46 protein-coding genes and 3 pseudogenes (1 of these 49 cut by a window edge) are annotated in these 56,071 nt (G+C 72.3%); 29 read left to right on the forward strand and 20 right to left on the reverse strand.

Annotation, left to right across the window (positions count from 1 at the left end):
• Positions 1-158 precede the first annotated feature (158 nt).
• Positions 159-704 (forward strand): annotated as a pseudogene (locus ACFVFQ_RS18660) (aldehyde dehydrogenase family protein); the annotation flags it as partial.
• Positions 705-822: 118 nt separating this feature from the next.
• Here the strand turns inward: ACFVFQ_RS18660 and ACFVFQ_RS18665 are convergent.
• Positions 823-1,458 (reverse strand): TetR/AcrR family transcriptional regulator, encoded by a 636-nt coding sequence (locus tag ACFVFQ_RS18665; protein WP_383416847.1) that lies wholly within the window; start codon positions 1,456-1,458, stop codon positions 823-825.
• 357 nt (positions 1,459-1,815) lie between these two features.
• Between ACFVFQ_RS18665 and sph the strand changes: the two genes are divergently transcribed.
• A complete protein-coding gene (gene sph / locus ACFVFQ_RS18670) occupies positions 1,816-2,787 on the forward strand; it encodes a sphingomyelin phosphodiesterase (protein WP_383416850.1) in 972 nt (323 codons plus the stop codon).
• An 88-nt stretch (positions 2,788-2,875) separates the two neighbouring features.
• On the opposite strand, the pseudogene ACFVFQ_RS18675 reads toward sph, so the two are convergent.
• From ACFVFQ_RS18675 to ACFVFQ_RS18685, 3 genes and pseudogenes are all read right to left on the reverse strand, one after another.
• Positions 2,876-3,408, reverse strand: a pseudogene (locus ACFVFQ_RS18675) (macro domain-containing protein).
• 113 nt (positions 3,409-3,521) lie between these two features.
• Positions 3,522-4,964, reverse strand: a complete 1,443-nt coding sequence (locus ACFVFQ_RS18680; RefSeq protein ID WP_383417380.1) for an amino acid permease — start codon at positions 4,962-4,964, stop codon at positions 3,522-3,524.
• 129 nt (positions 4,965-5,093) lie between these two features.
• Positions 5,094-6,938: an AMP-dependent synthetase/ligase gene (locus ACFVFQ_RS18685; protein ID WP_383416853.1), complete on the reverse strand. Its 1,845-nt coding sequence runs from the start codon at positions 6,936-6,938 to the stop codon at positions 5,094-5,096.
• 147 nt (positions 6,939-7,085) lie between these two features.
• Here ACFVFQ_RS18685 and ACFVFQ_RS18690 point away from each other — a divergent pair, with 147 nt between their 5' ends.
• A complete protein-coding gene (locus ACFVFQ_RS18690; protein ID WP_383416856.1) occupies positions 7,086-7,859 on the forward strand; it encodes a MerR family transcriptional regulator in 774 nt (257 codons plus the stop codon).
• Between the two features lie 93 nt (positions 7,860-7,952).
• Here ACFVFQ_RS18690 and ACFVFQ_RS18695 read toward each other — a convergent pair whose 3' ends face one another.
• The 4 genes from ACFVFQ_RS18695 to ACFVFQ_RS18710 all read right to left on the reverse strand — a co-directional run bounded on the left by ACFVFQ_RS18695 (position 7,953) and on the right by ACFVFQ_RS18710 (position 14,566).
• The gene (locus ACFVFQ_RS18695; RefSeq protein WP_383416859.1) at positions 7,953-10,151 is read right to left on the reverse strand and encodes a 3-hydroxyacyl-CoA dehydrogenase NAD-binding domain-containing protein; all 2,199 of its coding nucleotides are present in this window, start codon (positions 10,149-10,151) and stop codon (positions 7,953-7,955) included.
• Positions 10,152-10,185: 34 nt separating this feature from the next.
• Entirely contained in the window at positions 10,186-11,400 is a 1,215-nt protein-coding gene (locus tag ACFVFQ_RS18700; RefSeq protein ID WP_383416862.1) for an acetyl-CoA C-acetyltransferase, read from the reverse strand.
• Between the two features lie 85 nt (positions 11,401-11,485).
• The gene (locus ACFVFQ_RS18705; RefSeq protein WP_383416865.1) at positions 11,486-12,628 is read right to left on the reverse strand and encodes an acyl-CoA dehydrogenase family protein; all 1,143 of its coding nucleotides are present in this window, start codon (positions 12,626-12,628) and stop codon (positions 11,486-11,488) included.
• Between the two features lie 771 nt (positions 12,629-13,399).
• Positions 13,400-14,566, reverse strand: a complete 1,167-nt coding sequence (locus ACFVFQ_RS18710) for a CaiB/BaiF CoA transferase family protein (RefSeq protein WP_383416868.1) — start codon at positions 14,564-14,566, stop codon at positions 13,400-13,402.
• Between the two features lie 444 nt (positions 14,567-15,010).
• Here ACFVFQ_RS18710 and ACFVFQ_RS18715 point away from each other — a divergent pair, with 444 nt between their 5' ends.
• On the forward strand, positions 15,011-15,745 hold the full coding sequence (locus tag ACFVFQ_RS18715; RefSeq protein ID WP_383416871.1) for an MgtC/SapB family protein: 735 nt from the start codon (positions 15,011-15,013) through the stop codon (positions 15,743-15,745).
• A gap of 61 nt (positions 15,746-15,806) precedes the next feature.
• Here the strand turns inward: ACFVFQ_RS18715 and ACFVFQ_RS18720 are convergent, their stop codons facing one another.
• A complete protein-coding gene (locus tag ACFVFQ_RS18720) occupies positions 15,807-17,354 on the reverse strand; it encodes a sialate:H+ symport family MFS transporter (protein ID WP_383416873.1) in 1,548 nt (515 codons plus the stop codon).
• Between the two features lie 244 nt (positions 17,355-17,598).
• On the opposite strand from ACFVFQ_RS18720, the gene ACFVFQ_RS18725 reads away from it, so the two are divergent.
• Positions 17,599-18,786: a saccharopine dehydrogenase family protein gene (locus ACFVFQ_RS18725; RefSeq protein WP_383416877.1), complete on the forward strand. Its 1,188-nt coding sequence runs from the start codon at positions 17,599-17,601 to the stop codon at positions 18,784-18,786.
• A 12-nt stretch (positions 18,787-18,798) separates the two neighbouring features.
• Here ACFVFQ_RS18725 and ACFVFQ_RS18730 read toward each other — a convergent pair whose 3' ends face one another.
• The gene (locus ACFVFQ_RS18730; protein ID WP_383416880.1) at positions 18,799-19,521 is read right to left on the reverse strand and encodes an endonuclease V; all 723 of its coding nucleotides are present in this window, start codon (positions 19,519-19,521) and stop codon (positions 18,799-18,801) included.
• Between the two features lie 80 nt (positions 19,522-19,601).
• Here ACFVFQ_RS18730 and ACFVFQ_RS18735 point away from each other — a divergent pair, with 80 nt between their 5' ends.
• The gene (locus ACFVFQ_RS18735; RefSeq protein ID WP_383416883.1) at positions 19,602-19,901 is read left to right on the forward strand and encodes a YciI family protein; all 300 of its coding nucleotides are present in this window, start codon (positions 19,602-19,604) and stop codon (positions 19,899-19,901) included.
• Between the two features lie 104 nt (positions 19,902-20,005).
• Here the strand turns inward: ACFVFQ_RS18735 and ACFVFQ_RS18740 are convergent, their stop codons facing one another.
• Complete coding sequence (locus tag ACFVFQ_RS18740) at positions 20,006-21,445, reverse strand: sugar porter family MFS transporter (RefSeq protein WP_383416886.1); 1,440 nt, start codon at positions 21,443-21,445, stop codon at positions 20,006-20,008.
• A gap of 345 nt (positions 21,446-21,790) precedes the next feature.
• On the opposite strand from ACFVFQ_RS18740, the gene ACFVFQ_RS18745 reads away from it, so the two are divergent.
• From ACFVFQ_RS18745 to ACFVFQ_RS18760, 4 genes are all read left to right on the forward strand, one after another.
• Complete coding sequence (locus ACFVFQ_RS18745; protein WP_383416889.1) at positions 21,791-22,696, forward strand: SIS domain-containing protein; 906 nt, start codon at positions 21,791-21,793, stop codon at positions 22,694-22,696.
• 77 nt (positions 22,697-22,773) lie between these two features.
• Complete coding sequence (locus ACFVFQ_RS18750) at positions 22,774-23,658, forward strand: class II fructose-bisphosphate aldolase (protein ID WP_383416892.1); 885 nt, start codon at positions 22,774-22,776, stop codon at positions 23,656-23,658.
• A 618-nt stretch (positions 23,659-24,276) separates the two neighbouring features.
• Positions 24,277-25,080, forward strand: coding sequence for a DeoR/GlpR family DNA-binding transcription regulator (locus ACFVFQ_RS18755; protein WP_383416895.1), 804 nt, complete (start codon positions 24,277-24,279; stop codon positions 25,078-25,080).
• 403 nt (positions 25,081-25,483) lie between these two features.
• Complete coding sequence (locus ACFVFQ_RS18760) at positions 25,484-25,795, forward strand: hypothetical protein (protein WP_383416898.1); 312 nt, start codon at positions 25,484-25,486, stop codon at positions 25,793-25,795.
• Positions 25,796-26,095: 300 nt separating this feature from the next.
• Here the strand turns inward: ACFVFQ_RS18760 and ACFVFQ_RS18765 are convergent.
• Positions 26,096-26,674, reverse strand: a pseudogene (locus ACFVFQ_RS18765) (TetR/AcrR family transcriptional regulator); the annotation flags it as partial.
• Positions 26,675-28,530: 1,856 nt separating this feature from the next.
• On the opposite strand from ACFVFQ_RS18765, the gene ACFVFQ_RS18770 reads away from it, so the two are divergent.
• Together ACFVFQ_RS18770 and ACFVFQ_RS18775 are read left to right on the forward strand one after the other, a co-directional pair.
• Positions 28,531-30,453, forward strand: coding sequence for an FUSC family protein (locus ACFVFQ_RS18770; protein WP_383417383.1), 1,923 nt, complete (start codon positions 28,531-28,533; stop codon positions 30,451-30,453).
• A 203-nt stretch (positions 30,454-30,656) separates the two neighbouring features.
• Entirely contained in the window at positions 30,657-31,163 is a 507-nt protein-coding gene (locus ACFVFQ_RS18775; RefSeq protein WP_383416901.1) for a MarR family winged helix-turn-helix transcriptional regulator, read from the forward strand.
• Between the two features lie 42 nt (positions 31,164-31,205).
• On the opposite strand, the gene ACFVFQ_RS18780 is transcribed toward ACFVFQ_RS18775, so the two are convergent.
• Positions 31,206-31,532, reverse strand: a complete 327-nt coding sequence (locus ACFVFQ_RS18780) for a hypothetical protein (protein WP_383416904.1) — start codon at positions 31,530-31,532, stop codon at positions 31,206-31,208.
• Between the two features lie 182 nt (positions 31,533-31,714).
• Positions 31,715-32,344 (reverse strand): TetR/AcrR family transcriptional regulator, encoded by a 630-nt coding sequence (locus tag ACFVFQ_RS18785; RefSeq protein WP_383416907.1) that lies wholly within the window; start codon positions 32,342-32,344, stop codon positions 31,715-31,717.
• A 160-nt stretch (positions 32,345-32,504) separates the two neighbouring features.
• Between ACFVFQ_RS18785 and ACFVFQ_RS18790 the strand changes: the two genes are divergently transcribed.
• From ACFVFQ_RS18790 to ACFVFQ_RS18800, 3 genes are all read left to right on the forward strand, one after another.
• Positions 32,505-33,023 carry a PH domain-containing protein gene (locus ACFVFQ_RS18790; RefSeq protein ID WP_383416910.1) on the forward strand — a complete coding sequence of 173 codons (519 nt, stop codon included), beginning with the start codon at positions 32,505-32,507 and terminating at the stop codon, positions 33,021-33,023.
• Positions 33,020-34,612 carry a PH domain-containing protein gene (locus tag ACFVFQ_RS18795; protein WP_383416914.1) on the forward strand — a complete coding sequence of 531 codons (1,593 nt, stop codon included), beginning with the start codon at positions 33,020-33,022 and terminating at the stop codon, positions 34,610-34,612. The genes ACFVFQ_RS18790 and ACFVFQ_RS18795 overlap by 4 nt, the downstream gene beginning before the upstream one ends.
• 104 nt (positions 34,613-34,716) lie before the next feature.
• On the forward strand, positions 34,717-35,127 hold the full coding sequence (locus ACFVFQ_RS18800) for an SsgA family sporulation/cell division regulator (protein ID WP_383416917.1): 411 nt from the start codon (positions 34,717-34,719) through the stop codon (positions 35,125-35,127).
• 77 nt (positions 35,128-35,204) lie between these two features.
• Here ACFVFQ_RS18800 and ACFVFQ_RS18805 read toward each other — a convergent pair whose 3' ends face one another.
• Positions 35,205-35,984, reverse strand: coding sequence for a polysaccharide deacetylase family protein (locus ACFVFQ_RS18805; protein WP_383416920.1), 780 nt, complete (start codon positions 35,982-35,984; stop codon positions 35,205-35,207).
• A gap of 156 nt (positions 35,985-36,140) precedes the next feature.
• On the opposite strand from ACFVFQ_RS18805, the gene ACFVFQ_RS18810 reads away from it, so the two are divergent.
• The 4 genes from ACFVFQ_RS18810 (at position 36,141) to ACFVFQ_RS18825 (ending at position 39,644) form a co-directional block, all read left to right on the forward strand.
• On the forward strand, positions 36,141-36,845 hold the full coding sequence (locus tag ACFVFQ_RS18810; RefSeq protein WP_383416923.1) for a response regulator: 705 nt from the start codon (positions 36,141-36,143) through the stop codon (positions 36,843-36,845).
• Complete coding sequence (locus ACFVFQ_RS18815; protein WP_383416926.1) at positions 36,842-38,407, forward strand: ATP-binding protein; 1,566 nt, start codon at positions 36,842-36,844, stop codon at positions 38,405-38,407. The genes ACFVFQ_RS18810 and ACFVFQ_RS18815 overlap by 4 nt, the downstream gene beginning before the upstream one ends.
• Positions 38,404-38,994, forward strand: coding sequence for a hypothetical protein (locus ACFVFQ_RS18820; RefSeq protein ID WP_383416929.1), 591 nt, complete (start codon positions 38,404-38,406; stop codon positions 38,992-38,994). Before ACFVFQ_RS18815 ends, ACFVFQ_RS18820 begins: the two co-directional genes overlap by 4 nt.
• 248 nt (positions 38,995-39,242) lie before the next feature.
• Positions 39,243-39,644, forward strand: a complete 402-nt coding sequence (locus ACFVFQ_RS18825; RefSeq protein WP_383416933.1) for a DUF1992 domain-containing protein — start codon at positions 39,243-39,245, stop codon at positions 39,642-39,644.
• Positions 39,645-39,653: 9 nt separating this feature from the next.
• On the opposite strand, the gene ACFVFQ_RS18830 is transcribed toward ACFVFQ_RS18825, so the two are convergent.
• Positions 39,654-40,943, reverse strand: a complete 1,290-nt coding sequence (locus ACFVFQ_RS18830; protein WP_383416936.1) for a DUF4185 domain-containing protein — start codon at positions 40,941-40,943, stop codon at positions 39,654-39,656.
• A 170-nt stretch (positions 40,944-41,113) separates the two neighbouring features.
• Here ACFVFQ_RS18830 and ACFVFQ_RS18835 point away from each other — a divergent pair, with 170 nt between their 5' ends.
• The 4 genes from ACFVFQ_RS18835 to ACFVFQ_RS18850 all read left to right on the forward strand — a co-directional run bounded on the left by ACFVFQ_RS18835 (position 41,114) and on the right by ACFVFQ_RS18850 (position 46,756).
• Positions 41,114-43,000 carry a methylmalonyl-CoA mutase family protein gene (locus ACFVFQ_RS18835; RefSeq protein ID WP_383416939.1) on the forward strand — a complete coding sequence of 629 codons (1,887 nt, stop codon included), beginning with the start codon at positions 41,114-41,116 and terminating at the stop codon, positions 42,998-43,000.
• Positions 42,997-45,228, forward strand: a complete 2,232-nt coding sequence (scpA, locus tag ACFVFQ_RS18840; protein WP_383416942.1) for a methylmalonyl-CoA mutase — start codon at positions 42,997-42,999, stop codon at positions 45,226-45,228. The genes ACFVFQ_RS18835 and scpA overlap by 4 nt, the downstream gene beginning before the upstream one ends.
• 19 nt (positions 45,229-45,247) lie before the next feature.
• Positions 45,248-46,258 carry a methylmalonyl Co-A mutase-associated GTPase MeaB gene (gene meaB / locus ACFVFQ_RS18845; RefSeq protein WP_383416945.1) on the forward strand — a complete coding sequence of 337 codons (1,011 nt, stop codon included), beginning with the start codon at positions 45,248-45,250 and terminating at the stop codon, positions 46,256-46,258.
• Between the two features lie 129 nt (positions 46,259-46,387).
• A complete protein-coding gene (locus ACFVFQ_RS18850) occupies positions 46,388-46,756 on the forward strand; it encodes a coenzyme f390 synthetase (RefSeq protein ID WP_383416948.1) in 369 nt (122 codons plus the stop codon).
• On the opposite strand, the gene ACFVFQ_RS18855 is transcribed toward ACFVFQ_RS18850, so the two are convergent.
• Positions 46,729-47,763 (reverse strand): LysR family transcriptional regulator, encoded by a 1,035-nt coding sequence (locus ACFVFQ_RS18855; protein WP_383416951.1) that lies wholly within the window; start codon positions 47,761-47,763, stop codon positions 46,729-46,731. The two genes, ACFVFQ_RS18850 and ACFVFQ_RS18855, sit on opposite strands and share 28 nt — an antisense overlap.
• Positions 47,764-47,803: 40 nt before the next feature.
• Positions 47,804-48,277 carry an ATP-binding protein gene (locus ACFVFQ_RS18860; RefSeq protein WP_383416954.1) on the reverse strand — a complete coding sequence of 158 codons (474 nt, stop codon included), beginning with the start codon at positions 48,275-48,277 and terminating at the stop codon, positions 47,804-47,806.
• 272 nt (positions 48,278-48,549) lie between these two features.
• On the opposite strand from ACFVFQ_RS18860, the gene ACFVFQ_RS18865 reads away from it, so the two are divergent.
• Positions 48,550-48,792, forward strand: coding sequence for a DUF397 domain-containing protein (locus tag ACFVFQ_RS18865; RefSeq protein WP_383416957.1), 243 nt, complete (start codon positions 48,550-48,552; stop codon positions 48,790-48,792).
• Between the two features lie 122 nt (positions 48,793-48,914).
• Positions 48,915-49,823: a helix-turn-helix domain-containing protein gene (locus ACFVFQ_RS18870; RefSeq protein ID WP_383416960.1), complete on the forward strand. Its 909-nt coding sequence runs from the start codon at positions 48,915-48,917 to the stop codon at positions 49,821-49,823.
• Positions 49,824-49,969: 146 nt separating this feature from the next.
• Here the strand turns inward: ACFVFQ_RS18870 and ACFVFQ_RS18875 are convergent, their stop codons facing one another.
• Complete coding sequence (locus ACFVFQ_RS18875) at positions 49,970-50,788, reverse strand: SAM-dependent methyltransferase (protein WP_383416963.1); 819 nt, start codon at positions 50,786-50,788, stop codon at positions 49,970-49,972.
• A gap of 250 nt (positions 50,789-51,038) precedes the next feature.
• On the opposite strand from ACFVFQ_RS18875, the gene ACFVFQ_RS18880 reads away from it, so the two are divergent.
• Positions 51,039-51,791, forward strand: coding sequence for an ATP-binding cassette domain-containing protein (locus tag ACFVFQ_RS18880; RefSeq protein WP_383416966.1), 753 nt, complete (start codon positions 51,039-51,041; stop codon positions 51,789-51,791).
• Complete coding sequence (locus ACFVFQ_RS18885; RefSeq protein WP_383416969.1) at positions 51,788-52,690, forward strand: class I SAM-dependent methyltransferase; 903 nt, start codon at positions 51,788-51,790, stop codon at positions 52,688-52,690. The genes ACFVFQ_RS18880 and ACFVFQ_RS18885 overlap by 4 nt, the downstream gene beginning before the upstream one ends.
• Before the next feature lie 48 nt (positions 52,691-52,738).
• Here ACFVFQ_RS18885 and ACFVFQ_RS18890 read toward each other — a convergent pair whose 3' ends face one another.
• The gene (locus ACFVFQ_RS18890) at positions 52,739-53,173 is read right to left on the reverse strand and encodes a DUF6314 family protein (RefSeq protein WP_383416972.1); all 435 of its coding nucleotides are present in this window, start codon (positions 53,171-53,173) and stop codon (positions 52,739-52,741) included.
• 212 nt (positions 53,174-53,385) lie between these two features.
• Between ACFVFQ_RS18890 and ACFVFQ_RS18895 the strand changes: the two genes are divergently transcribed.
• Complete coding sequence (locus ACFVFQ_RS18895) at positions 53,386-54,855, forward strand: aldehyde dehydrogenase family protein (protein ID WP_383416975.1); 1,470 nt, start codon at positions 53,386-53,388, stop codon at positions 54,853-54,855.
• Positions 54,852-56,071: the 5' portion of an APC family permease gene (locus tag ACFVFQ_RS18900; RefSeq protein WP_383416978.1), read on the forward strand. It continues 340 nt past the right edge of the window; 1,220 of the gene's 1,560 nt are visible here — the first part of the coding sequence; the start codon lies at positions 54,852-54,854; the stop codon falls past the right edge of the window. The genes ACFVFQ_RS18895 and ACFVFQ_RS18900 overlap by 4 nt, the downstream gene beginning before the upstream one ends.

The following is a 56,071-nucleotide window of genomic DNA, read 5'->3' on the forward strand; positions in this document are numbered from 1 at the left end:
GCAAGGCGCCAAAGCGGCCTGATAGCGGAGCTATTGGGACGGTTCGGCAACGCCGCGAGGTGCCGTGCCAGGCGTCGCGGCCCCGGCCATGACCCTCGGACAGGCCCTAGACCGGCAAACCGGTCCACGACGCCCGCACGGAGGTGCTGCTCGCCCGCCCCGCCCAACTCGCCGTCGTCGAGCGCCATGTGAAGGACGCCCTGGCCGCCGGGGCCCGTGCCCTCCACGGCGGCCCGGACGCGCTCCGCCCGCCGCACGTCGACCCGGTCGTCCTGGCCGACGTCCCCGAGGACTGCTCCGCGATGCGCGAGGAGACCTTCGGGCCGGTCGTCGCGGTCAACGCGGTGCGCGACCTGGACGAGGCGGTTGCCCGCGCCAACGCCTCCGACTACGCCCTGGGCGCGGCCGTCTTCACCGCCAGCCGCCGCACCGGGCTGGCGGTCGCCGAGCGTCTCGACTCCGGTGCGGTGTCGGTCAATTCGGTGCTGGGCTTCGCCGCCGTCCCGACCCTCCCGTTCGGCGGCTCCGGCGCCTCCGGCCACGGCCGCGTCCACGGCAGCGAGGGGCTGCGCGCCTTCGCCGCCCCGCACGCCCTGAACGTCCGCCGCTTCCGCCCCCCGGTGGACCTGACGTCCTTCGCCACGCCCCGGCACCGGTCCGCCCGGGCCGTCGCACTGGGGCGTTGGCTGCACGGGTGGCGTTGAACGGGGGCGGGGCAGGGGCAGGGACGGGGTGCAGGCCGGTTGGCCGGGCGCCGTCGGGGAACGGCCAGGCGTCCCCGGACGGGCCGGACCCGCCGGACGCCGCCGGGCCCGGCTCCGCTCAGCGGTCCAGCAGCGGAGTCAGATACCTCCGGGCGAAAGAGCGCGCCTGCTCGTCGTCGTTCAGCGCGAAGCAACTCACCGGATTCAGCAGGAAGGAGACGGTGATCCGGACCATCAGCTCGGCGACCGCCGTCGGATCCCCCGCGGCCTCCCCGGGCCCGGCCCCCTCCTGCCGCTGTGCCCGGCGCAGATGCCCCGCCAGGTATCCCCGCATCGCCAGGAACGAGGGCCCGCTCTCCAGCGTGAGGTACGGCAGCATGGTCTCCGGCTCCAACCGCAGCAGCCCGCCGATCAGCGGATGCCCCCGGATCAGCCGCAGGATGGCGGCGAACCCCTCCACCATCCGCTCCTCCATCGTCGGCAACCCGGCCACCGCCGCGTCCACCTCGGCGACGAAGTGCCGGTACTCGCGCAGCAGCACCCGCTGCACCAACTCGTCCTTGCTGCCCACCCGTCGGTACACCGTGACCCGCGAGACCCCGGCCCGCTTGGCCACATCGTCGACGGTGGACCGGCGCAGCCCGAAGGTCATGAACTGCTCCCGCGCCGCGTCCAGGATGCGCTCGGTGAGCGCGCCCCCGTCGCCCGCTCCGCTCTCCAACGCCCGGGCCAGCAGCCGCCCTTCGTCCGCCATCGGTCCCCCTCCGCAGACCCGCCGCCTCACCGGCGACACCTCGCCAGCGACAGAGACACTAACCGAATCACTTTGTAACGACGCCCAGCGCAACGGGCATTCCGCGCCCAGGCCGGCCTTCCCGGCAGCGGGCGTTCCGCGATCCGTACCGGCCTTCCCGGCAGCGGGCGGGGCGCGCCCACGAGCCGGCCCCGGCCGACGACTTGCGCACCGACGGGCTCCGGCGGGGCACCCCCGGCGCGCGCCATGATCCGTCCATCTCCTACCCGCCGGGAGGTTACCTAGAAGTAACCACAGCTGGTTTGATGTGCGTCGCCGGTTCATGTCCCCAACCCCCCACTTGCACAGGGAGATTCCGTGCCGCACCCCGCGCTGCGTACGTCCCGGGCCGCCGCGATCGCCGCGGCCCTCGGCGCCACACTGGCCGTCGCGTCCCCCACCGCGTCGGCCGCGAGCGCCCCCCGACTCAAGGTGCTCACCTACAACACCTTCCTCATGAGCAAGAACCTCTATCCCAACTGGGGCCAGGACCACCGGGCCCAGGCCATTCCCGCCGCGGACTTCTTCCACGGCAATGACGTCGTCGTGCTCCAGGAAGCCTTCGACAACTCCGCCTCCGACGCCCTCAAGTCCCGGGCGGCCGCCGCATATCCGCACCAGACCCCGGTGGTCGGCCGCACCAGGAGCGGCTGGGACGCCACCGGGGGCGCCTACTCGTCCGTCGTGCCCGAGGACGGCGGGGTGACGCTGCTCAGCAAGTGGCCGATCCTGCGCAAGGAGCAGTACATCTACAAGGACTCCTGCGGCTCGGACTCCTACTCCAACAAGGGCTTCGTCTACGCGGAGTTGGACGTGGCCGGCGCCAAGGTGCACGTGGTCGGCACGCACACCCAGTCCACCGACTCGGGCTGCAAGGCCGGCGAGGCCGCCGCCGACCGCGCCAAGCAGCTCAAGGAGATGGACGCCTTCCTCGACGCCCAGCACATCCCGGCCAACGAGGAGGTGATGGTCGCCGGCGACATGAACATCGACTTCCACGGCACCGAGTACCAGGCCCTGTTGGCCAACGGCGACCTGGCTCCCGCGGACAGCCGCACCGGCCACCCGTACTCCTTCGACACCCACGAGAACTCGATCGCGTCGTACCGCTACCCGAACGACCCCCGCGAGGACCTGGACTACGTGCTGTACCGCAACGGCCATGCCCGGCCGACCGGTTGGCGCAACACGGTGGTCAAGGAGCAGTCGGCGCCCTGGACCGTCTCCAGTTGGGGCAAGGAGTACACCTACACCAACCTCTCCGACCACTACCCGCTCGTCGCCGGCTGATCCGGCGCGCGGTCCCGTAGCCCCGATGGCCCCTGAACCTGTGGACCCCGCGGCCCCCGTGGACCGCGCGGCGCGGCAGCCCGGACCGTCAGCCGTCGTAGACCGTCACGGCCACCCCGCGCTCGACCAGCCGGCGGGATATCAGCGGCTCCATCCGCGACCACGTCCCGCCGGCCAGTCCGCAGCCGATCCGCGGCATATGGACCGAGGCCCCCAACTCGACGGCCCGCTCCGCGACTCGGCCGAGGCCGGCGGCTATCGCCTCGTACCGCACCGGCGCCCCGTCCCGCCGATGGGGGCGCCCCCGGGCCGATCGGCGCCGCGGGCCCGGCGGGCCGTCCCGCGCTGCCCGATGACGTTGGCCACCCACAACTCCTCGCCCACCCGGACGAATTGCACGGCGCCCAGCCCGAAGTCGTTCCCCGCGCGCTCCCGATACCAGCGGCGGTAGGCCCGCTCCGGCTCGGGCCAGCGCCGGGAGAGGGCGCGGACGAAGCCCCTGCCCCAGCCCCCGAGGTCATTGCAGACGTGCACGATCATCTTGACGCCCGCGCCCTGCGGCGCGGTGGCATCACCGTCGACATAGGTGATGGCGGCGTCGATCCCCGTTTTCTCAGCCATGTCTCAACGGTACGAGCGACCACTGACAACGGCCCGGACGCGCCGGGGCGGCCGCGGTGCCCCTCGGGCCCCGCGACCGCCCCGGTCGGTGCGAACGTCCGTCCGCGCGCGCCTTATTCGGCGAGTTCGCGTCCCTCCGCGATCCGGCGCACCCGGCCGCGGACCGCGAACCAGCCGACGACCAGCGCCGCACCGAGGACCGGGATCATCAACACGGTCTGCCGACCGACGCCCTTGTCGAACCACATCAGCACGACCACCCCGAGCAGGAAGGCGATGGTGGCGATGTCCGTGAGGGGCGTGCCCGGCAGGCGGAAGCGTGGGCGCTCCAGGAGGCCCGCCTTGGCTCGACGGACGAACACCATGTGACAGATCATGATCGTGCACCAGGTGCTGATGATGCCCAGCGCCGCGATGTTGATCACGATCTCGAACGCCTTGCCCGGCAACCAGTAGTTGAGCCCGACGCCGAGCACGCACACCGTGGAGGTGAGCATGATGCCGCCGTAAGGCACCTGGCTGCGATTCATCCGGGCGGCGAACTTCGGCGCGGAGCCGGCCATGGACATCGAGCGCAGGATGCGACCGGTGGAGTAGAGGCCGGAGTTGAGGCTGGACATCGCCGCGGTGAGCACGACGAGGTTCATCACATCGCCCGCGTGCGGGATGCCGACGTGGGACAGCACGGTGACGAACGGACTCTCGTTGGCGCTGAAGACGTTCCATGGCAGCAGCATCGCCAGCAGAAGCACCGAGCCGACGTAGAAGATGCCCACCCGCCACATGATCGAGTTCACGGCCTTGGGCACGACCTTCTGCGGCTCGCTGGTCTCGCCGGCGGTGACGCCGACCAGTTCGACCGCGGAGTAGGCGAAGACCACGCCCTGGAGCACGACCACCACGGGCAGCAGACCGGTCGGGAAGAGCCCGCCGTGGTCGGTGATCAGATGCAGGCCCGGGGTGTGCCCGTCGACCGGGTGCTGGGTGGCCAGCAGGAAGATCCCGATGAACATGAAGGCGACCAGCGCCGCGACCTTGATGATGGCGAACCAGAACTCCAGCTCACCGAAGATCTTCACCGAGATCAGGTTGACCGTGAGCACCACCGCCAGCGCGATCAGCGCCATCACCCACTGCGGGATGCTGGTGAACATGGACCAGTAATGGGTGTAGAGGGCGATCGCGGTGATGTCGGCGATACCGGTGGTCGACCAGTTGACGACGTACATCCACCCCGCGACGTAGGCGCCCTTCTCGCCCAGGAACTCCCGGGCGTAGGAGACGAACGAGCCGGACGACGGGCGGTGCACCACCAGTTCGCCGAGGGCCCGGACGACGAAGAAGGCGAAGAGGCCGCAGACCGCGTAGGCGATGGCCAGCGCGGGACCGGCGGAGTGCAGTCGGCCACCGGCGCCCAGGAAGAGGCCGGTGCCGATCGCGCCGCCGATCGCGATCATGTTGATGTGCCGGCTCTTGAGGCCCTTGCTATAGCCGGCGTCCCCCGCGTCCTGCCGGATCCCGCTCCCCCCGTCCGATGACCGCTCGGATTCATCCACGACGGTTTCTGTGCTCACTACTGGTTCATCTCGCTTTCGGAGAGCTCGACCACGACTGGCACCGCGGGTCGCGCGAACGGCCAGTCGGCACACCTTCCCCGAAGAGCGGCCCCCCGTCTGTGTGCGACATCACATGGCGTACATTCGCTCTAGGATTTGCCCGTATTTGTGGCGAATGACATGCCGGCGGAGCTTCAGCGACGGCGTTAGTTCGCCACTCTCCGGCCCCCATTCCTCGCCCAGCAACGAAAATCGCTTGACCTGTTCCGTGCGGTTCAGCCGGGCGTTGGCCGCCGTTACACCTCGCTCGATCTCGGCCCGGACCACCGCATTCCGGGCCAACTCCGCCAAGCCGCCCGTCACTCCGTGCCGGGCCGCCCAGGCCGGGGCCAACTCCGGGTCCAGCACCAGCAGCGCCACCAGATACGACCGGCCGTCGCCGTGCACCAGCGCCTGCCCGATGAGCGGGTGTTCCTTGAGGGCGTTCTCCACCAGCGCCGGCGAGACGTTCTTGCCGGTCGAGGTCACGATCATTTCCTTCTTGCGGTCGGTCAGCCAGAGGAAGCCGTCCGCGTCGATCCGCCCGATGTCGCCGGTGCGGAACCAGCCGTCCGCCCCGGTGACCGGCTCCACCGTCCCGTCCGCCCGCAGATACCCCGCGCACACTGTCCGGCCGCGCACCTCGACCTCCCCGTCCGCGGCCGTGCGCACCGCCAGCCCGTCGAGCGGCCGGCCGACCGAGCCCAGGCGGAACGCGCCCGGGGAGTTGGTGGTGGCCACCCCGACCGTCTCGGTCAGCCCCCACGCGTCCATGATCACGATGCCGAAGCCGGCCCAGAACCGCACCACCTCCTGGGGCATCGGCGCCGAGGCGCTCGCCGTCCACACCAGCCGGTCGAAGCCGGCCGCCGCCAACAACGGATCCAGCACCTCCGCCCTCGCCGTCGCATACGCCGCCGCCAGCCCGGCGGGCGGTCGCTCCCCGCGCTCCCGGCAGGCGACGTGCGCACGGGCGGTCTCCGTCGCCGCGGCCACCGCCCGCCGACGCTCCTCGGGCAGCTGGTCCAGCACGGCGCGGACCGCGGCGGTCAGCTTCTCCCACACCCGCGGCACCCCGAAGAACTGCGCCGGCCGCAGCTCCCTGGCCATCGCCGCGACCTGCGCCGGATCCGCGCAGAGGTGGACGTGCGAGGCCCGGAAAACCGGCAGGTAGAGGCCCAACATCCGCTCGGCGATGTGCGCGAAGGGCAGGTAGCAGAGGTGCTCGACGTGGTCCGGGAGCTCCACGACGGCGTCCAGCGCCACCGCGTTCAGCACCACCTGGCGGTGGTTGATCACCACGCCCTTGGGGTCGCCGGTCGTCCCCGAGGTGTAGACGACGGTCAGTGGGTCCTGCGCCCCACCTCGGCGCCACTCGGCCTCGAACTCCCCCGTGTCGTACGCCGCGGCGCCCCGGGACCGTAGCGCGGCGAAGCTCTCGTGCCGGTCGTCCGCCGCCCTTCCGGGGCGCGCCCCGTCCCCCGGTTCGACGGTCACCAACCGTGCCAACCGGGCCGCCGCATCGTCGAGCAGCGGCGTCCAGCACGCCCGCTCCCTGGGCCCCTCCACCACCGCCAGCCGGGCCCGGCTGTGCCGGGCGATATGGGCGATCTGGCCCGGCGCGGCGGTGCCGTAGACGGTGACCGGTACCGCCCCCAGGTGCACCAGGGCGAGATCGCTGAGCCAGTGCTCGGGACGGTTGCCCATCATCAGCAGGACGATCTCCCCGCGCCGGACGCCGAGCACCCGGAAGCCGGCGGCCAGTTCACCGATCCGCCGGCGGGCCGCCGCCCAGCTCAGCGTCTGCCAACCATCGGCGTCCGGGGCGCGCCACGACAGGGCCGGGCGCGCCCCGTGGTCCTCGGCGTTGCGCAACAGCAGGGCGGGCAGCGTCAGTTCGCCCGGATCACCGGGCATGCGCAGGAGCGTGGTCATGGCGGCCTCCCGAGAGGGTGGGACGTGCGCTGCGGACCGTACGAGGGCCCGGGCCCCGCCCGGCGGGAGCCCGGCTGTGCGAGGGAGCGGTGCGAGGGAGCGGTGCGAAGGTTTCACAAGTCTGGTGAGACAGCAATACTGTTGAACATGATGGAGTCCGCGCCCGACCTGACCGTCGACGAACTCGCCGCCCGTGCCGGCGTCACGGTCCGCACCATCCGCTTCTACAGCACCCGCGGACTGCTGCCGCCCCCCGAGATCGGCCCGCGCCGGGTCGGCCGCTACGGACCGGACCACCTCTCGCGGCTCGCGCTGATCGAGGAGCTCCAGCACCAGGGCCTGACCCTGTCCGCCATCGAACGCTACCTGGCGCAGCTGCCGCCCGATCTGAGCGCCCAGGACCTGGCCATCCACCGGGCCCTGGTGGCCAGTTGGCTGCCGGACCAGGCGGAGGACGCGACCCGGGACCAACTGGAGCGGCGGGTCGGCCGGGAGCTGACCGAGGAGGACCTCGACCGGCTGGCGGCGATGAACGTCCTGGTGCGGACCGAGGACCCCCGGGTCTTCCGGGTTGATCCGGGGCTGTTGCACCTGGGGGCGCGGCTGCTCGACGTGCCGATCGCGCTGGAGACGATCCTGGCGGCGCGCACCGTCGTCATCGAGCACACCCGCTCGGCGGCCCGCGAGCTCAGCCGGCTCTTCAAGGACGAGGTATGGGAGCCGTACCGGGACGGCGGGCCGGATGCGGCGGAGGTGGCGCGGGTGAAGTCGCTCTCGGCGCACATGCAGCCGATGGTGGTGCAGGCACTGGTCACCGCCTTCCAACGGTCGATGAAGGAAGAGCTGCGGGAGTGGCTCGGCACGGCCGAGCGCGACGGCCGGGAGGACCGGGACGCGGACGACGGCCGGCGCGAGGGCTGAGGGGGGGCGGACCACCGAGCCCGCCCCCTAGGGCCCCGGTCCGATGGGTCTTGGCCGCGGCCGCGACCCATCGGAGAGGCCCTCACACCCGGCTCAGTCGGTGAACTTCTCGCCCCGCTCGGCCTTTTCGACCAGCAGCGCGGGCGGCGCGAACCGGTCACCGTAGGCGGCCTGGAGCTCCCGGGCGCGAGCCACGAACCCGGGCAGACCGACGAGCTCCTCCCGCCCTGACGACGCTCCTTGATAGCCGTTGATGTACTGGAGCACGCCACCGGTCCAGCCCGGGAAGCCGATGCCCAGAATGGAGCCGATGTTGGCGTCGGCGACGGAGGTCAGCACGCCCTCCTCCAGGCAGCGGACGGTGTCCAGCGCCTCGGAGAACAGCATCCGCTCCTGCATGTCCGCGAACGGGACGGCGGCGTCCGCCCGTTGGAAGTGCTCCCGCAGCCCCGGCCACAGGCCGATCCGCTTGCCGTCCTCGCCGTACTCGTAGAAGCCCCCGCCGCCGCTGCGCCCGGGACGGCCGAACTCGTCGACCATGCGGTCGATGACGGCATCGGCCGGATGCGGCTCCCAGGTGCCGCCGGCCTCCTCGACGGCGCGCCGGGTCTCGTTGCGGATCTTCCGCGGGAGGGTGAGGGTCAACTCGTCCATCAGGGACAGCACCTTGGCCGGGTAGCCGGCCTGGGCCGCGGCCTGCTCGACGGAGGCCGGGTCGAGGCCCTCGCCGATCATCGCCACGCCCTCGTTGATGAACTGGCCGATGACGCGGGAGGTGAAGAAGCCGCGCGAGTCGTTGACGACGATGGGCGTCTTGCGGATCTGGCGCACCAGGTCGAAGGCGCGGGCCAGCGCCTCGTCGCCGGTCCGCTCGCCCTTGATGATCTCCACCAGCGGCATCTTGTCGACCGGCGAGAAGAAGTGCAGGCCGATGAAGTCCGCGTCCCGCTCGACGCCCTCGGCGAGTGTCGTGATCGGCAGGGTGGAGGTGTTGGAGCACAGCAGCGCGTCGGGGGCGACGATGTGCTGGATCTCCTTGAACACCTTGTGCTTGAGGGCGACGTCCTCGAAGACCGCCTCGATGACCGCGTCGCAGCCGGCGAGGTCGGTCGGCTCGGCGGTGGGGGTGATCCGCGCCAGCAGCTCGTCCCGCTTCTGCTCGGTGGTGCGCCCCTTGGCCAGCGCCTTGGCGAGCAGCCCCTCGGAGTACCCCTTGCCCTTCTGGGCCGCCTCCAGCGTGACGTCCTTGAGGACGACCTCGATGCCGGCCTTGGCGCAGGCGTAGGCGATGCCGGCACCCATCATGCCGGCGCCCAGGACGCCGACCTTCCGGACCGTGCGCGGCTCGATGCCCTTGGGACGGCTCCGCCCGGCGTTGACGGCCTGAAGGTCGAAGAAGAACGCCTGAATCATGTTCTTGGAGATCTGGCCGGTGACCAGCTCGACGAAGTAGCGCGCCTCGATGGTCTGCGCGGTCTCGAAGTCGACCTGGGAGCCCTCGACGGCCGCGGCGAGGATGTTCCGCGGCGCCGGGTAGGGCGCGCCGGCCAGCTGCTTCTTGAGGTTGGCGGGGAACGCCGGGAGGTTGGCGGCGAACTTGGGGTGGGCCGGGGTGCCGCCGGGGATCTTGTAGCCCTTGACGTCCCAGGGCTGCTGGGACTCGGGGTGGGCTTCGATGAACTCCCGCGCCTTGGCGAGCAGTTCGTCGGCGCTCTGGGCCACCTCGTGGATCAGCCCGTTGTCCTTGGCCCGGGTGGCGTTGTACTGCGTGCCCTGGAGGAGGACCTTCAGCAGCGCGTCGGTGATGCCCAGCAGCCGGACGGTGCGGGCGACGCCGCCGGCGGCGGGCAGCAGGCCGAGGGTGACCTCGGGCAGGCCGATCTTGGTGCCGGGGGTGTCCAGGGCGATGCGGTGGTGACAGGCGAGGGCGATCTCGTAACCGCCGCCCAGCGCCGCGCCGTTGATCGCGGCGACGACGGGCTTGCCGAGCGTCTCGATCCGGCGCAGGTCGCGCTTGATGCCGTTGCCCGCCTCGAACGCCTGCTGGGCGTGGGCGGGGGTGACGGCGATCAGGTCGTGCAGGTCGCCGCCGGCGAAGAAGGTCTTCTTGGCGGAGGTGAAGATGATGCCGCGGATGCCGTCCCGCTCGGCCTCCAGCCGGTCGGCGACCGCCTTCAGGGAGGACTTGAAGGCGTCGTTCATGGTGTTGGCGGACTGGTCGGGGTCGTCCAGGACGAGGGTGACGACGCCGGTCTCGTCCTGTTCCCAGCGGATGGTGGTGGATTCACTCATGGCTTGCGTACTCCGTTGTGGGATGGGACGAGGGTCAGAGGCGCTCGATGACGGTGGCGACGCCCATGCCGCCGCCGACGCAGAGGGTGGCCAGGCCGTAGCGCTTGTCCTGCCGCTCCAGTTCGTCGACGAGGGTGCCCAGGATCATCGCGCCGGTGGCGCCGAGGGGGTGGCCCAGGGCGATGGCGCCGCCGTTGACATTGACCTTGTCCAGGCTGAGGCCCATGTCCTTGACGAAGCGCAGCACGACCGCGGCGAACGCCTCGTTGATCTCGACCAGGTCGATGTCGTCGATGGTCAGGCCGGCCTTGGCCAGCGCCTTGCGGCTGGCCGGCGCGGGGCCGGTGAGCATGATCGTCGGCTCGGATCCGGAGACCGCGGCGGAGATGATCCGGGCCCGCGGGGTCAGGTCGTAGCGCTCGCCGACCTCCTTGGAGCCGATGGCGACCAGCGCCGCGCCGTCCACGATGCCGGAGGAGTTGCCGGCGTGGTGGACGTGGTCGATCTTCTCGACCCAGTGGTACTTCTGGAGCGCGACCGCGTCGAAGCCGCCGGCCTCGCCGATGGCGGCGAAGGACGGCTTCAGGCCCGCCAGGGAGTCGGCGGTGGTGCCGGGGCGCAGGTGCTCGTCCTGGTCGAGGACGACCAGGCCGTTGCGGTCCCGCACGGGGACGACGGAACGCTCGAAGCGGGCGTCCTTCCAGGCCGCGGCGGCGCGCTCCTGGGAGAGCGCGGCGTACTCGTCGACGTCGCGGCGGGAGTAGCCCTCGATGGTGGCGATGAGGTCGGCGCTGATGCCCTGCGGGACGAAGCCGGTGTCGAAGTTGGTCATCGGGTCGGCGAACCAGGCGCCGCCGTCGGACGCCATCGGGACCCGGGACATCGACTCCACGCCGCCGGCCAGGACGAGGTCCTCCCAGCCGGAACGGACCTTTGCGGCGGCCATGTTGACGGCTTCGAGGCCGGAGGCACAGAAGCGGTTCTCCTGGACGCCGGCGACGGTGTCGGGCAGCCCGGCGGCGATCGCGGCGATCCGGGCGATGTCGGAGCCCTGGTCGCCGACCGGGCCGACGACGCCCAGCACGATGTCGTCGATCGCGGCCGGGTCCAGGTCGGGGAAGCGCCGCCGCACCTCGTGGATCAGGCCGACGACGAGGTCGATCGGCTTGGTGCCGTGCAGCGCGCCGTTGGCCTTGCCGCGGCCGCGGGGGGTGCGGATCGCGTCGTACACATACGCTTCGGTGCTCACTGAAAAGCCTTTCTATCGGCCGGGGTCCAAGGGCCCGCGGCATCAGCCGCCGACGTCTGGGACCGGGAAGGCACGATCGGGAGGGTTAGCCGAGCAGGGAGCGGCCGATGATCTCCTTCATGATCTCGGTCGTCCCTCCGTAGATGGTCTGGATGCGGCCGTCGGTGAAGGCCCGGGCGACGGGGTATTCGGTCATGTAGCCGTACCCGCCGTGGAGTTGGAGGCACCGGTCGGCCACCCGCTTCTGCAACTCGGTGGCCCACCACTTGGCCATCGAGGCGTGCACCGCGTCGAGGGTGCCCTCGGAGTGGTCGGCGATGCAACGGTCGAGGAAGGTGCGGGTGACCGCGCACTCGGTGGCCATCTCGGCTATCTCGAACCGGATGTGTTGCAGCTTGGCCAGCGGCCGGCCGAACGCCTCGCGCTCCTTGACGTAGCCGGTGGTGATCTCCAGCAGGTGCTCGGCGGCGGCGATCCCGGCGATCGCGATCGCCATCCGTTCCTGGGCGAGGTTGGTCATCAGGTGCACGAACGCGCCGTTGAGCTCGCCGAGGAGGTTCTCCTTGGGCACCCGCACGTCGTTGAAGAACAACTCGGCGGTGTCCTGGGACTTCTGGCCGATCTTGTCGAGGTTGCGACCGCGCTCGAAGCCGGCCGCGCCGCGCTCGACGACCAACAGGCTCAGGCCGTGCGCGCCGCCCTCGGGGGTGGTCTTGGCGACGACGATGACGAGGTCGGCGAGGATCCCGTTGGAGATGAAGGTCTTGGAGCCGTTGAGGATCCAGTGGTCGCCGCGGTCCTCGGCGGAGGTGCGGATGCCCTGGAGGTCGGAGCCGGCGCCGGGCTCGGTCATCGCGATGGCGGTGATGATCTCGCCGCTGCAAAACCCGGGCAGCCAGCGGCGCTTCTGCTCGTCGGTGGCGAGCGAGGTCAGATAGGGGCCGATGATGTCGTTGTGCAGCCCGATGGCGAACCCCGGGGTGCCGGCGCGGGTGAACTCCTCGGCCAGGACGGCGCTGTAGCGGAAGTCGGTGGCGCCCCCGCCGCCGTACTCCTCGGGCACCGCCAGGCCCAACAGCCCCTGCCGACCGGCCGCCCGCCAGGCGTCCCGGCTGACGATGCCGTCCTTCTCCCACTGCTCGTAGTGGGGCGTCACCTCCTTGGCGAGGAAGGTGCGCACCGTCTCGCGGAAGGCGTCGTGGTCCTCGGTGAAGATCTGGCGCTTCACTCTGCTGTCCCTTCGGGGATGGTCGTGGGTGGACGGCGGTGCTCACTGCCCGCCCGGGGCCCGGGGCCCCGACGAGCGCTTCCTTGTCCGGCGGGGAGTGCTCCCCGGTCGGACCGGCGAACGCTCCTCGATCGGTCCTTCAGGGACGGTAGTTGGCGCTCCCGATGCTCTTCGCGGTGCCGGGGGCTGGGCCGGGGCCTATGCCTGGGCCTATGGAACGGGGTCGGGGGCATCGGGGGCTCATGGGCCGGTTGGGTCGGGCGTTGGGCCTCGTCGTGGCGGGCTGCTCGCGGTGCGCAGACGCTCTCCCCTCGGGAGCTGGGTCGGGTACGGGAACGGGTACGGGGGCGTCCTCCAGCGGTAGTTGGGGACCTGCGGCCGGGAGAACGCTCGCCCCGCTGCGCCCCCGGGGATGCCCCTCGGGCCTGCACGGCGACACCGCCGCTCCGTCGCCGCCCGCCACCGCCGCCGCGGCCTCGGCTGCCCGCCACCGGCCGGCGAGACGACGCTCCCGAAGCCTCCGCCCTTCGCCGGGCGCGGCGGCGAGGGCGGCGGCATGTCCGTGACGCCGTGGTGGCCGTTCGCCGCGCGACGTCGACGCCGGCGGCGGCACGACCGTACGGCCTCGAAGGCGCACCCCGCAGACGGCTCCCAACTCAGCGCCAGCCCGGCCGACTTGCACGGCGAGGCGGGCCCGCTCGGCAGGGGCCAAGCCCGCGTCGCCCGCGCGGCGCGGGCCGGCCGGGTGCCGGAGGTCGGTGGACGGTGCCATCAGTGGGCCGCCTCCTTCCGCTCGGTGTCGCGCGGGCCGGCGTCCGGGGCCGTGAGGCTGGGGACGCGCCAGTCGCGGGCGACCTCCTCGGTGTCCGCGCCGGGGCGGGCGGGAGGTCTGCGGAGCGTCCCGGGGGTGGCGGAGAAGCGGGGCGCGGGGGCGGGTTGGGTGAGGCCGGCGTGCTCGGTGAAGGTGCCGCGGGCGGCGAGGTGCGGGTGCCCGGGGGCCTCGCGCAGCGAGAGCACCGGGGCCACACAGGCGTCGGACTCCTGGAAGACGGCGGTCCATTCGTCCCGCGTGCGGGTCCGGAAGCGGTCGGCGATGGCGGTGCGCAACGCGCCCCAGGCGGCGAGGTCGTCCCGCCCCGGGGCCTCGTCCTCGATGCCGAGCAGGCGGACGAACTCGGCGTAGAACTGCGGCTCCAGCGCGCCGACGGCCATATAGCCGCCGTCCGCGGTCTCGTACGCGCCGTAGAACGGCGCGCCACCGTCCAGCAGATTGGCGCCGCGCCGGTCCTGCCAGCCGCCGGCCGCCAACATGCCGTGGATCATCGCCGTCAGATGGGCCGTGCCGTCGACGATGGCGGCGTCCACGACCTGGCCCGCGCCGCCCTCGGCGCGGGCGTGTTGGAGCGCGGCGAGGATCCCGATGACGAGGTAGAGCGAGCCGCCGGCGTAATCGCCGAGCAGATTGGCGGGGATGGCGGGCGGGCCGTCAGGCGGGCCGATCATGCCGAGGGCGCCGGTGATGGCGATGTACCCGATGTCGTGCCCGGCGGTGCCGGCGAGCGGGCCCTGTTGACCCCAGCCGGTCATCCGGCCGTAGACCAGGCGGGGGTTGCGGGCCAGACAGGGCTCGGGCCCGACGCCCAACCGCTCGGCCACGCCCGGGCGGTACCCCTCGATCAGAACGTCGGCGCGCGCGACCAGATCGAGGACCCGGGCGACCCCGGCCGGCTGTTTGAGGTCCACCAGCACCGAGCGCTTGTTGCGGTTGGTGAGGTCGGACGCCGGATCGATGCCCAACCCGGCGCCTTTGGGCCGGTCCACCCGGACGACGTCGGCGCCCAGGTCGGCCAAGAGCATGGCCGCGAACGGGCCGGGGCCGATGCCGGCGAGCTCCACCACCCGCACGCCGCTCAGCGGGCCGTTGCCTGACTCCGTCATCGCGCCCCATGCCTTCCGCACTGTGACACTTCTGATGTAACACCCGCGATGTTAAGAACGCGTTCCACTTTCCACAAGCCCCCTCGTGCCAAGTGGCCGTCAACGTCAAAAGACCCGTCGCGTCGATGCTCAACCGCCATCTCCGCCACGGGCCTTCGCGCGCCGCTGTCGCCGCGCCGCTATCCCCCGCCGAGCCGGTCGATGAGCCGCGCGAGGGCTATCAGACGACCGGGCACCGCCGCTGCCCGCGCCGCCATCGCCCTCGGCCGCACCGTCCTCGTCATGCCGTCCTCCATCTCCGCTCCCCCGTCCCGGCACCGGCGCGGTGCCCCTCAGCGAGCCGCGCATGCGCCCGCGCGTCCCCTCGCCAACAACGCTAACCGCGACCACTGACAACGGCCCGCGGCGCCCCGAACGCCGGGCCGGTGGAGGGACAATGCCGTCATGTCACAGCTCTCTTCCGCACTGTTCGACGTCCACGCCGGGCAGGGACTGCGCCAGTTCGCGGAGCTGGCCATCGCCCTGCTGTTGTCCTCGCTGATCGGGTTGGAGCGCGAGGCCCGACAGAAAAGCGCCGGGTTGCGCACCCACACCCTCGTCGGCGTGGGCAGCGCGCTGTTCATGGAAGTGTCCATCCACGGCTTCGGCTCCATGCTCGGCATCGAGGGCGTGGCGTTGGACCCGTCCCGGGTCGCCGCGCAGGTCGTCTCCGGCATCGGTTTCATCGGCGGCGGCCTGATCTTCGTGCGCAAGGACGCGGTACGGGGGCTGACCACGGCCGCGACCATCTGGCTGACCTGCGCCATCGGGATGGCGTGCGGCGGCGGGTTGCCGCTGCTCGCGATCGGCGCGACGGCGGTGCACTTCCTCATCGTGCGCGGCTTCTCCAAGGTGTCGGAGCGGATCACCTCGGGCACGGCGCTCGACCGGATAGAGCTGCGCCTGACCTACCAGACACAACAGGGGCTGTTGGGGCGGATGTTGGAGATGTGCACCGGCAGCGGGTTCCGGGTGACCGACGTCCAGGTGGAGACCGCCCCGGCGGACGTCTCCACGGCGGCCGAGGTGCTGCTCCGGCTGGAAGGCAGCGGTTCCGCGCACCCCTTGGTCGAGGCGCTGACCGAACTCGACGGCGTCCGCGGGGTGGCGCTGGGGCGGCACGACGACAGCACGGAGTGAGCGCCGGCCCCGTCGCGCACTCCGGAGCCGCCCCGGGGCCCGCAAGCGGGCCCCTCCCCCACTACGGCGCACCCGCCGACTCCTCCCCGCCCGCTGCGCCCTCCGCACGCGCCCCGCGCGCTCCGCCCCGCCCCGGCCCCGGTTCGCGCCCCGGCACGAGGTGGTCATCGATCGCCTGACGGTCCACCAACCGCCCGAGCCGTCGCGGGACATCGCCGCCCACCAGGACGACGACCAGGAGCGTCAGCCCGAAGGTGAGCACCGCCAGGGCCCGCCCCAGGGGCATGCCGCGGGCGAGCTGCGCCCCCAGGACCGGCGCCACCGCCCCGCCCAACGCCCCCACGTTGTAGACGAAGCCGAGCGAGGCGGCGCGGGTCTCGGTCGGGAAGTGGCCCGCGATGTACTTCGGCAGGATCCCGGAGATCCCCTGCCCCAGCGCCAACAGCACGAAGATCAGCACCCCCAGCCCCACCAGGCTCCCGCGCACCGCAAACACCGGGAACACGAACGCCAACGACGCCAACAGGGTCCAGGCGTAGGCGCGTCGGGTCCCCAGCAGATCGCCGGCGAACCCGGCCAGCCAGCAGCCGGCCATCGCGCCGAAGCCCGCGAAGAACATCACCTCGCCGACCTGCGCCGGGGTGTACCCCAGGTCCGACTTGAGGTACGTGGGCAACAGGGACTGCACCGGCCAGCTATAGAGGAACGCGCAGAAGACCGTCACCATCAGGGAGACGTACCGCAACCAGCCCCGGCGTCCGCCCAGTTGTACGGCGAAGGCGAGCAGACACAGCGCGGCGGCCGTGGCCGACCAGGGCACGAACCCCGCGCCCAGCGGCGTGAAGACGCAGCACAGCGCGGCACAGGCGACCGCCGCCAGCACGGAGTTGACCCGTCGACGGGGCCCGCGGACGAACAGCGACCAGAACGGATGCGGGCGTTCCGGTTGCTTTTCCCCGGGGCGGTGCGCGGCACCGGCGGCCCCGTCTTGCCACTCCGCGGACTCCGGCAGCGCTCTGCGCATCCACAGGGCGACCAGAACAGGCAGCACCCCGATCCAGAACATCCAGCGCCAGCCCCCGACGGGCACCACCCAGGCGTAGAGCTGGCCGGCCAGCACCGTGCCGCCCGCATAGCCGGAGATGAGGAATCCGGAAGCCCGGTTGCGCAGCCGTGCGGGCCAGCTCTCCAGGACGTACGTCACGCTGGTGCTGTACTCCCCCGCCATGCCCAGCCCGATCACCAACCGGGCGGCGAACAGGCTGGCGTAGTCCCAGGCGAACCCGCAGGCGAAGGTGCCCAGCGAGTAGAACAGGATGCTGGCCACCATGGCCGCTTTTCGCCCACGGCGGTCGCCCAGCGCCCCCAGGAGCGCACCGCCCAGCCAACGGGTGACGAAGGCCGCGGAGACCAGTGAGGCGGCGGTGGCGGTGTCCAGGCGGAAATCGTGGGCGATCTCGGTCAGCACCAGGGTGATCAGCACGAAGTCGAAGCCGTCCAGGAGGTAGCCGATCCAGGCGGCGGCCAGCGCCTTCCACTGGCGCGGGGCGACCTCGTGCCACCAGGCGCGGCGGCGGGCCCGATCGGGGGTGCCCACGGGGCGCGGCATCGCAGGATCGGGCCTCCTCCAAGAGCCGCCCGGCTCGCAGTCGTTACGCACCCAGCGCGATCCCACCCAAACCGGACGTCGGACGTCCCATCTCACCGCTTGAATCTGACCCCGCACCCTCTCCGCGTCAAGACCGCACACAGCCCCTCCCCGGTTACCCCGCCAACCGTCCCCTCCCCTCCCGTCGTTGACGTTCCGCCAACGGCCTGCCTAGGGTCCGGACCTCGGACCAGAGAGGACCCAGATGCCACGGCACGACACCTCGGGACGGGACCACGACGTCGTCCTGTACGGAGCGACCGGGTTCGCCGGCGCACTCACCGCCGCCTACCTGGCCCGGCACGCCCCCGCGGACTGCCGCTGGGCACTCGCCGGCCGCAGCACCGCCAAACTGGAGCGGCTGCGCGACCAGTTGGCGGCCCTCAACCCGGCCTGCGCGGACCTGCCGCTGCTCCGGGCCGACAGCGCCGACCCGGATTCGCTGCGCACCCTCGCCGCCGGCACCCGCGTCCTGGCCACCACCGTGGGGCCCTACCTGCTGCACGGCGAACCGCTCGTCGCGGCGTGCGCCGAGGCCGGCACCGACTACCTGGACCTCACCGGCGAGCCGGAGTTCGTCGACCGGATGTATCTGCGCCACGACGCCGCCGCCCGCGCGTCCGGGGCGCGGCTCGTGCACGCCTGCGGCTTCGACTCCGTCCCCTACGACCTGGGCGTGCACTACACGGTCGGGCTGCTCCCCAAGGGCGTCCGGCTGCGCATCGACGGCTTTGTGCGGACCAACGCGACGTTCTCCGGCGGCACTCTGGCCTCCGCGTTGACCGCGGTCGGGCGGCCGGCCGCGATGGCGCGGGTCGCCCGGGCCCGCCGACGGTCCGAGGCGCCGCCCGCCGGACGGAGCGTGCGCGCCCCCTTCGGGCCACCCGTACGGAGCCGCGAGACCCGCACCTGGGGCGTCCCGCTGCCCACCCTGGACCCGCGGGTGGTGGCCCGCTCGGCGGCCGCCCTCGACGACTACGGCCCGGACTTCCGGTACCGGCACTACGCGGGCGTGCGCAGACTGCCGACGGCGGTGGCCGGGGTGGTGGGCGCGGGGGCGCTCTCCGCGCTCGCCCAAGTACCGCCCGCCCGCCGGTGGTTGTCCGGGCGGCTGCAACCGGGCGAGGGGCCGGGCCCGGAGCGACGGGCGCGCAGTTGGTTCGCGGTGCGGTTCGTGGCCTCGGGCGGCGGAGCCCGCCTGATCACCGAGGTCGCGGGCGGCGACCCCGGTTACGACGAGACCGCGAAGATGCTCGCCGAGGGGGCGCTCAGCCTGGCCTTCGACGAACTCCCGGACACCGCGGGCCAGGTGACGACGGCGGTGGCCATGGGGGACGCGCTCACCCGGCGGCTCCAGGATGCCCAGATCATGTTCCGGGTCGTCCGCGGGTAGCCGGACCGGCCGTCAGGCGCCGGCCAGCGCCTGACGGCACAGGGAGTCGGCGGCCCGGGTGGTCTCCGGTAGGCGGTAGGCCGTGGCCAGGTGGAGCGTGTGCGCGCACGCCCGGTCGAGGTCCACCCGGTGACCGACGGAGACGAACACCGGCTTGACGCCCTTCTGGGTGCGCAGGGCACGTCCCACCTCTTCGGGCACTCCACCCGCCGCCCGGTCGTCCAGCAGCGGGGAGGTGGCGCCGCGCTCCGGGCCCGGCGCCTCGTACCGAAAGGCGAAGGGGTTCTTGGCGACCCCGATGGTGGGCAGTCCCGTCAACACCCCCAGGTGGCTGGCGAGTCCGAAGCGCCGCGGATGGGCCAGCCCGTAGCCGTCGCAGACCACCAGGCCGGGTGTACGGGCGAGCCGGTCCAGCGCGTCGAGTACCGTCGGGATCTCCCGGAAGGCCAGCAGCCCGGGGACGTACGGGAAGGCGACCGGGCCGACGGCGGTGGCCTCGTCGACGACCGCGAGGGTGCGGGCGTCGAGGGCGACGGCGGCCGCGGCGACCACGTCCCGTTCGTCGTCGTAGGCGACGTCGACGCCGACCACGGTGCCTTCGAAGCCCGGCTCGGGGCCGGCCTCGTCGAGCCGTACGCGGGCGCGCAGCCGGTCCTGGACCGCGCGGGCCGAGGCTTCGTCCACCGGCCAGTGCCGCAGTTCGTCGGCGCGGGAGATGCTTGCGGAAGTGTCCATGGTGCTGGCCACGCTACCGAACCGTCGGCCGTACGGGGGAGCCGCGGGCGGCCCGCGGTCGGCGCTCTATATTTGCTGTCATGTTCGTGCTGGAACTGACCTACACCGCGCCCCTCGACCGCGTCGACGCCGCCCTTCAGGACCATGTGGCCTGGCTGGAACGGGGCTATGACGCCGGCCACTTCATCGCGTCCGGGCGGAAGAACCCCCGGGACGGCGGCGTGATCATCGCCGCCGGCTCCGACCGGGCGACCGTGGAGAAGCTCACGGCCGAGGACCCGTTCGTGCGCGCCGGCGTCTGCACGTACCGAATCACCGAGTTCGTGGCGACCAAGACCTCACCGGCCCTGGCGGAATACCGGGAGCAGCTCCCGTCCTGACGCCCCCGTCCACGCCTCGGCCCGGCCCGCCGGAACCGTCCGGCGGGCCGGGCCGCGTGCTGCCTACGGGGCGCGCGGCGCGCCGCGGCTCCTGGCGGCGCGCGCTATGACGGCGCGGCCGGGGAGGCGGCCGAATTGCCCAGCGGACCGGGGTCGGCCGTACCGGCGGCGGACGCGGTGGGCCAGCGGCCGCCGTTGCGCCAGTAGCCCTGGATCTCCTCCAGTTGGCGGCCCTTGGTCTCGGGCGCGGTGAACGCGGCGAACGCCAGGGCCCCGAGGGCGAGCACGCCCAGGCCCGCGAAGGTCGCGGCGGGGCCCAGCTTCGTCATCAACGACGGGAAGAACTGGGCGATCAGGAGGTTGGCGACCAGGTCGGCGGTGAGCATCGCCGACGCCCCCATGGAGCGCAGCTGGGCGGGGAACGCCTCGCTCGCGTAGACCCAGATCAGCGATCCGAAGCCGAAGTTGAAGGCAGCGGTGAAGAGCAGGATCGCGACGAAGCCCACCCAGGTGGTGGTGCCATGGAGCTCGCCGGCGCTGAAGACGAGGGTCAGGACCGCGAGCATCACCACCATCGTGCCGATCCCGGTGAGCAGCACCATCCGGCGCCCCAGGCGGTCGATGATGAGGATCGCCAGCACCGTGGCCACCAGGGAGGCGAGCTCGACGAAGGACGGCAGCAGGAAGTTCTGCCCGTTGCCGGTGAAGCCCATCCGCTCGAAGATCTGCGGGCTGTAGTACGTCACGGCGTTGATGCCGGTGATCTGGCAGAAGAAGCCGAGGCCGACGACGAAGAGCGCGGCGCGGAGGTACGGCTTGCGCAGCAGCGCACGCGCCGAGCCGCCGCTCTCCTCGGTCAACGCGGCGCGCACCGCGGCGACTTCGGCCTCCGCGTCGGCTTCGGGATCGGTCCTCGCCATGACCTCGACGGCCCGTTCGTCGCGCCCCTTGAGAACGTACCAACGGGGCGTGTCCGGCAACCGGAAGAGCGGGATCAGGACGAGCGCCGCCGGGATCGCCGAGAGGCCGAGCATCCAGCGCCAGTGGCCGCCGCCGGACAGGCCCCAGTTGACGAAGTACGTGAGGACGATGCCCACGACGGTGGCCACTTGGTAGGCGGCGACGGAGGCACCCCGGATGCGGGCCGGGCTCGCTTCCGCGACGTAGAGCGGCGCCGCCACGATGGAGATGCCGATCGCGATGCCGAGCAGGAAGCGGACGGCGTCGAGCACCACGACGTTGGGAGCGAACGCGGACAGGGCGACGAAGACCGCGTACGAGCTGGCGACGATCAGCATCGCTGCCCTGCGGCCCAGCACGTCGGCCAACTTGCCGCCGAACATCGCGCCGAGTATCGAACCGAACACCAGGATGCTGTTGACCAGTCCCTTTTCGGTCTCGGTGAGACCGAAGTCCTTGCTGAGGAACACCAGGGCACCGGAGATGCTGCCGGTGTCATAGCCGTAGATGACGCCGACGACGGCGCCGGTGAGGGCGAACAGGCCGCCGGCGCGGCGCGGCGCGGAGAGCGGGGCAGTGGACATGGGGAGTCCTTAGTGCGACGGAGCGTCATTGCTGCGTACTGCGTGACGGGCGCCGAGGCGCCGCGTCGACGGTCATGCCCGGATCACGCATGACCGATCTTGCGAATATCAGGCACCTTTCACGCACCTGTCAACAATGAACTACCCACTTTTCCTTCCTCGGCACGCCACGCCACATCCCCCAACTCCCTTACAGAGACACCCAACTGCACACCCCCTCTACCGCGATCACCCGCACGAGGGATGGAACGAGTGCACGAACATGCGTAGAGTCGGTATCAGCAACGCAAAAAGTTGCACCGAGACTGCAATACTGCACTCAATCACGCACTACGGGAGGCGGCCATGAGCGAGACCTCGTACATGGAGCAGGAGCTGCGCAGTCAGCCGGAGACCTGGCGGGAGGCGGCGCGCATCGGGGCCGCCGGCGGGCCACTGCCCAAGGCCGGCCAGCGCGTTGCCGTCGTCGGCTGCGGCACCTCGTGGTTCATGGCCCAGTCCTACGCCGCCCTGCGCGAGAGCGCCGGCCTGGGCGTCACGGACCCCTTCCCCGCGTCGGAGGCGTTCCTCGGCGGCGACCGCGGCTACGACGCGGTGGTGGCGATCACCCGCTCCGGCACCACGACCGAGGTGCTGCGGGTACTGGAGGCGGTGCAGGGCCGAATCCCCACGGTGACGCTGCTCGGCGATCCGGAGACGCCGGCGGTCGAACTGTCCGACGCGACGGTCGAGTTGCCGTTCGCCGACGAGCGGTCCGTGGTGCAGACCCGCTTCGCGACCACCGCGCTGACGCTGCTGCGCGCGCATCTGGGCCACGACGTCTCGCGGGCGGTGGGCGACGCCGAGGAGGCGTTGACCGTGCCGGTGGCGCAGGAGTGGGTGGACGCCGAGCAGTTCGCGTTCCTCGGCAGCGGCTGGACGTACGGCCTGGCCAACGAGGCGGCCCTCAAGATGCGGGAGGCGTCGCAGAGTTGGACCGAGTCCTACCCTGCGATGGAATACCGCCACGGCCCGATCTCGATAGCCGCCCCCGGCCGGGTGACCTGGCTCTTCGGCCCGGCCCCGGAGGGCCTGGAGGCGGACGTGGCACGGACCGGAGCGCACTTCGTGTCCCACGAGCGGGACCCGCTGGCCGACCTGGTTCTCGTCCAGCGGGTCGCCCTGGAGCGGGCACGCGCCCGCGGCCTGGACCCGGACAACCCCCGCAGCCTCACCCGCTCCGTCATGCTCCAGGAGCCGGCCACTCCCTAACCACCCGCCGTTACCCCTCTCTTCTCCTCTCCCCTCCCCGACCTCAACCGACCGGTTCCACAAGGGAGTCAGGACACATGCCTCTCGTCCCCACCGCGTCGATCGTCGACGCCGCGCGTGACGCGCGGGTCGGCGCCGCGGCCTTCAACGTCATCCACCTGGAAACCGCCGAGGCGCTGGTCACCGCCGCCGAGCGCACGGGCCTCCCGCTGATCCTCCAGATCAGCGAGAACTGCATCCGCTACCACGGCAGCCTGCTACCCCTCACCCGAGCCACTCTCGCCCTCGCCGAGGAGTCCACGGCCCGGATCGCGGTCCACCTCGACCACCTCACCCAGGCGGAATTGGTCCACCAGGGCGTCGCGGCCGGCGTGAGCTCGATCATGATCGACGCCTCCGCCCTCCCCTACGAGCAGAACGTCGCCACGACCGCCACCCTCGCCGCCTGGTGCCACGAACGGGGCGCCTTCGTCGAGGCGGAGCTCGGCGAGGTCGGCGGAAAGGACGGCGTCCACGCGCCCGGAGCCCGCACGGACCCGGCCGAGGCCCTGTCGTTCATCCAGGCCACCGGCGTGGATGCGCTCGCCGTCGCCGTCGGCTCCTCGCACGCGATGCGCGAGCGCACCGCCGAACTGGACAAGGAGCTGATCGCGGCGCTGCGCACCACGCTGCCGGTTCCCCTGGTCCTGCACGGCTCCTCCGGCGTGCCGGACGACGAACTCCGCCGCGCCATCGCCGCCGGCATGACGAAGATCAACATCTCCACCCACCTGGTCTCCGTCTTCACCGGCTCAATACGGCGCACGCTGGACGCGGACCCGTCGCTGGTGGACTCCCGCAAGTACCTCAAGCCCGCACGGGAGGCGGTCGCACAGGAGGCGGCCCGCCTGCTGGAGGTGCTGAACACTCCGGTGACGACCCCCACGGAACGCCGGGTGGCGGAGACTACGGCTCGGGGGTGAGTGCGGGAGCGGGGGCGGCCGGAGCCGGGGCTGGCTTCTGAATCGGTGCTGGTATCCGTGCCGGTGCTGATACTGCTACCGCTGCCAGTTCTGGTGCCGGTGCTGGTGCTGGGATCGACGCCCGTGCTGGCACTGGTCCCCGGGTCGGCATCCGCGTCGGGTGGGGGCAATGTCCTCGTTGACCGCCATAGGGTCCGTCAGCTCCCGTCCGTTCGCGTCGCTCCCGTCAGTTGCCGCTCGGTGTGGGCGAGTTGGTGGCATGACGTGGAGGTCGGCGCTGGTGGACGGGCATGGCTCGACGGCGGTGTGGTGGCGGCACGCTGGCCGCGCAGTTCGGGGGTGAAATCTGGGTTGATTGTGGCCAGTGGCGTCGGGTGGCGGGGGTGGCTGAGGGGACGGACCGCGCCGAGGAGAGGTGGCGGGGCGGGGGCGGCTGAGGCGACCGCGACCTGATCGCGCCAACCACCATGTGATGCCCGGCCCAGCGGGATGAACGAGTAGTGCGGGACGCGTGGGGCGCGTGGGGTGCGGGGGTAAACAACGGTCGGTAGGTGGAGGTGAGCGGGTGTCTGTGGGCCGGGGAGCGCTGTGGTTGGGGCGACGAATTAGGCTCGCGCCATGAAGCGCCATGAACGAATGAACGCACTGCTTGAGCTGCTCGGGGACCGGGGCCGGGTGGATGTCGAGGAGGCGGCGACCGAGCTGGAGGTCTCGGCGGCCACGATGCGGCGCGACATGGATGCCCTCGCCGAGCAGCAGTTGCTGGTCCGTACTCGGGGCGGGGCGGTGCTGAGCTCGGTGGCGTACGACCTGCCGATCCGGTACAAGCACGGGCACCGGTCGGCGGAGAAGGAGGCCGTGGCGAAGGCGGCGGCGCGGCTGGTGGAGCGCGGCGACGTGGTCGGGCTGAGTGGAGGGACCACGACCACCGCGATCGCGCGGGTGCTCGCCACCCGGGCCGACTTCGCGGAGTCGGATCCGCAGCCCCAGCTGACGATCGTCACCAACTCGCTGAACATCGCCAATGAGCTGGCCGTCCGGCCACAGATCAAGATCGTGCTCACCGGTGGTGTGGCGCATTCCCGTTCGTATGAACTCGTGGGCCCGTTCAGCGAGTTGGTGCTTCAGCAGATCTCCATCGATATTGCGTTCATTGGGGCCAATGGCGTGGATCCGGCGATGGGGGCAACGGTGCACGACGAGGCCGAGGCCCGGATCAACCGGCTCATGGCCGAGCGCGCGCGACGGGCCGTGGTCGTCGCGGACTCGTCGAAGATCGGTCAGCGGTGCTTCGCCAGGGTCGGTGACGCGGATGTTTTCGACACCCTCATCACGGATGGTGCGGTGGCCGAGGAGACGCGTCGGGAGTTCACGGAGCGCGGGGTGAAGGTGATGGCGGCCCGCCCCTCCGGCAACGAATGAGGCTGGCGACGCTGGTCCGTGGGCCGGGGTGTTGATCGGTGCGTCGATCGGTGCGTTGTACGGGTGAGGTGGAGCGGCGGGGTGGGCGGCGGAGCCGGGCGGCTTGGCAGGGGTGGGGCGGCAGGCCGAGCGCTGACGCGCCCAAGGGGCGGTGAACTCCGGGTGGCTACCGGGGGCTGAAATCCGGGGTGCGGGTGTGGAGAATGAGGCGGAGCCCAGGGCGACAGGGCGGGGGCCGATGCCTAGGTGGGCGTGATAGGCGTGGTGGACGTCCCGGGCGTTCCGGCGCCGTTGGCGCGATAGTGGAGTGGCCTGGGAGACGCAGGTGGGGCGGAGTGGCCTGCCGAGTGATGGTGAGAGCCGGGCGGTGTGCCGCCGCGGCGTATTGAGCGGGGGAAAGCGGATGCGGAAGATCTTGTCGATAGCGGTGACGGGGGCGGTGTGCGGCGCCTCGCTGACGCTCGTCGCGGCACCACAGGCGATGGCCGCCGAGCACGTTCCGCGGTGCGTGAAGGTGCGTGCGTTCTTCGACCGGGGCGCGCAGCGTTACGTTCGGTTGACCAACCTGTGCGCCAAGCGGCCGGCCTGCTACACCATCGTCATCCCGCAGCACGCGGACCGGCACGGCCGGCTACTGAAGGGCGTGACCAAGGACGTGCTGTATGGGACGGCCGCTGGACCGCGGGCCCTGTATGTGAAGAACGTGCCCTGTTAGGGCAGGTCAGGGGCGTGGGAGCACCGGGCAGGGAGGGGCAGGGGGATCGCGAGGCCGCTGGGCGCGGCCGTGCGCGAGCTTGGGTGGTCCCGCGCGGGTACCGCGTGAGCGCAGGTGATGGTTTCGCGGCGAAGTGATCTCGCGGTGTTGACGCCTGCTGGAGGCGGGAGCCACGGCGGGCTGCCGATCTAGGTGTGGATGCAGGTGTGGGTCTGGGCCTGGGTGTGGGTGTGGGTGTGGGTGAGTGGCCGGGGGGGGCGGTGGTGCGTTTGTGGGGAGGCGGGGTCGTCGCCGTGGGCGTCAGTTGGGGAGGGCGATGCCGTCCAGGACCATGGCGAGGTACTGGCGGGCGATCTCCTCGGGGCTGTGTCGGCCCTGCGGTCGGTACCAGCTCGCGGCGACCCAGACCGTGTCGCGCAGGAAGCGGTAGGCCAGCCGGAGGTCGAGGTCGGAGCGGAAGACGCCCTCGGCCACGCCGCGTTCCAGCGTGCCGAGCCAGGCCCGCTCGAACTTCCGCCGGGATTCGGTGAGATAGCCGAACCGTGGCTGGGCGGCGAGGTGTTGGGCCTCCTTCTGGTAGATCGCGACCGCGGCGCGGTGCCGGTCGATCTCCCGGAAGGACTCGGTGACCAGGGCCTCGATGGTCTCTCGGGGGCCGAGTTCGGCCGCCAGGACCGCGTCGTAACCGGACCAGAGCTCGTCCAGGAAGGTGGCGAGGATCTCGTCGACCATCGATTCCTTGGAATCGAAGTGGTAGTAGAGGCTGCCGGCGAGCATGCCCGCGGCATCGGCGATCTGGCGGACGGTGGTCGCGTTGTAGCCCTGCGCCGCGAACACCTCGGCCGCGGTGTCGAGGAGTTCGCGTCGGCGGTCCGGTGAGGCGGGAGTGGCGGAGGCAGTGGGCGGGTTGGAGGCGGCAGCAGGGGGTGTGGGGGCTGCCTTCCCAGCGCCCTTCGCGGTCTTGACGGTCTTGACGGTCTTGGTGCTCCTGGTGACCTTGGTGCCTTGAGTGCCCTTGGCGGGCTTGGTGGCGTTGGCGGGGTTGGTGGGGGTGGTTCGCTGGGGACTGTTGGGGTTCCTGGTGCTCCGGGCGCCGGTGGCGCTGGCGGTACTTCCGGTGTTCCTGGCTTCGCTGGCGCCCTCGTTACTCCCCGCGCCCTCCGCGCCCTTGGCCCTCTTCACGCCGCCCGTACCTCGCACGCCTTTCACACCTTTCGCGCCGCTCGTGGTCTTCGCGCGGCCACCCGCGCTCGACGCATCCCCCGTGCCCTGCGTAACACCCGTGGCCTCCACGTCTCCCACTCCGCCCCTCACGTTCTTTGCACTTCCCACGCTCCCCGCATCCTCCATGCTCTCGACTATCCCGCGCCTGCCCACGATGGATCGCGCTCCCCCCTTAGCCGGTCGCTTTCAACTAGCAGATCGCTTCCGACAACAGGCCACTCCCGACTCCCGACGGACGGATCGCTTCCAGCTCTCAGCGGTCCTCTTGCGGCTGCCGGGTCCTCTTGCGACTGCCGGCAGAAGCCTCCCACTCCTCGTCGGTCACAGTGTTCCCAGCCTCCCAAGGCTCCGGGCGCTCTCGACCTTCCCTCCGGGCGCTCTCGGTGTTCTCTTCGGGCGTTCTCAGTGTTTTCGGCATTCTCGGCCTGCTCGGCCTGGTCGGTGTTCTCGGCCTGGTCGATAGTCCCGGCGCTCCCCCGCTTCCGACATTCCCAACCCGCCCGATCTGGCCGGAGCCCCGAATTCCGCCCGCCCTACCCAGGCTCCCGAAGCGCCTGGCCTTCGCAACGCACGCGCTTGGCGCCAGCCTTCGCGGTGCACCTGGCGCCCCCACTTCCGACGCTCATCGACCTTTTCGGCGCTCCCAACCTGGCCGGAGTTCCAGACACTCCCCGCACTCTCCAGACTCCCGGCGCCCCTCGCACTCCTGGCGCTCCCCAGACTCCCGGCCCTCTCAACGCTCTCGTCGGGATCACAACCCTCGACGCCCCCGACGTTCCCCGCGCTCCCCAGACTCCCGGCGCTCCCAAGCTTCTCAGCCCTCTCAGCACTCCCGTCAGGCTCACGCCCCTCAACGCCCCCAACGTTCCCCGCACTCTCAGTGCTTCTAGCGCACCCGGCACTCCCCGCACTCCCGCGCTTCCCGGCCCTCTCAGCGCTCCCGGCAGGCTCACGGCCCTCGATGCCCCCAACATTCCCAGCACGCTCAGCACGCCTGGAGCACCCAGCACTCACCAGACTCCCGGTGCTCTCAGCGCTCCCGCCCCTGGTGCGACCTGCGTCTCAGGCGCTGCCGATGCTCCCGGCGCGCTCGGTGCTTCCGGCGTTCGTTCTGGATGCTCTCGATGTCATCGGGCTGTGCGGCGTGCTTGGTCATATCCCGATGCCCTGGATGCCCTGGATGGCCTGGATGATCTCGACGTCGTCGGGCCGGGCTGCGGGCTTGGGGTTGCTCGGGTTGCTCGGGCTGCTGGGGTTGACACGGGGACTGTGTGGCGTGGTGAGGCGGTGGGCGAGATCCGGCGGAATCCTTTTACTAGTAAAACACCTGCTAAGGTTTTTGTATGGGGAAGCATGCCAAGCACGCCAGGGCCGCGGGGCGGTGGAGGACGAAGCAGATCGCGGACGAGTCGGCCGGCGGGCAGGTGTCCGACGAGAGGTCGAAGACGCGGGCCGAGAAGGCGGTCGGGGCGGGGGCCGTGCGGGTTCGGGCGTTGCCGGTGCGCAGCACGGTGCGGTTGCGGCGGCCCGTTGACATTTGGCACAAGCCGGCGCTGAGTGCGGTGGTGGCGTTGGGCGTGCCGGATCTGGTGCTGCTGGGGCTGGGGCGACTCGATCTGGTGCTCTACACGTCGGCGGGTGCGATGTGCGCGCTGTACGCGCACGGTCTGCCGTATGCGGCACGCGCCCGCGCGTTGTCGTGGGTGGTGCTCGGGATGGTGGCGAGCCTGGCCGTCGCGCTGACCGCAGCGTCCCTGGTCACCTCGGCCACGGTGTTGGTGGTGCTGGCGTCGTTGGTCGCCGCGGTGCACAAGATGGTGTGCGACGCGTCGCGGATCGGGCCGCCGGGGAATCTGATCCTGACGTTCATCGCGGCCTCGGCGTTCTTCGTGCCGCAGCGGCCGGCGGAAGTGCTGCCGCATGCGGGGCTGGCGTTGGCCACGGGGGCGTTCGCGTGGTTGGTGTGCATGGCGCCGGCGCTGGTGCGGCCGCGGGGGCCGGAACGGATCGCTACCGCGCGGGCGTTGGAGGCCGCCGCCGGGCTGTTGCGGGCGCGGGCGGAGGCGGAGGCAGAGGCCGACGGTGTTCCGTCGGCCTGTGGCGGGGAGTCGGCGGGGGTGGCACATGCCCGGCACGCCACCGCGGCGGCGGTGAACGCGGCCTGGCACACGTTGTTCCTGGTCCCGGTGCGTACGTCGGAGAAGGCGGCGGCGCGGGCGGGGTTGGAACGGCTGCTGGTGCGGGCGGAGTCGGCGTTGGGCGGCACACCGCCGGACCCGGCGGCGGAGGGCGGTCGACTCGCCGGCTGGGCGCGGGAGTTGCGCAGCGGGCGACCACTGCCGGAGGTGACGCTCACCGCCGCGGAGGCTGCCGAACTGGCGGGCGTGGCCTGGGAGTCGGGGGTGGCGCTGGAGCCGGGCATGGCGTTGGAGGCCGGTAGCGGGCGCGGGGTCGGTGGGTCCGGGCTCCGGCGTCCGGCACCGGGCCGACCGCGGGGCGTGCGGGCGGTGGTCGGGCGGCTCCGGCCCGGGTCGCCGTTGCTGCCCATCGGGGCGCGGGTCGCGCTGGGTTGCGTCCTGGCGGGCTGGGCTTCGATGGCCGTGGGGGTCGGACACCCGTACTGGGCCGTGGTGACCGCGGCCTCGATCTACCAGGCCAACACCACGCTCTCCTGGCAGCGCGCGTTCCAGCGCACCCTCGGCAATCTGCTCGGGTTGGCGCTGTTCACCGTGCTGCTGCCGGTGACCCACACCGGGCACGTCGCCATGGTCGTGATGGCGCTGGCGTTCCAACTCGGCGCGGAGGCCATGATCAGCCGGAACTACTGGCTGGGGTCGGTGTGCGTGACGCCGATGGCGCTGCTGCTGACGGAGTTCGGGCGGCCGATGCCGGCCGGGACGCTGATCGCCGACCGGTGGCTGGACACCGTGGTGGGCGCGGCGGTCGGGCTGGTCTGCTGCGTACTGGTCACCAACCGGCGGGCCGCGGACCGGATCGATCTGGCGCTGGCCGGGGTCGCCCGGGCCGAGGAGGCGGCCTCCCGACTGCTGGCGGCGGACGGTGCTCGGCGGTCGTCGGAGGCGGGGGCGACGGGTTCGGATTCGGGGTCGGGTTCAGGGTCAGGTTCGGGTTCGAGCGGTGCCGGGTGGGTGTCGGAGCCGGGCAGCGCCTGGCCGTTGCCGGAGCCGGAACCGACGCCGGAGTTGGCGGGGGCCGGATCGCCCCCGGCCCCCTGCACCCCGCGCGAGGCAGGCTGGGCGCGGGATCGACTGGCCGGCTCGCTCGTCGAGTTGCGGGAGGCGGTCGAGGTGGCGTCCGGCGAGTGGTGGCAGCGGGCGCTTCCCGAGGAGCGGATCGCCCGTGCCGAGCAGCAGGGGCACCGGACGCTGGCGGCCCTGGTCCGGCGACTGTCCGCGCCGGCGCTGGCCGCCTGACGGGCCCCTAGGGTCTGTCCGATGGGTCGCGGCCGGGGCCGCGACGCCTGGCACGGCCCACCCGACGCTGACCCACCAGACAGACCCCAAGCCCTCCCACCGCCCCCTCGGCTCGCTCGGCACACCCCCCGGGCAGGCACAATTGAGTGCGGCGGGCGGGCCGGGACGCCGGCTGGACGGACGGGGCCGAGAGGAGAGTGCGGGTGACCGAGGACATCGTCGCGCGGGTGATGCACCAGTGGCAGCAGGTGCACCCGGGGCTGGATACCGGCCCGATGGCGGTGATCGGGCGGCTCAACCGCTGCTCCGCACTGTTCCAGCAGGCGGCCGACGCGCCGCTGCGGCGGGCGGGGCTGACCCGCCCCGAGTTCGATGTCCTCGGCACGCTGCGGCGGATGGACCGCGAGCTGACCCCGGGCTGGGTGGCGCGGGAGACCTTCGCCTCGGGGGCGGCGGTCACCAAGCGCGTCCGGCAGTTGGAACAGCGCGGGCTGCTCCGCCGTCGGCCGGACGACCGCGACCGGCGGGTCACCCATCTCTCGCTCACGGACGAGGGGCGGGAGATCATCGACCGGCTGCTGCCCGAGCAACTGCGGTACGAGTCCGCCCTGTTGGCGGGGATCGGCGAGCAGCGTCAGGAGGAACTGTCCACGGCGCTGGGTGAGTTGCTGGTCTTCCTGGAGGGACGACTGGCCGGCCTCATGGATTGAGGACGGCTAACGCACCGTCACCCACGTTGCCGGCGACGGTCGTTACTCCACCGGGAACGGCTCGTCGCTCCAGCGGAACCACGCCGCGTCGTCCTCGATGTGCAGCAGGAACTCCGCCACCGGGCCGGCGGGGGCGACCAGCCGGACGCCGTCGCTGGCGCGGGCGTAGGCGTCCTCCCAGGCGGCCAGGTCCTCGTCGAGGGTGTCGATGAGCGACAGCTCCCGGGCGAAGTGCGGCTCCAGTTCGGCGAAGGTCGGGCCGGGGGTGAAACGGCCGTTCAGCCAGGGGAAATCCGCCTCGGTGATGGTGATCTCACCGACCACGTCCGCACCCCGTTCCACCCGCCAGGTCTCCCCGATGTACGGCATTGCCGCCTCCCCTTGGTCGTGCTGGTGACGCGCGGAACCCGCCCCACCGGGCTGCCGCGGGGCGGGTTCTGCGCGACGGTCGGACGACAGGATGGCAGAGCGCGCGTACGGGCCGAGCCGGTTGGCGGGAAAGCGCGCAAAGCCGACCGACGAGCCAGCTGACGTCTGGTCAGGGGGTGGCGTCAGGGGCCGGCCTCAGACCCCGCATCGCCCCTCACCTCGAACAACCGCTCCAGGTGCCGGTCCAGCAGGTCCAGCGCCTTCTCCGGTTCGTGGACGCCCAGTAGTACGTAGGACCCCAGCCCGTCGGTGAGGCTGATCAGCAGCATGGCCTCGTCCTCGGTGGCGCGTTCGGGCGGGAGTTCGCCGCGGGCGGCGGCCAGGCGGAGCTGGTCGGTGAAGAAGTCGCGGAGCTTGGGGATGCCGTCGCGGGCCTCCGCGCCGAGGGCGGGGTCGTGGACGGCGCGGGAGTAGTAGGCGGCGGCGACGAGGAGGCCGGCGCGGCTCTCCGGGTCGAGCGGGAGCATCCCGGCGCAGCAGGCGCGCAGGACGGTGCGCGGCGTGGGGTCCTCCGCCAGGGCCTCGATGCACTGCCGGATGCGTTCGGTGGCCATGTGGTTGATGTGGCGCAGGGCGAACAGCAGCAGTTCGTCCTTGGTGCGGAAGTAGTGCTGGATGCGACCGAGGGAGATGCCGGCCTCGGTGGCGACGTCGCGCAGGCTGACCCCGTCCACGCCCCGGGTGTTCGCGAGCCGGAAGAGCGCCTCCGAGATCTCCTGGCGCCTGGCTTCGTGATCCACCTTTTTCGGCACGGGCGGCGTCCTTTCTGCGGTACGGCACTTTCGGTCTGGCGCTCCGGACCGCGGCGCCCGCTCCCGACGGTGCCGCTGACCGGCCGACTTTTACAAGTCGCCTGTACCGTTATAACGTACCGCCTCACAATACGTTTGACTTGGAAAACGGTGAACCCTCATGCCCGAGCACGCCGCACCGCTCCTGCGACCGCCCCGCCACCGCGTCGATCCGCGCGCCCGTAGCTGGTGGCGGCTCCAGGCGCTGCTCGCGCTCAGCGGTCCGATGCTGTTGACCGCGCTGGTGCTGGCCGCGCTCTCGCTGCTCTTCTTCCCGGGCGCGCTGCCATGGCTGGGGCCGCTGTTGCTGGTCGTGCTGGTGTTGCCGGCGGTGGCCTATCTCGCGGTGATGCCGCGGATGCGGTACGCGGTGCACGCCTGGGAGTTGGGCGAGCGCGCGGTCTACGCGGCGGGCGGCTGGTTCTGGCAGAAGCGGCGGATCGCCCCGCTGTCGCGGGTGCAGACGGTGGACACCGTGCGCGGTCCGATACAGCGGCGGTACGGGCTGGCGACGGTGGTGGTGACCACCGCCTCGACCGCCGGCGACATCAAGATCGCCGGGCTGTCGGACGCGGACGCGGAGGAGCTGTCCCGCCGGATCGGCGAGGTCGCGCAGGACGTGCCGGGTGATGCCGCATGAGCGGGTACGGGGACGGGGACCGCATCGGGCCGGGCGGCGGCGCGGCGGGCGTCGGGAAGCACGGGGCGGGCGAGTGGCGGCGGTTGAGCCCGCGCACGTTGGTGGTGCACTGTGGGTGGCTCGGTGCGCCGCTGGGGTCGTTGGCGCTGACCGCGCTGGCCACCGGTGGCCGGATCACCGCCGGCGCCTGGTTCACCCTCGGTGCGATCGCGGCGGCCTTCGCGGTGATCACGGTGGCCGCGCTGATCCGTTGGGCGCGCACCGACTTCCGGGTCACCGGCGAGAGCCTGGACGTGCGCAGCGGGTTGTTCACCCGGCGGCTGCGGAGCGTGCCGCTGCACCGGGTGCGCACCGTCGACCTGACCGCGTCGCCGCTGCACCGACTGTTGCGCGTCACGGTGCTGCGGGCCGGCACGGCGGGCTCCCGGGACGGCGGCGGTGAACTGGCGCTGGACGCCCTGCCGGTGGCCGAGGGCGAGCGGCTGCGCGGCGAGTTGCTGGCCCGCGCGGCCACCGGGGCGGGCGCCGAGGATCCGGTGCTGGCCCGGATCAGTTGGCGCTGGCTGCGGTACGCGCCGCTCACCTTCTGGGTCGTCGGCGGGGTGTTCGTGGCGGGCGGCTCGGCCTACCGGGTGCTGCACGAGATCGGCGTCGAGCCGTGGAAACTCGGCTTCGTGCGGCGGGCGTTCGAGGAGTTCGGCAACGGGATGCTGTGGCTGACCGTGCCGGCGGCGCTGCTGGCGGTGATCGCGCTCGGCTCGGTGGGCGCGACCGTCCTCTACGTCGAGAACTGGTGGAACTACCGCCTGGAGTGGGCGGACGCCGGCTCGTTGCGGGTGCGCCGGGGGCTGCTGACCACCCGCTCGGTGACCATCGAACGCGCCCGGCTGCGCGGGGTGGTGCTGTGCGAGCCACTGCTGCTGCGGGCCGGCGGCGGGGCGACGGTGCGCGCGGTGGCCGGCGGGCTGGGCAACAAGGAGGAGAACCGCAAGCGCAGCGGGCTGCTGCCGCCGGCGCCGCGACGGGAGGCGGTCCGGACAGCCGGCGGAACGCTCCAATCCGCCTTTCCCGACGCCGCGTTGGCGCAGCGCGGCGGGGTGACGCTGACCCCGCACCCGCGGGTCGCGCTGCGCCGCCGGCGGCTGCGCGGACTGCTGTTCGCGGTGGCGCCGGGCACCGCACTGCTGGCCGGCCTCGGGGCGGCGTTCACCCCGGTACTGCTGCACGCCGCCTGGATCTACGCGGTGCTGGCGACGCCGGTGGCGCTGTGGCTGGCCCGGGACGCGTACCGGAATCTGGGGCACGGGATCACCGGGCGCCATCTGGTCGTCCGCTCGGGGACGTTCAGCCGGGACACCGTGGCGCTGCGGCGCGAGGCGGTGGCCGCCTGGACGTTCACCACCTCGCCGTTCACCCGCCGGGCCGGGCTGGTCACGCTCACCGCGGCGGTGGCGGCGGGCGAGGAGGGCTACCGCATCCCGGACCTCGCGGAGGGGGCGGCGCCCGGCTTCGCGGCGTCGGCGGCCCCCGGCATTCTGGAGGAATTCCTCATCTCCCCACGGCGGGACGGCTCGACGGCGTCGACATGACACAGATCACACCCCTGTCCTATGCACGGCGGGGCCGGGCAGACCGTCTTACAGGCTGACTGCGCCCGCGTTCCGCGGGCCGACCAGCCGTGAGGAGCCGCGCGATGCACGCCGCCATCGACCAAGCCGTCCAGGTCCGTCTCCTCGCGACCTCCGTCGGCGAAGCGGTGCCCGCGGTGCTGCACTACCGGCGGTCCGACCCGCTCGCGGTGCGGATGACGTTCCCGCCGGAGATCTCGCTGGACGGCGCCGCGGTGGACTGGGCGTTCGCCCGGGACCTGCTCGCCGAGGGGCTGCGGACCGCCGCCGGGCGGGGCGACGTGCGGATCCGGCCGTCGGGCCCGGAGCGCGTCCTGATGGAGTTCCACGCCGACGAGGGCATCGCCATGGTGCAGTTGCGGACCGCGGACGTCCGGCGGTTCCTGGCCCGCTCGTACGAGCTGGTGCCGGCCGGGCGGGAGCACGAACACCTGGGCGTGGAGCAGGAGTTGGCGGAGCTGTTCGGCGCGGCATGAGGCGCACGGGGGCGACGGAGACGACGAACGGGCCGGTGGTGACCGGCCCGTTCGGCTGTCTGCGGGAGGGGCGTCGGCTACCGCTGCGGGAAGCCGAAGCCGTAGCCCTGCTGCTTCATCCACGGCAGCAGCCGCTTGAGCGACTCGACGGTGCGGGCGCGGTTACCGCCGCCGTCGTGGAAGAGGACGGTGGGGCCGTTACGGAGCTCGCCGCGGACGGTGGACTCGATCGTGGCGACGCTGCCGCCCTCGAAGTCCTTGCTGTCGACGTTCCAACCGAGCGGGCGCATGCCGTGCTCGGCGGCCAGCTTGCGGCTGTAGGGGGTGAAGGCGCCGCCGGGGGCGCGGTAGTACTCGACCTTGGCGCCGCCGGCCGCGTCCTCGATCATCTTCTGGGCGTCGAGTATCTGTTGGGACTGGTACTCCTCGGACCGGTGGTCCATGGCGGTGTTGTGGTTGATGGTGTGATTGCAGAGCCGGTGGCCGTCGGCCACCACCTTCTTGACGAGGGCGGGGTGCTCCGCGGCCTGCGGACCGATCATGCAGAAGGTCGCCTTGACGCCGTTCTCCTTGAGGACTTCCAGAACCTTCGGGGTCCAGGTCGGGTCCGGGCCGTCGTCGATGGTGATGTTGAGGCTGCGGCCGGGGCGGTCCGAGGCGTGCACGATGGACGGGTCGACCGGTGCGGTGCGCGGCGGTTGGGCCGGCTTCTTCGCCGGGGGAACGTCGGCCTCGGCGCTGGGCTGGAGGAGCGCGAACGCCCCCACCGCCGCCGCGGAGGCCACCGCCGCGGTGGCCACGCCGATGATGCCGCCCTCTATCCCGAAGCGCCGTCCCCTGCCGAAGCGCCCTGCCATGTCGAACCCGCCCCTCGTTGTGCTGCGATGCTGTGTCTGCCGGCGGCTTGTGTGCCCCATAAGCACGGACGCCGCTCACACCCCCACAGATGCACAGGACTCGGGACAGGCTGCTCCTGTTACGGATCCATCATGAAACTTATTGATACTGGACCCATGCCACGTGTACTTCTGATCGAGGACGACGCTGCCGTGCGGGACGGAGTGTCCCTCGCCCTGCGGCGGCGCGGCCATGAAGTCGCGGCCGCGGCCAGCGGCGAGGAGGGCCTGGCCACGCTGCCGGCCTTCCGCCCGGACATCGTACTTCTGGACCTGATGCTGCCCGGCAAGGACGGTTTCGAGATCTGCCGGCTCATCCGGGCCGAGCGCCAGCTGCCGATCATCATGCTCACCGCCCGCGGCGACGACCTCGACGTGGTCCTCGGGCTGGAGGCCGGGGCCGACGACTACATCGTCAAGCCGGCCCGCGGCGAGGTGTTGGAGGCCCGCATCCGGGCGGTGCTGCGGCGCACCGCGCTGCCCGCCGACGGCGCCCCGGCCATCGAGCCGGGGCCCGCGCCCGTGGAGACCTACGGCGAACTGGCCATCGACCGGGCCGGACTGGTCGTCAGCAAGGGCGGCAAGGACCTGGCGCTGGCGCCGTCCGAGATGAAGCTGCTGCTGTTCCTGTCCGCCACCCCGGGCCAGGTCTTCAGCCGTCAGCAACTCCTGGAGCACGTGTGGGAGCACAGCTACCACGGCGATGCGCGGCTGGTGGACGCCTGTGTGATGCGGCTGCGGACGAAGATAGAGGACACCCCGCGCTCGCCCCGGTACGTCCAGACCGTGCGGGGCTTCGGTTACCGCTTCGGGCCACTGTGAGCCGCCTGCGCCGCCTGCTGCCGGGCGCCTCCGCGGGGCGCGGGCTGCGCGCCCGGCTCGTGGTGGCGTTCCTCCTGGTGGCCGCGGTCAGCGCGCTGACCACCGCCGGCCTGACCTACCGCGAGGCGCGGAACGCGATCCTCCAGCGGTCCCAGGACACCGCCGTCAACGACCTGCGGGCGCAGATCAATTCGCTGGCTCCTGAGCTGGCGGTGCCGCCGTCCCGGTCCGACCTGGACTTCTTCCGGGTGCAGTTGGAGCGCTCCGGCAAGTCCCGGGACTGGGTCATCTCGGTGCACTACAACGGCGTCCCGGACAGCGACGAGGGCGGGCTGCGGCGCGATATGACGGTGCCGGCCGGCTTCAAGTCGTCGGTGGAGAAGCGCCGGGTGCCGGCCTTCCAGCGCATCGACCGGGACGGCTCGCCCTGGCTGCTGATCGGGATGCCGGTGCGGCAGACCGACAACACGGCCTCCCCGCTGACGGTCTACGCCCAACTGCCGCTGCGCGCCGAGGAGGCCAACGTCGAGGCGCTGGTGAGCGCGGCGCGCGGCGGGGCGCTGCCGGCGTTCGCGCTGGCGGTGATCCTGCCGCTGATCGCGGCGCGCGGGGTGCTGCGTCCGGTCCGCGGGCTGCGGCAGGCGGCCGGGAAGATCGCCGAGGGCAAGCTGGACACCCGGCTGGAGGTCAAGGGCGCCGACGAACTCGCCGACCTGTCCCGGACGTTCAACGAGATGGCGGCGAAGCTGGAGGAGAGCATGGCGGAGCTGCGCCGCATGGAGGCCAATTCCCGGCGGTTCGCGGCCGATGTCTCGCACGAGCTGCGCACGCCGCTGGCGGCGATGTCCGCGGTCACCGACGTGCTGGACGAGGACGCCGACTCGCTGGACCCGGACACCGCCTCCGCGGTCCGGCTGATCAGCCAGGAGACCGGGAAGCTGGCACGGATGGTGGAGGACCTGATGGAGGTCTCGCGGTTCGACGCGGGCGCCGCCGCGCTCCACTTGGACGAGGTGGACGTCGCCGAGACGATCCGCAAGACCCTCCAGGCCCGCGCCTGGCAGCAGCGGGTGACCGCGGACCTGCCGGACGACGTGCGGGCCCGGCTCGATCCGCGCCGGCTCGATGTGGTGGTGGCCAATCTGGTGGGCAATGCGCTGCACCACGGCGGCGAGCCGGTCCGGGTGGTGCTGCACGCGCCGGAGCCGGGCGACACCGCGCTGCGCATCGAGATCCGCGACAGCGGCCCGGGGATAGACCCCGAGGTGCTGCCGCACGTCTTCGACCGCTTCTACAAGGCGGACTCGGCCCGCGCCCGATCCGAGGGCAGCGGGCTGGGACTGGCCATCGCCCAGGAGAACGTCCGGCTGCACGGCGGTGCGCTGCGCGCCGCCAACTCCCCCGAGGGCGGTGCGGTGTTCACCGTCGAGCTGCCGCTGCGCCAGGAGGAGCCACCACCCGTCGGGACCGCCGACGCACCCGCTGCCGCACCCGCTGCCGCGCCGGCCGACCCGCCCACCGACGATCCCGCCGGCCCGGCGAAGGGGACCGACACCGCATGACCGTCCGACGCCTGACCACCCACCGCACCACCGCCCGCCTGGCCGTCCTGGCCGGGGTGCTCACCACCGCCCTGGCCGGCTGCGGCATCGAGCCCACCGACGTGATCGACGCCGGCGAACCGGCCTCCGGAGTGCGGGACCCGGGCAAACCCCCGGCCGATGTACAGCTCTTCTTCTACGGCCCGGACGGGCTGCACTCCGCGACCCGTCGGACGAAGGAGCCGCTGGACCCGCAGGGCGCGATCGACCTCCTGGCGCAGGGGCCGAACCACGCCGAGCGGATGCGCGGGCTCTCCAGCGTGCTGCCCAAGTTCCCCGCCCCGCTCACCGCCTCGACCGGGCAGGGCCGGGTCACCATCACCCTGCCGGTCAACGCCAAACTGGTGGACCCGGCCTCGCTGAACCAACTGGTGTGCACCGCCGCCAACGCCCGCGTCCCCGGCGGCAAACCGCCGGGCGAGGTGACGGTGACCCTGGCCGGCGAGGGCGTCCAGGTCGGCCCCATGGTGTGCGGCGGCAACAACGCCTTCCCGTTCGTCCAGCCGACCCCGCGGCCCGCCGAGAGTCCCGGCGACGGGGGCGGTTAGGGCGCTTCTGACGGATCTCCGTGGAGGAAGGAGCGGCGTCTGGTGCGTGCGATCGCAAGGCGCCGGGATGGCTTCATAGCGGAGCTATGGGGGCATTTCGGCAACGCCGCGAGCGTGCGTGCCAGGCGCCGCGACGCCGCGGAGATCCGTCAGAAGCGCCCTAGGGCGTCCCCGGCCCGGGCGGCCGGTGGCGCCGCGCTACCGTGAAGGAGCGGGAACCGTCCGGCCGCACCTCGGGAGGATTCACGATGACCGAGCGCAAGCCCCCCGGCGTCAGCTTCGAGAGCTGGGTGGACAAGCAGATCCGCGAATCGGCCGAGCAGGGCGCCTTCGAGCGCCTCCCCGGCTTCGGCAAGCCGCTCCCCGATCTCGATCGGCCCTACGACGAGACGTGGTGGCTCAGGGACAAGATGCACCGGGAGCACCTCTCCTTCCTCCCGCCCAGCCTCGTCCTGCGCAAGGAGGCCGAGGACGCCCTGGCGGCCGCCGCCGACGCCCCCACCGAGGCCGCCCTCCGCCGCATCCTCACCGACCTCAACGACCGCATCCGAGCCGCCCTCGCCGCCCCACAGGAGGGCCCGCCGCTGGGGCTCGTCCCTTACGACATCGAGGAACGGGCCCGCGCCTGGCGGGAGAAGCACGCCCGCTGAGGTGCCCGCTCACCGCCCCGCCCGTGTCAACCGCACCCGTAGGAACCTCGGGCGGTAGAGGTCCACGTCGCCGTTGACCACCGGGTCGGCGGGGGCGCCGGGTGGGCCGAGCCAGTTGACGTCGTAGCTGAGCAGTAGGCCGGCGTCGGTGGTGAACTCCGGGTGGGCCTGCGGGTTGTAGACCGCGATGTGGTGCGGGTCGGGGCCGGCGGGCCGGGGCGGGGTGATGCGGCCGGCCGGCCCGTGCCAGGGGCCCTGGGGTGAGCAGGACCAGTAGGCGGTGATCGTACGCAGTCCCGCGGCGCCGCCGCCGGCGGTGTCCATGGTGAACAGCACCCACGTGCCATGGTCGCGGACGACGCTGAAGGCGCTGCCGACGCCGCGCCGGCCGGCGCCGCGTAGCACCGGGGCGGCCCGCCCGGCGTCCGGCTGCCAACGGGCGCCGTCCCAGAACCGCCAGGCCGCCCGGTCCGCGAGCCGACCTGTCGGGACCCGGGCCAGATAGCCACTGTCGGCCGGGGTCGAGGGCGGGTCGTCGCCGCCGAAGACGTAACTCCAGTCGCCGTCGCGGACCAACGAGGCGCCGTAGAGGACCCGCCGGGCCGGGTCGGCGACGGTGCTCTGGTCGACGACCGGGGTGATCGATTCCAGGCGCAGGTCGGGCAGGGAGAGGGTGGCGACCTCGGTGCCGTGGGGTGCGCCGAAGATCCACGGGCCGGTGCCGGGGGCCCGGTTCCACAGCAGCACCCGGACGACCTGTTCGGCCGCGCCGGGGGTGCGGGGCTCGACGGTCGCGTGGACCGGCCAACGCCAGCCGCCGCCGGGCGCGTCGGGGAAGAACGGCCCGGGCGCGGTGCCGTCGCCGCCGGTCAAGGTGCGCTCCGGCCGGCCCGAACGGTCCATCACCACAAGGGAGTTGTGGCGCAGGAAGGGGGTGCCGCCGTTCTCGGTGGTGCGCCAATGGTGGGGCGCGCCCTGGGGGTTGGGCGGCGGGTGGACGCGGTCGAGGAAGGTGTCGGAGAACAGCCAGAGCGTCCGGCCGTCCGGGAGACGCACCGAGTGGGTGCCGTCGCCGCCGGTCCAGTCGTCGGTGCGGGAGCCGTCGTTTCCGTAGCGGGCGAACGCCTCGGTCGGGCCGGGGTCGACGGTCCAGGAGGCGAGGGTGCGGCCGGTGCAGGCGGGGCGGGTGGCGGTGCCGTGGTGCGGCGTCGGCACCAGGAGGGCCGCGGTGACGGTCAGCGCCAACAGGGCGAGTAAGACGGCGGCGAGGGTGGTGCGGGTGATCGGCGGTCGGTGCATTCCGCTCCTCGATGGGGTGCGGGGCCACCGTAGCGCGCCGGAGGGGGCCGCTTGGGCGGCCGGTCGGGACGCGGGCACCCGTACACGGCGACCGGGGCCCGGTTCAACGAGGGCAAGGTCACAGCGCTTTACCCTGCTCCCGCTAACGACCGTTCCCCTAGCCTGCTGCCATGACCGCCGAGTCCCCCGAACTCCCCCTGGCCGGCGCCTTCCCGGCCGCTGATCGCGAGCAGTGGCAGCGACTGGTCGAGGGCGTACTGCGCAAGTCGGGCGCCACCGAGGCCGCGGGTGCCGCCGCCGAGGACGCGCTCGCCACGGATCTCCAGGACGGGATCCGTGTCCGCCCGCTCTACACCGCCCAGGACGCGCCGCCCGCCGCCGGCCTGCCCGGTTTCCCGCCGTTCGTACGGGCGTCCCGCCCGGAGGGCAGTGCCGCCTCCGGGTGGGACGTGCGTCAGCGACAGCACGGCACCGATCCCCGACGGGTCAACGAGGCGCTCCTCGCCGACCTGGAGAACGGCGTCACCTCCGTGTGGTTGACGGTCGGCGACGGCGGCATCCCGGTGTCCGGCCTGGCGGAGGCGGTGCAGGGGGTCTATCTGGACCTGGCGCCGGTGGTGCTGGACGCGGGCGCGGAATTCCCGGCGGCGGCCGAGGAGTTGCTGCGGCTGTACCAGGAGTCGGGGGTGGCGCTGTCGGCGGCGGCCGGGGTGCTCGGCGCCGATCCGCTGGGCGTGCTGGCCCGTACCGGCGACGACCGTGGGCTGGCCGACGGGCTGGCGGACGCGGCGCGCTGGGCCGGCCGGGTCGCCGGGAGCGCGCCGGGCATCCGCACGGTGACCGTCGACGCGCTGCCGTACCACGAGGCGGGCGGCTCGGCGGCCGAGGAGTTGGGGGCCTCGCTGGCCAGCGGGGTCGGCTATCTGCGCGCGCTCACCGAGGACGGGGCGGGCCTGGGCATCGACGCGGCCTGCCGGCAGTTGGAGTTCCGTTATGCCGCGAGTGCCGACCAGTTCCTGACGATCGCCAAGTTGCGCGCGGCGCGGCTGCTGTGGGCGCGGGTCGCCGAGGTCTGCGGGGCGTCGCCGGCCGGTGCCGCGCAGCGTCAACACGCGGTCACCTCATCGGTGATGATGACGCGTCGGGACCCGTGGGTGAACATGCTGCGCACCACGGTGGCCGGGCTGTCCGCGGGCGTCGGCGGCGCCGACGCGGTGACGGTGCTGCCGTTCGACGCGGCGGTGGGGCTGCCGGACGCGTTCGCCCGGCGCATCGCCCGGAACACCCAGTCGGTGCTGCTGGAGGAGTCGCACCTGGCGAAGGTGATCGACCCGGCGGGCGGCTCCTGGTATGTCGAGCGGCTCACCGGCGAACTCGCCCGCGCCGGCTGGGCGTTCTTCCAGGAGATCGAGGCCGCCGGTGGGCAGGCCGCCGCGCTGCGGTCCGGGATGCTCGGCGAGCGGTTGGCACAGACCTGGCGGCGGCGCAGCGTGGAACTGGCGCACCGCCGGGAGCCGATCACCGGTGTCAGCGAGTTCCCGCTGCTGGCCGAGGCGCCGCTGACCCGCGAGCCGGCGCCGATGCCGGCCGGCGGGGGGCTGCCGCGGGTGCGTAGGGACGATGCGTTCGAGGCGCTGCGGGCCCGTTCGGACGCCCGGGCGGCGGCCGGTGGGGCGCGGCCGAAGGCATTCCTGGCCGCGCTGGGGCCGGTCGCGGCGCACACCGCGCGGGTGGCGTTCGCCGCCAACCTCTTCCAGGCGGGTGGGATCGAGACCGTCACGGAGCAGGTGTCGGCCGCGTCGGTGGCCGAGGCGTTCGCGGCCAGCGGCGCGCGGATCGCGTGCCTGTGCGCCAGCGACACCGGCTACGCCGAGCAGGCGGCGGAGGTGGCCAAGGCGCTGAAGTCGGCCGGGGCGGCGCGGGTGTACCTGGCGGGCAAACCGGGCGGGCGCCGGGACGAGTTCGTGGCGGCCGGGGTGGACACGTTCGTGTTCGCCGGCTGCGATGCGGCCGGGGTGCTCTCCTCGGCCCTGGATGTCACGGAGGTGGCGGCATGAAGGAGACGACACAACGAGCGGGCGCCATCCCGGACTTCAGCACGGTGGAGCTGGGCGCCCCGTCGGGCGAGGCCGCGTCCGGTGACGAGGCCGGCTGGGCGGAGGCGGTGCAGCAGGCCACCGGCAAGAGCGTCGCGGACCTGACCTGGGAGACGCCGGAGGGCATCGACGTCAAGCCGCTCTACACCGAAGCGGACCTGGCGGGGCTGGACTTCCTGGGCACGTACCCGGGCATCGCGCCGTATCTGCGCGGCCCGTACCCGACGATGTACGTCAACCAGCCCTGGACGGTGCGGCAGTACGCCGGCTTCTCCACCGCGGAGGAGTCCAACGCCTTCTACCGCCGCAACCTCGCCGCCGGCCAGAAGGGCCTGTCGGTCGCCTTCGACCTGCCCACCCACCGCGGCTACGACAGCGACCACCCGCGGGTGACCGGCGACGTCGGCATGGCGGGCGTGGCCATCGACTCGATCTACGACATGCGGCAGCTCTTCGAGGGCATCCCGCTGGACAAGATGACGGTGTCGATGACGATGAACGGCGCGGTGCTGCCCGTTCTCGCGCTCTACATCGTGGCCGCCGAGGAACAGGGCGTGCCGCCCGAGAAGTTGGCCGGGACCATCCAGAACGACATCCTCAAGGAGTTCATGGTCCGCAACACCTACATCTACCCGCCGCAGCCCTCGATGCGGATCATCTCCGACATCTTCGCGTACACCTCGCAGAAGATGCCGCGCTACAACTCCATCTCGATCTCCGGCTACCACATCCAGGAGGCCGGCGCGACGGCCGACCTGGAGCTGGCGTACACCCTCGCGGACGGGGTGGAGTACCTGCGGGCGGGCATGGCGGCCGGGATGGACGTGGACGCCTTCGCGCCGCGGCTGTCGTTCTTCTGGGCGATCGGCATGAACTTCTTCATGGAGATCGCCAAGCTGCGCGCGGCCCGGCTGCTGTGGGCGAAGCTGGTCTCGCAGTTCGAGCCGAAGAACCCCAAGTCCCTTTCGCTGCGCACCCATTCGCAGACCTCCGGCTGGTCGCTGACCGCGCAGGACGTGTTCAACAACGTCACCCGGACGTGCGTGGAGGCGATGGCGGCGACCCAGGGCCACACCCAGTCGCTGCACACCAACGCCCTGGACGAGGCGCTGGCGCTGCCCACCGACTTCTCGGCCCGGATCGCCCGCAACACCCAGCTCTTCCTCCAACAGGAGTCGGGCACCTGCCGGGTGATCGACCCGTGGGGCGGCAGCGCGTACGTCGAGCGGCTCACCCACGATCTGGCGCGCCGGGCCTGGGCCCACATCGAGGAGGTCGAGGCGGCCGGCGGGATGGCCAAGGCGATCGACGCGGGCATCCCCAAGCTGCGCGTCGAGGAGGCCGCGGCTCGTACGCAGGCGCGGATCGACTCCGGCCGGCAGGCGCTCATCGGCGTCAACAAGTACCGGGTGGAGACGGACGAGGAGATCGAGGTCCTCAAGGTCGACAACTCCGCGGTGCGGGCCCAGCAGATCGACAAGCTCAAGCGGCTGCGGGCGGAGCGCGACGAGGACGCCTGCCGGCGGGCGCTGCGGGCGCTGACCGAGGCGGCGAAGGCCGGCCCCGGACCGGGACTTGAGGGCAACCTGCTGGCGCTGGCGGTGGACGCGGCCCGGGCGATGGCGACCGTCGGAGAGATCTCGGACGCCCTGGAGGAGGTCTACGGACGCCACTCGGGCCAGATCCGTACCATCTCCGGTGTGTACCGAGACGAAGCGGGCCCCTCGTCGGGGGTCGAGCGCACGCGCGAGTTGGTGGCCGCGTTCGAGCGCGCCGAGGGGCGCCGGCCGCGCATCCTGGTGGCCAAGATGGGCCAGGACGGCCACGACCGCGGCCAGAAGGTGATCGCCACGGCCTTCGCCGACCTGGGCTTCGACGTGGACGTCGGCCCGCTGTTCCAGACCCCGGCGGAGGTGGCCCGGCAGGCGGTGGAGGCCGATGTGCACATCGTCGGGGTGTCCTCGCTGGCGGCCGGCCATCTGACGCTGGTGCCGGCGCTGCGCGAGGCGTTGGCGGCGGAGGACCGGGAGGACATCACCGTCGTGGTCGGCGGGGTGATCCCGCCGCAGGACGTCCAGCCGCTGCGGGACATGGGCGCGGCCGCGGTGTTCCTGCCCGGCACGGTCATCCCGGACGCGGCCCACGACCTGGTGCGGGACCTGGCGACGGCCCTCGGCCACGAGCTGTAGAGCGGAGGGCTGGAGGGCGATGGCTCCGAGGATCGACGTCGACCGGTACGCCGAGGGGGTGCGGGCCGGTTCCCGCGCCTGGATCGCCCGCGCGGTGACGCTGGTGGAGTCCACCCGCGCCGACCACCGCGCGGCCGCCCAGCAGCTGTTGGTCACACTGCTGCCGTACTCCGGTGCGGCCCGGCGGGTGGGCATCAGCGGCGTGCCGGGCGTCGGCAAGTCGACCTTCATCGACGCGCTGGGCTCGCTGTTGACGGGGCTGGGGCACCGGGTGGCGGTGCTGGCCGTCGACCCGTCCTCCAGCCGCACCGGCGGCTCCATCCTGGGCGACAAGACCCGGATGGAGCGGCTGTCGACCGACCCGGCGGCGTTCGTCCGCCCCTCCCCCACGTCCGGGACGCTGGGCGGGGTGGCGCGGGCGACCCGGGAGTCGATCGTGGTGATGGAGGCGGCGGGCTATGACGTCGTCCTGGTGGAGACGGTCGGCGTCGGCCAGTCGGAGACCACCGTCGCGGGCATGGTCGACACCTTCCTGTTGTTGACGCTGGCCCGCACCGGCGATCAGCTCCAGGGCATCAAGAAGGGTGTCCTGGAACTGGCCGACCTGGTGTCGGTCAACAAGGCGGACGGCCCGCACGAGCGGGACGCCCGCTCCGCGGCGCGCGAACTCGCCGGCGCGCTAAGGCTGTTGCAGCCGGCGGACGCGGCGTGGACCCCTCCGGTGCTCACCTGTAGCGCCCGCGAGGGCACCGGCCTGAATACGGTGTGGGAGCGGATCGAGCAGCACCGCACCCTGCTGGAGTCCACCGGCGCGCTGGCCGAGCGGCGCCGCGCGCAGCAGGTGGAATGGACCTGGTCGATGGTCCGTGAGCGGCTGATCGACCGGCTCCAAGAGCACCCGGACGTACGGCAGTTGGGCCCGGAGGTCGAACGGGCGGTCCGGGCCGGCGAGATCACCGCGACGCTGGCGGCGGAACGGCTGCTGGCGGCGTTCGGCCTGGGCGAGGGGCTCGGCAACGAGCCGGGGTGAGGGCGCGCGACCGACGTGGCCGAGTCACCCCGTACTCACCCGCGGAGCTGAGTAGCCACACTCATGACGCCCGGGCGCCCGGCCCCGATGATGTCGGTGCCAACCCACCGACTGGGGCCGGGAGTTCACATGGGCGCCAACAGCTATCCGCAGGATGTCGAGCGCGGGCTCTTCGAGGGCAATCCGCTGGCGGGGTTGATAGCGGGGTTCTGTCTCACGTTGGACGCGGGCGGGGACCTGGAGGCCAGACCCGTGGTCCACGTCCAACTGCGGGCCGGGGCGGACCTCTCCGCGGTCGAGGCGGACCAGCTGGCCAAGGTCTGCCAGCACGGCGTACAACGCCAACTGGACGCGCCCGACGGGGACTTCGCGCCGCTTTCCGAGCAGGGGACGGCCGCGAGCGAAGTGGCCATCGCGCTCCACCCGTACGGCAGCGGCCCGTTCGCCGATCCCGCCGCGATCCGCGACGGCTATCTGGTGCGCGGCGACGGGCTCTGAGCCGCGGCCCCGCCGCCGGGCGGGTCCACCGGTGCGTCGCCCATGAGCGCTTCGCCCGTGGACGCACCGCCCGTGGACGCATCGCCCGTGGGCGCATCGCCCGTGGGCGCATCGCCCGTGGGCGCATCGCCCGTGGGCGCGAAGTGCGCCAGGGCCAGGCACCGGAAGCGCGCCGCGGCCGCCGAGAGATAGCCGTCCGCGCGCCGCACCAGGCTGAGTGTGCGGGAGCAGTCGGGGGCGTCGATGTGCAGCCAGACGATCGGCTCCGGCACGGGGGCGGTGCGGGCGACCGTGGGGAGCAGTCCGATGCCGAGCCCGGCCCCGATGAGGTAGGGGGTGGCACCGGGCTCGTCGCCCTCGCAGGCGATCACCGGGCGCTGTCCGGTGGGCGCGAACAGCCGTTCCAACAGGGCGCGTTGCCAGTTCCCCGGACGGGTGGTGAGGAACGGCTCGTCGAGCAGGTCGGTCACCGTGACCCGTTTCCGGCCGGCCAGCCGGTGTCCCGCCGGGACGGCGAGCTGGACCTCCTCGCGCCGCAGCGGGACCTCCTCCAGTCCGGGGGCGGTCAGCGGTTGCGAGGTGATGCAGAAGTCCACCTCGCGGGCGCGGAGTTGGGCCAGCATCGTGCCGGGGGTGGACTGGAGGAGCCGGACCGCGACGCGGGGGTGTGCGGCGCGGAACTCACCCAGGAGCGGGGCGAGCGGCAGCAGGGTCTCGGCGGCGAGCGCGAGGGTGCCCCGGTCGGGGCCGGCGACGTCGGCCAACTCGGCGCGCCCTTCGTCGAGTTCGGTAAGGGCCCGTTCCACCCGGCGGAGGAAGGCGGTCCCGTAGCCGTTGAGCCGGACGGTGCGGCCCTGTCGGTCGAAGAGCGGCACCCCGAGCTCGGCCTCCAGCCGGGCGATGGTCCGGCTCACCGAGGGCTGGGCGACCCGCAGTTCCTCGGCGGCCCGGCTGATGTGCTCCCGGCGTGCGACCGCGCGGAAGTAGCGCAGCGACAGCAGATCCATCGGCTTTCGGCCCCCCGTGGTCACTCCCCCGCGGCCTCTTTCAGCCGCGGGTCACCACCGTAGCCCACACGGTCTTGCCCGCGTGATCGGGCAGCGTCCAGCCCCAGGAGTCGCTGAGCTCGTCGACGAGGCGCAGGCCGCGCCCGGACTCGGCGAGCGCGTCCTGCTGCCGCAGCACGGGCGCCCCGGTCCCGCCGTCGGAGACCGCGCACAGCACCCCCCGCTCCTGTCGGGTCAGCGCCAGCCAGGCGGGGCAAAAGCGGTCGCCACCAAGGGAGTTGAAGGCCAGTTCGAACGGGTCGGCGGGGGTGCCGTGGCGTAGGGCGTTGGTCACCAGTTCGGAGACGATCAGGACGGCGTTGTCGGCGAGGAGGGGGCACATCCGCCAGTCCTGGAGGGTGTCCCGGGTGAAGCGGCGGGCCTCCGCCACGGTGCACGCCGAACCGCTCAGCGCGCAGGCGGCGAAGCCGTCCAGCCCGGGCATCATCCCGGTGTCGCGAGCGGGGCCGGCCATGGGCTTTCCTCCTTCCCGGAGGATGTCGCGCTCGGACTCTGCCGGGTGTGTGGTCATCACGATCTCCGCGGAGGGGCATACGGGTTGGGCGCGTCCGGGACGGTCTGGGCGGGGCCGTCCCGGAGGGCTAATATCCTCGTCGACCGTCCAGTGCTGCAAGTGCATCTGCAATTACATCGGCAAGGACGGTCACCCGGGAGCGGTATCACGCCAATGTGATCGCGACCCCGGATCGGTCCCGAGCACGTCCCCCCACCAAGGGAGCAGCTGTGATGGAGTCGATGACCAACGGGATGCCGGCCACCGGCATCGAGGGCGCGGTCTGGCGCAAGAGCCGCCGCAGCAACCCCAGCGGCAACTGCGTTGAGCTGGCGGTTCTTTCGGACGGCGGGGTCGCGGTGCGCAACTCGCGGCACGCGTCAGGACCCGCGCTGATCTACCCCCGCAACGAGATGGCCGCCTTCGTACAGGCCGCGAAGGACGGCGAGTTCGACGATCTGTTCGCCTCCGAGTGACTCGATGACCGCCTCGGGACGCCATTTCTGAGGCATATGTCGGCCGGATAGTCGGCGTAGGTGTACGCCCCTTCGGGGCAATGGGACACTGGGCGTTCGCCCGACCACTCAGGGGAGTCAGTATGAGCGCCGCGCAGTCGAGCAGTGACCCGTCCCTGCGCCGCTATCTGGACCATCCGCGCGGCGGCCCGACCGTCCTGCGCATCGTGCTGGGCACCCAGCTGCGCAGACTGCGGGAGGCCGCCGGCATCACCCGCGAGGCCGCCGGGCACACCATCCGGGCCTCGCACGCCAAGATCAGCCGCCTGGAGTTGGGCCGGGTGAGCTGCAAGGAGCGCGATGTCGCCGACCTGTTGACGCTGTACGGCGTCACCGACAGCGCCGCCCGCGCCTCCTTCCTCACCCTCGCCCGCCGGACCAGCACGCCCGGGTGGTGGCACCAGTACAACGAGGTGCTGCCGAGCTGGTTCGAGACCCATCTCGGCCTGGAGGCGGCCGCGTCGGTCATCCGCACCTACGAAGTCCAGTTCGTACCGGGCCTGTTGCAGACGGCGGAGTACGCCCGCGCGGTGGCGCAGCTCGGGCACCCGACCGCCACGGCGGAGGAGACCGAGCAGCGGGTCGAACTGCGGATGGAGCGGCAGCAGTTGCTGACGCTGCCGGACGCGCCGCGCCTGTGGGCGATACTCGACGAGGCGTGCCTGCGCCGCCCGTTGGGCGGATCCGGGGTGATGCCCGGTCAGCTCCGGCACCTCATCGAGATGGCGCGGCTGCCCAACGTCACCCTCCAGGTCGCCCCGTTCGACCTGGGCGGCCACGCGGCGGCCGGCGGGCCGATCACCATCCTGCGCTTCATGGAGCCCGACCTGCCCGACATCGTCTACCTGGAGCAACTGACCAGCGCGCTCTACCTGGACAAGCGCGACGACGTCGACCACTACCTCGCCGTGATGGACCGGCTCTCGGCCCAGGCGGAGTCGCCCCGGGAGTCGCTGCTGATATTGGAACGGCTGCTCAAGCAGGAGAGTTGACGCCGGGGGTGGGGAGGGGATGGGGTGGGAATACGGGACGGCGCTGGCGCCCCCCACTCCACTGCCTCCCCACGGCCTCGGGGCATTACACCTCACGGGTGTTACACCTCGGGGGCGTTACACCTCGGGAGCGGCGTTACACCTCGTCAGACCCTGCGGGCCACGCCGCCGTACTCGATCCATTCCTGGGTCAGTTGCTTGGGGCCGGCGTCGGACGGGTCCGGGCGCCAGGTCGAGACCTCCACCAGACCCGGTTCCTCGATCTCCAACCCGTCCAGGAACGCCCGCAGTTCGTGCTGCTGACGCACCCGGCCCCAGTGCCCCTGGGTGTTCACCCGCATGAACTCGGTGACGAAGTCCCGGGTCGCCGGGTCCTCGCTCACCAGCTGACACACCACCAAATAGCTGCCGGGGGCGAGCCGTTCGGCGACCCGCCGGACCAGCCCGGCCGGGTCGTCGGCGTCCGGGATGCAGTGCAGCACCGAGACGAACAGCGCGGCGACCGGCTCGTCGAGGTCGATCAGCCGCCGGACCTCCGGATGGTCGAAGATCCCGTCGGTGTCCCGCATGTCCGCCTGGATGACGGCGGTGTGCTCGTTCTCCTCCAACAGCGCCCGCCCGTGCGCCAGCACGATCGGGTCGTTGTCGACGTACACCACCCGGGACCGGGGGTCCACCCGCTGCGCGACCTCGTGGACGTTGTCCTGGGTCGGCAGCCCTGAGCCGTGGTCCAGGAACTGCCGGATGCCCCGTTCCTCGGCCAGCCAGCGGACCACCCGGCGCAGAAAGCGCCGGTTGTTGACGGCCAGCACCCCGGTGCTGGGGACGACCTTGCTCAGCTCGTCGCACGCCTCGCGGTCCACCGCGTAGTTGTCCTTGCCGCCGAGGTAGTAGTCGTACATCCGCGCGACGCTCGGAACGCTCACGTCGACGGCGTTGGACAGCACCCGGTTCTCTTGGCTCATTCCCCACTCTTCCCGTCGGATTGCGGTGCCGGTAACCGTACGGCCACCGCGCCCGGCGTCCAACCCGCCGGCGGGAATGGGGAGTCGGGCCGGCGCGCGCACCGGCGCGGACCGCGCGTTCCGCGCCCAGCTCCGGCCGGCCGCCCGGCGTTCTCATCGGCCTCTCACCATCCGCTCACGACCCGGTCACACGGGGTGCCTACGGTCTGCGGCGGGGCCACGGTCCGGTGGCCCGGAGGAGAGAGGGCCCGTGTACCACCTGACCGGCGTGACCAAGCACTACCGAAGCGGCGGCGAACCGGTGCGGGCCCTGGACGGCATCGAGCTGTACGTCCCGGACGGCGGCGCGCTCGCCGTCCAGGGCCCGCCCGGCGCCGGCGCCTCGACGCTGCTGCGGATCCTGGGCGGACTGGAGCGGCCCACCCGGGGCCGGGTGTTGTTGGACGGTACGGATCTGGCCACCGTCACCGCGTCCCGGCTGGACCGGATCCGCGCCGAGTCGATCGGCCTGCTCGGGACGGGCGACGGCGACCACCCCGGGCCCGTCGCGGGGCTGACCGTGCGGCAGGGCGTGGCCGCCGCGCTGGCCCCGCTGCGGCTACGGCCCGCCGACCGCTGGGAGTTGGCCGGGGAGGCGCTGACCGAGGTCGGGCTGGCGGGCCAGGGCGACCTCCTTCCGGGGCAGTTGGACCCGTATGCCCGGCGGCGCGCGGCGCTCGCCCGGGCGCTGGTGAAGCGGCCCACCGTGCTGCTCGCGGACCGGCCCACGGAGGGGCTGTCGCCGCCGGCCGCGGCGGAGTTCGCCGAGCTGCTGGTGCGGGTGTGGGGCGGGTACCGGCTGACCTGCGTCCTCGCCACCGACGACGAGGCGTTGGCCGGGCGGCTGGGCCGGCGGGTGGTGCTCCGCGGGGGCCGGGTGGCCGATGCACGGTGGGTGGCCGGTACCGGACAGGCCCCGGCTCCTGGCGTCCGCGGGACGCCGGCAGGTAGAAGGGGACCATGACCACAGAACAGAGCGAGTCCACGGGCCGGGCACCGCTCGGTCCGCCCGCCGGCGGCCGTCCCGGGGAGCCTGGCATCGAGGAGATGGTCCGCGCCAACGAGGCGAACTGGGACGCCCGTACACCGGTCCACGTGGCCAGCGCCTTCTACGGCCTGGACGGGTCGCGGCGGGCCGACGACTGGTTCGCGTCGTTCGAGTGGGCCGACCTCGGCGCATTGGCCGACCGCGACGTGCTGCACCTCCAGTGCCATCTGGGCACCGAGACGGCCGCGTTCGCGGACCGGGGCGCGCGGGCGGTGGGGCTGGACTTCTCCGCCGAGGCGGTGGCCGAGGCCCGGCGGCTGGCCGAGGAATCGGGCCGGGCGATGGAGTTCGTGCACGCGGACGTGTACCGCGCCAGGGAGGCGCTCGGCGACCGCCGCTTCGACGTGCTCTACACCGGCAAGGGCGCGGTCTGCTACCTGCCGGACCTGACAGCCTGGGCCACAACCGTCGCCGAACTGCTGCGGCCGGGCGGCACGTTCTATTTGGTGGAGTTCCACCCGCTGCTGAACGCGCTCGGCCCGACCCCGCCCGCGGACCCGGACACCCCGCCGCTGCTGCTCCGCCACGACTACCTGGCGGGCCGCGGCGCGCTGCGCAGCGACTCCCCCACCACCTACACCGACGGCCCGCCGCTGACCGGGGCGACCACGAGCTACGAGTGGCGGCACGGCCTCGGCGAGGTGGTCTCCGCGGCGGTGGGGGCGGGGCTGCGGGTGGAACTGCTGCGGGAGACCGAGGAGCTGCCGTGGCCGCGCTTCCCGTCGATGGTGCCGACCGCGAACGGCTGGTGGCGGCTGCCCGACGCGGAGCCGATCGTCCCGTTGCTGTACGCGCTGAAGGCGGTCAAGCCGTAGGGCGCTTCTGACGGATCTCCGCGGCGCCGCGCGCGGGCGTGGTGCGGGTCAGTCGGCGCGGCGGTAGACCGAGCGCAGCAGTTGGTCCTTGGTCGGGCCGGTGACCCGCCACTGAAGGTGCCAGCACGTCGCGGTGACGGCGGTGAAGGTGCCGTCGTAGCGGTCCGCGGCGCAGGGGTGGACGGCGGTCCAGCGGCCGGTCCGCAGGTCGAGGTCGTGGAAGGGGCGGCCGTCGGCGAAGGTGACCGCGGCGGTGCCGTCGGGCCGCGGCCGCAGCCGCAGCGTGCGGGTCGCCGGATGCACCGCGCCGGCCCAGGTCAGCTCGCCCTCCTCGACGTGGCACAGCGTCCCGTCGGGTCCGTCCGGCCGGAAGTCCGCGGTGCCCCGGAAGTCGCCCTCGGCGCCGGCCCGCAGGTCGTGGACGGTGCGTGCGATGTGCCAGCGTCCGGCGAGGTACGCGGCGACGTCGGGGACCAGGTGCATGCCCCCATTGTCGGGCAGCGCCGCGCACTCACCCCATCGGGCCCCGGCCGGGCGCCCCGGCGCCGCGCACCGTGCGGTCCCCCGACGCCGGACTTACGCTCGGTACCGAGTTCACCACCGAGAGAGACCGTCGCGTCGGGAGCCGCGCCCGTACGGGCCCTGAAGCGGTCGCCCCGCCCGGAGACGACACCGCGAGGACCGGAGGCCACCTGATGCCGGAGCTGTTCATCGACGGTCAGTGGACCGCAGCGGCCGACGGGCAGGTGCGGGAGATCCGCTGCCCGGCGGACGGCACGCTGGTCGCGACCGTCGACGAGGGCGGACCGAAGGACGTGGCGGCGGCGCTCACCGCCGCCCGGCTGGCGTTCGACGACGGGCCCTGGCCCCGCACTCCGGCCGCCGAGCGCGGCAAGGTGGTGCTGCGGATCGCCGAGCTGCTGGAGCGGGACCGGGACGCGCTGGCCCGGGCCGAGTCGCTGGACACCGGCAAGCGGCTGGTGGAGAGCGGCTACGACATGGACGACATCGCGGGCTGCTTCCGCTACTTCGGCAACCTCGGTGCGGCCGGCGGTACCGACCGGGTGGTGAACACCGGCGTCGCCGAGGTCGACAGCACGGTGCGGCACGAGCCGGTCGGGGTCTGCGCGTTGATCACGCCGTGGAACTACCCGCTGTTGCAGACGGCCTGGAAGGTCGCGCCGGCGCTGGTCGCCGGGAACACCTTCGTGCTCAAGCCGAGCGAGCTGACCCCGCACACCGCGATCCATCTGATGCGGCTGGTGGCGGAGGCCGGGGTGCCGGACGGGGTGGCGAACCTGGTGCTGGGCACCGGCCCGGTCGTGGGGGCGCCGCTCACCGAGGACCCGCGGGTGGACCTGGTCTCGTTCACCGGCGGGCTGGTCACCGGCCGACGCATCATGGCCGCGGCGGCGCCCACGGTGAAGAAGATCGCCCTCGAACTGGGCGGCAAGAACCCCAACATCGTGTTCGCCGACGCCGACTTCGACACCGCCGTCGACTACGCCATGACCGCGGTGTTCCTGCACTCCGGGCAGGTGTGCTCGGCCGGCGCCCGGCTGCTGGTCCAGGACGAGCTGCACGACCGCTTCGTCAACGAACTGGTCGAGCGCACCCGGCGGATCCCGCTCGGCGGCCCGTTCGACGAGGACGCCCGCACCGGCCCGCTGATCTCCGCCGCGCACCGGTCGAAGGTCGAGGCGTATGTGGCGGCCGGGTTGGCGGAGGGCGCGGTGCTGCGCTGCGGCGGGGCGCCACCGGACGATCCGGCGCTGGCGGACGGCTTCTACTACCTGCCGACGGTGTTGGACGAGTGCACCCCGGACATGTCGGTGGTGCGCGACGAGTCGTTCGGGCCGGTGCTGACCGTGGAGCGGTTCCGCGACGAGGACGAGGCGGTGTCGCTGGCCAACGACACGGTGTACGGGCTGGCGGGGGCGGTGTGGACGCGGAACGCCGGGCGCGCGCAGCGGGTGGCGTCCCGGCTGCGGGCGGGCACGGTGTGGATCAACGACTTCCATCCGTATGTGCCGCAGGCGGAGTGGGGTGGGATGAAACAGTCCGGCGTGGGGCGGGAGTTGGGGCCGGCCGGGCTCGCGGAGTACACGGAGGCCAAGCACGTGTGGCGGAACACCGCGCCGCGTCCGCAGAGGTGGTTCGAGTGACCGGTTCCGTCCCGTCCGACTCCGCCGGGGAAGGCGCCGAGGACGGGGCGCACGAGGACGGGCTGGCCGAACTCGGCTACAAGCCCGAACTCAAGCGCACCCTCGGCAACTTCCACACCTTCGCCGCCGGCATCAGCTATATCTCCATCCTCACCGGCACCTTCCAGCTCTTCTATTTCGGGGTGAGCCACGGCGGCCCGGCGTACTGGTGGTCCTGGCCGATGGTCTTCGTCGGCCAGTTGATGGTGGCGCTGTGCTTCTGCGAGCTGGCCTGCCGCTATCCGGTGGCCGGCTCGATCTACAACTGGGCGAAGAAGCTGGGCGGTCCGCATGTGGGCTGGCTCGGCGGCTGGATGATGCTCACCGCGTCGATGGTGTCGCTGGCCGCGGTGGCGCTGGCCTACCAGGTGACGCTGCCGCAGATCTCGTCGTGGTTCCAGTTCGTCGGCAACGGCACCGGGAAGACCGACGCGGCCGCCAACGCGGTGCTCCTGGGCAGCGTGCTGATCGCCTTCACCACTCTGGTCAACGCCTTCGGTGTCAAGCTGATGGCGCGGATCAACTCGGCGGGTGTGGCCATCGAGTTGATCGCCGCGATCGTGCTGATCCTGCTGCTGGCCGCGCACATCACCCGCGGCCCGGCCTCGACGCTGACCAGCACCTTCGGCATGGGCAGCGGTCAGAGCCTGGGGTACTTCGGCGCGTTCCTGACCGCGTCGCTGGCCTCCGCCTACGTCATGTACGGCTTCGACACCGCCTCCTCGCTCGGCGAGGAGTCCGTGGACCCGACCCGCAACGCGCCCAAGGCGATCCTGCGGGCGCTGATCGCCTCGTTCCTCATCGGCGGTCTGATCCTGCTGTTCGCGCTGCTGGCCACGCCCGATCTGCACGACAAGCGGCTGTCGTTGGACGGCCTCCAGTACGTGGTGCTGGCCACCCTCGGGCCGACGGTCGGGCAGCTCGTGCTGTGGTGCGTGGTGATCGCCATCACCGTCTGCGACCTGGCGGTGCACACCGCCGCGATCCGGCTGATGTTCGCGATGGCCCGGGACACCAACCTCCCGGCGTCCGCGCGGCTGGCCCGGATCAACCCGCGGTTTCAGACGCCGGTGCTGCCCGCGATCGTGATCGGGCTGGTGGGCGTCGCGATCCTGCTGATCAACGTCAACCAGCCGCAGATCTTCTCGGTGATCACCAGCATCGCGATCATCATGAT

The organism is Streptomyces sp. NPDC057743, from assembly GCF_042798755.1.
GTDB lineage: Bacteria > Actinomycetota > Actinomycetes > Streptomycetales > Streptomycetaceae > Streptomyces.

Excerpts from the sequence above, each read along its gene's own strand:
- ACFVFQ_RS18665 (WP_383416847.1), bottom strand. The coding sequence starts at position 1,458 with ATGGCGGACGAAGGGCGGCTGCTGGCCCGGGCGTTGGAGAGCGGAGCG.
- ACFVFQ_RS18685 (WP_383416853.1), bottom strand. The coding sequence starts at position 6,938 with ATGACCACGCTCCTGCGCATGCCCGGTGATCCGGGCGAACTGACGCTG.
- ACFVFQ_RS18690 (WP_383416856.1), top strand. The coding sequence starts at position 7,086 with ATGATGGAGTCCGCGCCCGACCTGACCGTCGACGAACTCGCCGCCCGT.
- ACFVFQ_RS18695 (WP_383416859.1), bottom strand. The coding sequence starts at position 10,151 with ATGAGTGAATCCACCACCATCCGCTGGGAACAGGACGAGACCGGCGTC.
- ACFVFQ_RS18710 (WP_383416868.1), bottom strand. The coding sequence starts at position 14,566 with ATGACGGAGTCAGGCAACGGCCCGCTGAGCGGCGTGCGGGTGGTGGAG.
- ACFVFQ_RS18715 (WP_383416871.1), top strand. The coding sequence starts at position 15,011 with ATGTCACAGCTCTCTTCCGCACTGTTCGACGTCCACGCCGGGCAGGGA.
- ACFVFQ_RS18720 (WP_383416873.1), bottom strand. The coding sequence starts at position 17,354 with ATGCCGCGCCCCGTGGGCACCCCCGATCGGGCCCGCCGCCGCGCCTGG.
- ACFVFQ_RS18725 (WP_383416877.1), top strand. The coding sequence starts at position 17,599 with ATGCCACGGCACGACACCTCGGGACGGGACCACGACGTCGTCCTGTAC.
- ACFVFQ_RS18730 (WP_383416880.1), bottom strand. The coding sequence starts at position 19,521 with ATGGACACTTCCGCAAGCATCTCCCGCGCCGACGAACTGCGGCACTGG.
- ACFVFQ_RS18735 (WP_383416883.1), top strand. The coding sequence starts at position 19,602 with ATGTTCGTGCTGGAACTGACCTACACCGCGCCCCTCGACCGCGTCGAC.
- ACFVFQ_RS18740 (WP_383416886.1), bottom strand. The coding sequence starts at position 21,445 with ATGTCCACTGCCCCGCTCTCCGCGCCGCGCCGCGCCGGCGGCCTGTTC.
- ACFVFQ_RS18745 (WP_383416889.1), top strand. The coding sequence starts at position 21,791 with ATGAGCGAGACCTCGTACATGGAGCAGGAGCTGCGCAGTCAGCCGGAG.
- ACFVFQ_RS18750 (WP_383416892.1), top strand. The coding sequence starts at position 22,774 with ATGCCTCTCGTCCCCACCGCGTCGATCGTCGACGCCGCGCGTGACGCG.
- ACFVFQ_RS18755 (WP_383416895.1), top strand. The coding sequence starts at position 24,277 with ATGAAGCGCCATGAACGAATGAACGCACTGCTTGAGCTGCTCGGGGAC.
- ACFVFQ_RS18760 (WP_383416898.1), top strand. The coding sequence starts at position 25,484 with ATGCGGAAGATCTTGTCGATAGCGGTGACGGGGGCGGTGTGCGGCGCC.
- ACFVFQ_RS18780 (WP_383416904.1), bottom strand. The coding sequence starts at position 31,532 with ATGCCGTACATCGGGGAGACCTGGCGGGTGGAACGGGGTGCGGACGTG.
- ACFVFQ_RS18790 (WP_383416910.1), top strand. The coding sequence starts at position 32,505 with ATGCCCGAGCACGCCGCACCGCTCCTGCGACCGCCCCGCCACCGCGTC.
- ACFVFQ_RS18795 (WP_383416914.1), top strand. The coding sequence starts at position 33,020 with ATGAGCGGGTACGGGGACGGGGACCGCATCGGGCCGGGCGGCGGCGCG.
- ACFVFQ_RS18800 (WP_383416917.1), top strand. The coding sequence starts at position 34,717 with ATGCACGCCGCCATCGACCAAGCCGTCCAGGTCCGTCTCCTCGCGACC.
- ACFVFQ_RS18805 (WP_383416920.1), bottom strand. The coding sequence starts at position 35,984 with ATGGCAGGGCGCTTCGGCAGGGGACGGCGCTTCGGGATAGAGGGCGGC.
- ACFVFQ_RS18810 (WP_383416923.1), top strand. The coding sequence starts at position 36,141 with ATGCCACGTGTACTTCTGATCGAGGACGACGCTGCCGTGCGGGACGGA.
- ACFVFQ_RS18820 (WP_383416929.1), top strand. The coding sequence starts at position 38,404 with ATGACCGTCCGACGCCTGACCACCCACCGCACCACCGCCCGCCTGGCC.
- ACFVFQ_RS18825 (WP_383416933.1), top strand. The coding sequence starts at position 39,243 with ATGACCGAGCGCAAGCCCCCCGGCGTCAGCTTCGAGAGCTGGGTGGAC.
- ACFVFQ_RS18830 (WP_383416936.1), bottom strand. The coding sequence starts at position 40,943 with ATGCACCGACCGCCGATCACCCGCACCACCCTCGCCGCCGTCTTACTC.
- ACFVFQ_RS18835 (WP_383416939.1), top strand. The coding sequence starts at position 41,114 with ATGACCGCCGAGTCCCCCGAACTCCCCCTGGCCGGCGCCTTCCCGGCC.
- scpA (WP_383416942.1), top strand. The coding sequence starts at position 42,997 with ATGAAGGAGACGACACAACGAGCGGGCGCCATCCCGGACTTCAGCACG.
- meaB (WP_383416945.1), top strand. The coding sequence starts at position 45,248 with ATGGCTCCGAGGATCGACGTCGACCGGTACGCCGAGGGGGTGCGGGCC.
- ACFVFQ_RS18850 (WP_383416948.1), top strand. The coding sequence starts at position 46,388 with ATGGGCGCCAACAGCTATCCGCAGGATGTCGAGCGCGGGCTCTTCGAG.
- ACFVFQ_RS18855 (WP_383416951.1), bottom strand. The coding sequence starts at position 47,763 with ATGGATCTGCTGTCGCTGCGCTACTTCCGCGCGGTCGCACGCCGGGAG.
- ACFVFQ_RS18860 (WP_383416954.1), bottom strand. The coding sequence starts at position 48,277 with ATGGCCGGCCCCGCTCGCGACACCGGGATGATGCCCGGGCTGGACGGC.
- ACFVFQ_RS18865 (WP_383416957.1), top strand. The coding sequence starts at position 48,550 with ATGGAGTCGATGACCAACGGGATGCCGGCCACCGGCATCGAGGGCGCG.
- ACFVFQ_RS18870 (WP_383416960.1), top strand. The coding sequence starts at position 48,915 with ATGAGCGCCGCGCAGTCGAGCAGTGACCCGTCCCTGCGCCGCTATCTG.
- ACFVFQ_RS18875 (WP_383416963.1), bottom strand. The coding sequence starts at position 50,788 with ATGAGCCAAGAGAACCGGGTGCTGTCCAACGCCGTCGACGTGAGCGTT.
- ACFVFQ_RS18885 (WP_383416969.1), top strand. The coding sequence starts at position 51,788 with ATGACCACAGAACAGAGCGAGTCCACGGGCCGGGCACCGCTCGGTCCG.
- ACFVFQ_RS18890 (WP_383416972.1), bottom strand. The coding sequence starts at position 53,173 with ATGCACCTGGTCCCCGACGTCGCCGCGTACCTCGCCGGACGCTGGCAC.
- ACFVFQ_RS18895 (WP_383416975.1), top strand. The coding sequence starts at position 53,386 with ATGCCGGAGCTGTTCATCGACGGTCAGTGGACCGCAGCGGCCGACGGG.